The following is a 56,339-nucleotide window of genomic DNA, read 5'->3' as shown; positions in this document are numbered from 1 at the left end:
ATCGAGCCGCGTGAGCCCGTTCATCCGTTTCGAACAGACCAAGAAGCTGCACCGCCAGGCCGTGACCATCGAGCAGATGTCCAAGGGCTTCGACGGCAAGACCCTGTTCAAGAACTTCAGCTTCACCGTTGAAGCCGGCGAGCGCGTGGCGATCATCGGCCCGAACGGCATCGGCAAGACCACCCTGCTGCGCACGCTGATGGGCGAACTGACCCCGGACGCAGGCACGGTGAAGTGGACTGAAAGCGCGGAGCTGGGCTACTACGCTCAGGACCACGCCCACGACTTCGAAGACGACGTCAGCCTGTTCGACTGGATGGGTCAGTGGACTCAGGGCGAGCAAGTGATCCGTGGCACCCTCGGTCGCATGCTGTTCTCCAACGACGAGATCCTCAAGTCGGTGAAGGTGATTTCCGGTGGTGAGCAAGGTCGCATGCTGTTCGGCAAGCTGATCCTGCAAAAGCCGAACGTACTGGTAATGGACGAACCGACCAACCACCTGGACATGGAATCGATCGAGGCGCTGAACCTGGCGCTGGAAAACTACCCGGGCACGCTGATCTTCGTCAGCCACGACCGTGAGTTCGTATCGTCCCTGGCCACCCGCATCATCGAGCTGAGCCCGAACGGCGTGACCGACTTCAGCGGCACCTACGACGATTACCTGCGCAGCCAAGGCGTAGTGTTCTGAGTCGAATCGAGCGGTAAACAGAAAGCCCTGTCCTTGTGACAGGGCTTTTTTTTGCTCATTGCTGATCGTTCCCACGCTCTGCGTGGGAATGCCTCAAGGGAGGCTCCGTGTTCCAGCTCTCGAATGGGACGCAGAGCGTCCCGGGCTGCATTCCCACGCGGAGCGTGGGAACGATCAACATGAGGCCGTGGGTGCGTGGTGCGTGGAATCGATCGTTAGCCTGCTTTCTTTTATTTCAGCGCCACGCCATGATGCGGACTCTCCCACCGCCGCCCGCGAACGAGTTCTCATGTCTGCGCAGCAACAGCCACCGCAAAGCTCCATGGCGATCACCCTGCAGATCGTCTCCATCGTTTTCTATACCTTTATTGCCTTCCTCTGCATCGGCCTGCCGATTGCGGTGCTGCCCGGTTACGTGCACGAACAACTGGGTTTCAGTGCCGTGATCGCGGGGCTGGTGATCGGTTCGCAATACCTGGCCACTCTGCTCAGTCGGCCCATGGCCGGGCGCATGTCGGATACCGTCGGGACCAAACGGGCGATTGTTTACGGCTTGTCGGGGATCGTACTCAGCGGCTTGTTGACGCTTGTCTCTACGTTGCTGCAGGACTTCCCGCTGACGAGCCTGATCATCCTGATCGCCGGGCGCTTGCTGCTCGGTATCGCGCAAGGATTGATCGGCGTCGGCACCATCAGTTGGTGCATGGGTCAGGTAGGGGCGGAACATACCGCCCGTTCCATCGGCTGGAACGGCATCGCCTCTTATGGCGCCATCGCCATCGGCGCGCCGTTGGGTGTGCTGATGGTGGCCGACTACGGCTTTACCAGCCTCGGGATCGCGCTCTCGGTATTGGCCGCTGGCGCCCTGTTGCTGATCCGCAACAAGCCTTCGGTGCCGGTGGTGCGCGGCGAACGCCTGCCGTTCTGGAATGTATTCGGACGCATTGCACCGTTCGGCGCCAGTCTGAGCCTGGCTTCGATCGGTTACGGCACCCTGACCACCTTCATCACCCTGTATTACCTCAATCGCGGCTGGACCGGCGCGGCGTACTGCCTGACGGTATTCGGTGTGTGCTTCATCCTGTCGCGACTGCTGTTCATTTCAGCCATCGCACGTTTTGGCGGTTTTGCGTCCGCCATCGCCTGCATGGCCATCGAGACCGTCGGACTGTTGCTGCTGTGGCTCGCACCCTCGACCGCGTACGCCTTGATCGGCGCAGGCCTGGCCGGATTCGGTCTGTCGCTGGTGTATCCAGCGCTGGGCGTTGAAGCGATCAAGCAGGTACCCAACTCCAGCCGTGGTGCCGGGCTGAGTGCCTATGCGGTGTTTTTCGATCTCGCACTGGCGATTGCCGGCCCGTTGATGGGCGCGGTGGCGTTGAATCTGGGGTATTCGTGGATTTTCCTGATCGCTGCACTGCTGTCCGTCACCGGACTGGCGCTGACGTTATGGCTCAAGCGTCGGGCAATGGCCTGAGCCTTTACTGATCCGCCGTCTGCATCCCCGCGCGGGTCGGCCTGCCCAGAGCGTGGGAGAAGAACCGCCCGGCCTCGGAAATCAGGTTGCGATGGATGTCTTCGCGATCCACGCCATCGGCATCGGTGCACAGCGCCGGCATGGCGAGGATCTGCTCTTCGGTGCACGGCGCCATGAACACAAAGTGCCCTGCCCCGGCCAGCAATTTGAAGTCGGGCGCGGTCGGCAGCTTGCGCGCCAGGGCGGCGGCGTTTTTGTCGAAGGCCACCAGTTTGTCGCCGTCACCGCTGTAGAGCAGCACCGGCACGTGCACATCGGCGAGGGTGTGACGACCAAACTTGAGGCTCAGCGGCGCCATCAGCAGCAATGCATGCACGCGTGGATCGGCCACCGGTTGCAGATCGTCGCGATCGACAATCAACTCACCCTGGGTGTTGCAGGCGTCGCGGTCGTCCGGGCGTTCCTGGCAGTAACGGCGCAGACGATCCAGATCAGGCTGTGCGCCGGACAGAATCAACGCGGTCTCGCCGCCTGCCGAATAACCAATGACGCCAACCTGATCAGCATTCACGTACGGCGCGAGCATGCGGTCGCCCAACGTGGCGGTAATGGCTTCGGAAATCTGGATCGGCCGGCCGTAAAGGTTGCTCAGCGTACCGAGGCGGCTGTGATCCTTGGAGTTGTCGCCGGGGTGAATCACCGCCACCACCACAAAGCCCTTGCGTGCCAGTGACGTGGCCAGGTCGTGCAGCGCCAAGGGCGTGCCGGTGTTGCCGTGGGACAGCATCAGCATCGGGAAGCGGCCGATGGCGACTTTAGTGTCTTCGCCGGCCTCGACCGAATAGCCTTCGAGCAGGCTCATGTGTTCGCGATCGCTGGAGGGATAGAACGCGATGGCACGCATCGGTTGCAGGTCGAGCGGGTCGAGGAACGTCATCTCGTGATAGCCGACGCTCCAGCGTGGGTGCTGCCCGGGCGCAGCGTGCACTGAATTCAGGCTGCCGAGCAGGCAAATCAGTAACGCTGCACAAAGACGCATCATGGGATGCCCCACCCTGTTGTTACTCAATCGAAAGATCCGTTGTGTTCGACGCCCGAAATTCCGAGGTTCGGTGATCCGGCGCGGCGTTGCACTCAGACGTTGATCATCAGACTGCATAACCCGGGCCAGATTATGTAACAGTCAGAAACAAAAAACTCCGTATCTGGCCCTTGCGGATCCAGAATACAGAGTTTTTTTGGGTTTGCCTGAACAGGAGCTGTTCTTTACGCAAGCCTTACGCGGCGGCGAACAGTTGCTCGCTGATTTTCGCCTGAGCAGCGCTCATGGCGCTGTTGCGCACTTCTTCGCCATAGGCCAGGCCTTCAGCACGCACGACTTCGATGTCGGTGATGCCGAGGAAGCCGAACACCAGCTTCAGGTAGTCTTCGTGCGCCACGCCCGAAGCCTGACCTGCGTGGATGCCGCCAGCGGTGGACACGATCACCACTTTCTTGCCACCGCACAGGCCTTCAGGGCCGGCTTCGGTGTAGCGGAAGGTCTGGCCGGCAACGGCAATGCGGTCGATCCAGGCTTTGAGCTGGGTCGGCACGGTGAAGTTGTACATCGGTGCAGCGACGACGATGGCGTCGGCGGCGATGAATTCGGCCAGGGTGGTGGCGCTCAGTTCGGCTTCGTGCTGTTGTGCGGCGTTGCGCAGTTCAGCGGTGGTGCCGGCGGCAACCAGAGTGGTCGACGAGAAGTGGCTGATGGCGTCGGCGGCCAGGTCGCGGTAGGTCACGACAGCGCTTGGCTCGGCGGCTTGCCAGGCTTGAGTCACTTGACTGCTCAGCTGACGGGAAGCGGAGTTGTCGCCCAGAATGCTCGAATCGATGTGCAGCAGTTTCATGTGGAATCTCCTGGAATGAATCGCCGGTGGCGACGGAATGGAGACAATCCTACCGACGAAACCAATAGCTGATTAGACGGCAACAATGCGATAGTTTGTCCCACTGATAGAACAGTCGGATTTCCCCATGCAAGACCTCAACGATCTCTACTATTTCGCCAAAGTGGTCGAGGCTGGCGGATTCGCCGCCGCCGGCCGCTTACTGGGCATTCCCAAGTCACGCCTTTCACGGCGCATCGCCGAGCTGGAAGAACGCCTCGGCGCACGCTTGCTGCAACGCACCACTCGCCAATTGAAGCTGACGGCGGTCGGCGAACGCTATCTGCGTCACTGTCAAGCAATGCTGCTGGAAGCGGAAATGGCCGACGAGACGGTCGCCAGCATGTCCAGCGAGCCTCGCGGACGCCTGCGCGTTTCAAGCCCTACCGGGCTGGCCCATGAAATGCTGCCAGTGGTGATCAGCAATTTCCTTGGCAAATACCCTCAGGTGCAGCTGGAAGTCACCCTGATCAATCGCCGGGTCGACCTGATTACCGAAGGCATCGACGTGGCCCTGCGCGTGCGCGAACACGGCGATGAAGAACCGATGCTGGTGACCCGCCGCCTGCGGCAAGCGCAAATGGTGGTGGTGGCTAGCCCTTCCTTTATACAAGGCGTGGAAATCAATCATCCGCAAGACTTGAAGAACTTGCCGGTGTTAGGCGCTTTGGAGGCCGACCGCATGGTGCATGTGCGCCTGCTCGATCAGCACGGCAAGAGTTGCGATCTGGCGCTGGAAGCCCGGCTGGGGATCGACGATTTCATCGTGCGCAAGGCGTGTGTGCTGGCCGGCCAGGGTTTCACCCTGTTGCCGATGATGTATTGCGAAGCCGAGTTGAATAACGGCACGCTGGTGCAATTGTTGCCGGACTGGTCACTGCCTGGCGGCTGGCTGCAAGCGGTGTATCCGCATCGGCGCGGGGTGATGCCGGCGGTGCGCGCGTGGATCGATCATCTGGTCGAATCGTTCAATGCCTGTGGAGAACGGCTGTTATGAAACAAGGAAAGATGAGCGAGAAGGACGTCGCAGAGTTCTGCATGGCCCTGCCCGGCGCCCGGGAAGACTACAAATGGGGTGGCGTGCGGGTGTTTTCGATTGCCGGCAACAAGATGTTCGCCTTGCAGGGATTGCGCGGTGATTCGCTGGCATTCAAGGTCGACAAGGACCTGTTTCTCGGTCATTGCGACCGGCCGGGCATTCACCCGGCGCCGTATCTGGCCCGGGCGCAATGGATCATCATGCACCCGCCCTACCCGCTGGGCGCCGAGGAACTGCAAGGGTTGCTGCAGCGTTCTCATCAACTGGTGGTGAGCAAGCTGCCCAAGCGCGTGCAGGTCGGGCTGTTGCTCTAGAACAGCGCCAGCAGGTTGGAACCGAGGAACAACTGATCGATCCAGAACATCTGGTGCAACGCCACGATCATCCAGAACAGCACCTGAAACGACACCTTGCGCGTCTTGTGCCGGAAGACCTGCTGGGCGATCAACGCGCCAGGCCAGCCGCCGGCCAGTTCCACGGCGTGCAGGATGTTCTCCGGCGTACGCCAGGCGTCGGCGCGGGCCTTGCGCTTGTCCGCCCAGTACAGGAAAAACGCCAGCACGCTGACCAGCCCGTAAGCCGTCAGCGGTACCAGGGAAATCCCGCGCAGCCACATCGACAGCGAGCCGGACAACGGCAAGGCGCAGACGATCAGCAGCACCACCAGCTTCAATTTCAGATGCTGAACATTGCCACCGGAAGGTCCGCGTTCCGGGCGACGTGCGCGGGAATCACTCATGGCTGGGCGGCCGTCCAGTCGACCCAGCCGAACTGCCAGGTCGCCAGAATCACCAGACCGAAGACGATCCGATACCAGGCGAACGCCGCGTAGCTGTGGCTGCCAATAAACTTGAGCAAACCGCGCACGGCGATCATGGCGAAGATGAAGGCCGTGACAAAACCGATGGCGAACACCGGAAAATCTGCCGGTACGAACAGGTCGCGATACTTGTAGCCCGAGTACACCGCCGCACCGACCATGGTGGGCATCGCCAGGAAGAACGAAAACTCGGTGGCGGTCTTGCGCGACAGGCCGAACAGCAGGCCGCCGATGATGGTCGAGCCAGAGCGCGAGGTGCCGGGGATCATTGCCAGGCACTGGGCGAAGCCAATCTTCAGTGCATCCGTCCAGCGAATCTCGTCGACCGTTTCGGCATGGACTTCATGCTGACGCTGTTCGGCCCACAGCATCACGATCCCGCCCACCACCAGCGCGGCGGCAACGGTGATCGGGTTGAACAGGTAGTGATGAATCAAGTCGGCGAAGATCACCCCCAACACCACGGCGGGCATGAAAGCGATCAGCAGGTTGACCGTGAAGCGCCGCGCACTCGGCTGGGTCGGCAAGCCGATGACCACGTCGAGAATCTTGCGTCGAAACTCCCAGACCACCGCGAGAATCGCGCCGAGCTGAATGATGATGTTGAACGCCATGGCCCGCTCGCCTCCGAAATCGAGCAAGTCGGCAACAATGATCTGGTGTCCGGTACTGGAAATGGGCAAAAACTCCGTCAGCCCCTCTACAACTCCAAGAATTAGTGCCTGCAAGGCCGTCCAAAGATCCATCAATCCCCCAGAGAGCGATGCGCAGCGGCATGCTCCGATAGTATTTTTTACGTTCACTTCGTTCAGCGTAGCTGGTTGTAGCTGTACCGATTCCGCACGCGCAGGATCCACACGAAACAGTCAAAATTCCGTGAAAAATCAATTTGGATTCAGGTTTTCACGCGCGGGGCCGAAATCCTAACAGACAAGTCGTAATCGCGCTGCCGCGTTCTACGACTTGGGTCGCGTATGCCCGGTCACCGAAACGTGGTTGGATGCTGGCGGTGGTTTATTACAAGAAAAAGAATCCGGAGTGACAGCGTTATGAACAGCTTGCGCAGTGTGTCGATCAGCCGACGCTTGTGGCTCATCTTGATTGTGGCGGTGGTCATGCTCCTGACGTTGGGCGTGTTGATGCTCAAGCAGATCCACGATGACCTGTATCACGCCAAGGCCCAGAAAACCCAGCATGTGGTGCAGACCGCCAGCGGTTTGCTGACCTACTACCAAGGCCTCGAAGCGGCAGGCACCCTGACCCGCGACGTGGCGCAGAAACAGGCGCTGACCGCGATCCGCGGCCTGCGTTATGACCAGAACGACTACTTCTGGATCAACGACCTCACGCCCGTGATGGTCATGCACCCGACCAACCCAAAGCTTGAAGGCCAGAACCTCTCGGCGATACGGGATCCGGACGGTTTTGCGGTGTTCAACGAAATGGTCGCCATCGCCAAGGCCAAGGGCGCCGGCATGGTCGATTATCGCTGGCCTAAACCCGGCGCCAGTGAACCGGTGGCCAAGACCTCCTACGTGAAACTGTTCGAGCCGTGGGGCTGGGTCATCGGTTCGGGCGTGTACGTCGACGACGTGCAGGCCGAGTTTCAGGGGCAGGTGATCAAGGCGTCGGTGGTCGGGCTGGTCATCGCGGTGATCATGGCGCTGCTGGTGATCCTGATCGCGCGCAGCATCGTCCGCCCGTTGCAGGAAACCGTGAACGCCATGGCCAACATTGCCAGCGGCGAAAGCGATCTGACTCGCAGCCTCGACACCCACGGCCAGGACGAAGTCACTCAACTGGCCCATCACTTCAATGCCTTCACCGCCAAGTTGCGCCGGGTGATCGGTGACTTGCAGGTGTCCGCCAGCGCATTAGGCCAGTCGTCCAGCGAATTGGGCAATGATGCAGCGCAGGCCCAGCAACGCAGCCAACAGCAGTCGCAGCAGATGGAACTGGTGGCTACTGCCGTCAACGAAGTGACCTACGGCGTACAGGACGTGGCGAAGAATGCCGAACACGCCGCCAGCGAAATGCGTGATGCCGAGGCGCAGGCCCAGCAAGGCCAGATCAACATCGATGGCAGCCTGCAGCAGATCGACAAGCTCTCCGGCACCATCGATCAGGCCGTCGAAGTCATTCGCACGCTGGCGACTGAAAGCACGCAGATCGGCAGCGTGCTGGAGGTGATCCGCTCGATCGCCGAGCAGACCAACCTGCTGGCCCTCAACGCCGCGATTGAAGCGGCTCGCGCCGGCGAACAGGGTCGCGGTTTTGCGGTGGTGGCCGACGAAGTGCGTTTGCTGGCGCAACGCACGCAGAAGTCCACGGCGGAAATCCAGACGATGATCGAACGCCTGCAAAACCACTCCGAAGCCGCCGTGAAGGTGATCGGCGACAGCAGCAAGGCTTCGCAACTGACTATAGAACAGGCCGGCCTGGCCAGTGCGAGCCTGAATGCCATCGGCCAGGCCCTGCGCAACCTCAATGGCCTGAACGCCTCGATTGCCAGCGCAACGCTGCAACAGGCGCACGTGGTCGAAGACATCAATCAGAACGTTACCCAGGCAGCGGGCTTGTCCCACAGCACCGCGCTGGCGGCCGAGCAGTCGAGCGTGGCGAGTGTGAAACTCGGCCAGCTCAGCGAACAACTGAACGGGCTGCTGCGCCAGTTCCGCGTCTGATAGCCCTTGCAGGTGGGAACTCGTTTCCCACCTGTTTTTCGGTACAATCCGCTCCCTCTTTTATTCCCCCCAAGGATTCTGCATGTCCGGGCTTGAACTGTTTGCCGCCGCTCTCGGCGTGATCGCCGTGTGGCTCACGGTCAAACAGAACCCGTGGTGCTGGCCGATCGGGCTGGTCATGGTGTCGCTCTACACTTGGGTGTTCTTCGAGGTGAAGCTGTATTCGGACATGCTGCTTCAGGTGGTTTATGCCGGGCTGCAAATTTATGGCTGGTGGCAGTGGACGCGGGCCGGAACGATGCATGACGGGCGCGAAGTCAGCCGGCTCGACAATCGCTCGATTGTGCAGGGGCTGGTGATCGGGGCAGTGGGCAGTCTGTTGCTGGGCGCGGCCATGGCCCACTGGACTGACGCTGCGCAACCGTGGCTCGACGCGGCGCTGACCGGTTTCAGCCTGGTCGCGCAATTCTGGATGGCCCACAAGCGCCTGCAATGCTGGGCGCTGTGGTTCGTGCTGGATGTGATCTTCGTCGGGCTGTTCCTCTATAAAGGGCTGTACCTCACGGCGGCGCTGTATGCCCTGTTCACCCTGATCGCGGTGCAAGGCTGGCGCGAATGGCGTGCCGATCCGGCGTTGCAACGATGAAAGTAATCGTTCTGACCGGCCCCGAATCCACGGGCAAGAGCTGGCTGGCGGCTGGAATCCAACAGCAGTTCGGCGGTTTGCGGGTGGACGAGTATGTGCGCTGGTTCATCGAGCAGAACCAGCGGGATACTTGCCTGGCCGATATCCCCGAGATCGCGCGCGGCCAGTTGCAATGGGAAGACGCGGCACGCACGCAGCAGCCGCAATTGCTGATTCTCGATACCCATCTGTTGAGCAACATTCTGTGGAGCCAGACCCTGTTCGGCGACTGCCCGCCCTGGCTGGAAACCGAATTGCTGGCCCGTCATTACGACTTGCACCTGCTGCTCTCCCCCGAGCAGATCGAGTGGACGGACGATGGTCAGCGCTGCCAGCCCGATTTCAGTGAACGGCTCGCGTTCTATCAGGCCACCCGGACCTGGCTGGAAATCCATCACCAACCCTTGCAGATCATTCAGGGCAACTGGCTCGAACGCCAGCAGCAAGCCTTCGACGCGGTTCGCGCCCTGCTCGCGGACTGACCCGGTTTTCGGGGCGTTTGCCCCGTGGTATCCCCCTGCTTTGGGGCCAAAGTGTCCGTTCCTGAAACACTCCTTCGGGTTCAAAGTGCCCGTCTCAGCACCCTTCATCCCTTTGTCATGCGACTTGTTACGCGGTTGAAACACAGCCCTGCAAACCCTTGTTCCAGAGCTTTGCAATGACTTTGTGAGGTTGCGAAGGCAATGACTTGTTTCAACGATGAAACAGCTTTTGTACCAGACCTGCGCTCGTCAAACCCAACATATTGAAATTCAAAGACATTTCAAAAGCGGCACAGCTTTCGCTCTCTCCTTCACAACGCTGACCAGGCCCAGCCCACTGAAGAAGGAATTGCCGCCGTGGGGAATATCAAAAAAGCCTTTACCTGCCTTCTGCTGATCGGATCAGCCGCCAGCCCGTTTCTCAGTTTCAACGTTCAGGCCGAAGGCAATGGCGTGATCGTGCTCAATCGTGACGTCCAGCCGATCCCGATCGGCCGCAGCGGCGGCAAAGACCCGTACCCCACCACCGTCAATGCCAATCCTTCGGGCCGCATTGGTCAAGCAATGACCAGCACCGAACTCAACGACGGTGAATTTGCCAGTGTAGCCAGCGGATCCTCGATTCGCGGAAGTATCACCACCCCGACTTCGAACATCCCCGGCATGAACACTGTGACCAATCCGAATGGCTTGCCTGGTATGGGAGGCGGTCACGGCGGCGGTGCCGGCGGCTCGATCTCCAATACCGTCAACCGTGCCATGAGCTCCGGTCTTGCCCCTCTGACTCGCATGGCTGGAGGCCAATAAATGAATCGCTCCCTGCTCCTGCTCGCCCTCCTCGGCTGCACCAGCGCAATGGCTGACCCGAGTTCCGTGAACAACGCGAACATTCAGGAAACCGGCATCCAGTACCGCGGGAACTACAACGTCAACCAGGCGGCCGGCGACCAGATGCAACAAACCAACACCAAAGCGATCGCCATCGGCACCAGTGCCAGCGCTACCACGAGTGTCATTCAGCACATCAATACGCCCGCCGACCGCACTGGCAATGCCAGCGCCAACATTGGCGGCAACTCTTTTAGCAATGGCAACGGGATCCTGGGCGTGAACCAGGGCGCCGGGGCCAATAACCAGATGGCCAACGTGACGCGCGTCAGCATCAGTGCTGCCCCGCAGAGCGTTGACGATAGCGCCCTTTCTCAACAGAACGTGGCGTTGTTACCGAGCTCAGGAGCAACTGGTACCCCCGGCAGTCGCCAGGTCACGACAAGTGATCAGGCCTTCACCGGCAGTCGCGGGGTAATCCAGGTGAACCAGAGTGCCGGGGTGGGGAACCGAATGGCTAACACCCTGAGCATCCGGGTCGCTGACTGACCCAAACAAGAAGCAGTGCAATTAGAAAGTACCAACACTTAACCAACTAATAAGCACGACGGAGAAACACCATGAAACCTACAATGGCCCTCAAACCACTGGTTTTCGCACTCGCAGCAGTGATGGCAATCGCAGCACAGGCAGGCGGTCGTGATGATAATCACGGGCATGGTAACGGGCATGGCAACCATGAACCAAAAGGCCCAACCCTGGAACAACTGCTGCAAATCGGCGCTGGCGCCGGGGCGGCAGTGCTCGACACTCAAAACAGCGATGGCAACCTGGTTGGCAACCAAGGCACCAAGAATGATGCCAACGTCAACAACTCGGCCAATGGCACCAACGGCAACGTTGGCATGAACAACACCGCCGGCGATGGCAACCAGCAAGACAACGCCGCCGCTCTGGCCACTGCCGACGAAAGTTTCATCTTCGGCTCTGCGGTGTCTGTTTCCAGCGCAACTCAGGTCAACAACAACAACGCTGTTGCCAACTACTCCACCACCAACAACGCCAACCTCAACAACGTGGGTAACGGCGGTTCCGGCAACATTGGCGTGAACAACAGTGCCGGCAACTTCAACCAACAGAAAAACAACCTGGCAATTGCTGTATCGGGTGGTCGTGTAGCTAACGCCGCTGCTGCTGCGAACCAAAGCTCCACTGGCCTGACTGTGGCCAACAATGGCACTCAAACCTACAAAAAAGATACCCTCACCGGCACTTTCGCCGGGGCTGGCGCGTTCTACGCGAAGGGCACTGCAAAAATCGAAGACGACGATCACGGTCATGGCGGATATGGCAATAACGATAGAGGCCATGGCGGCGACAAAGATCAAAAAGCCAAATTCGAAGCAGTGGGCGTCTTTGGCCTGGCAGGTGTGACCACTCAACAAGTGATGACCCCTGATGGCTGGAAAAACCCTGTGACCAACAACGCTTCCATCTCCAATGTTGGTAACAACTTCTCGGGTAACGCTGGTTACAACAACGCCGCTGGTGTTGGCAACCAACAAAGCAACTCGCTGTCCATCGCCGCAGGTTGCAAAGCCTGCATGTAATCGCGATCGAAACGAAAGCCCCGGAAACGGGGCTTTTCCTCAGTCCCAAAGGCGTATCGATCATGCGTAAGACTGCCCTCCTCGCTCTGCTTTGCTTCTGCGGCCTGACCCAGGCTGCCCAGATGCCCGTTGCCGCCCTGCCTGGCGGCACACTCGTCTACAAGAACGTGCAAAGCATTCGTGAGCGCAAGTTTGCCGACATCGTCGAACAGAAAACCGACTTCAGCTGCGGCGCCGCCGCACTGGCCACGGTATTGCGCCAGGCTTATTGGCTCGACGTCGATGAGGAGCACATCATCAAAGGCATGCTGGTCAACGCTGACCAGGACCTTGTTCGTACTCAGGGTTTTTCCATGCTGGACATGAAACGCTACATAGAAAGCATCGGCATGCGCGCCAGGGGCTACAAGATTCCGCCGGAAAAACTCGACGCAGTCACGATCCCGGTGGTGGTACTGATGGAAATTCGCGGCTACAAGCATTTCGTGGTGATGCAGCGGGCGGACAAGGATTGGGTTTACATCGGAGACCCGGTTTTAGGACACAAACGCTACTCCCATGATGACTTTGTCAAAGGTTGGAACGGCATTGTCTTTGCCATCGTCGGCCCCGGATATGACAAGGCCAATGCCTTGCGCAGCCCTCCGGTACCGGTGACGGCCAAAAACAAGCTGGATGCCTTCAACCCGGTCAAAGATGCTGAATTGATGGACTTCGGGTTCATACAGAGCGACTTCTTTTAATCGCCGATTACAAGAGTGGGGCTGGATGTCCCGGGAGCAGCAGATGAAAACCTCATACTGGCTGGCCGCCGCCTGCCTGGCAGCGAGCGCGTCAGGCTATGCCAATGCAGGATTCAAACCCATCGAAATCAAGGACCAGGAGCTCGCTGAGCTACGCGGTCGCTATGTCATGCCGGGCCGAATCATCAGCTTCGGTGTCGTCATGAGCAGTACCTGGCGCAACGCCAGTGGAGATCTGATCGGGGCCTCGGCCACGATGCAATTGCAGGCAGCTTCGGTAAAACCCGAATTCTACGTCTCGACCATCAAGGAACACGGCAATGGCAGTACCCCGGAACTGGGGACTGGCTCGGTCGTGGGTGGCGCGGGACTCAACTCCAGCCAGGGCGTGACGCAGAGTGTGCGCGCCGCTGGCGACGGCAACGCCGCCTACAACAACGTTGCGATCAACGTCAAAGAAGCCAGTCAGGCACCTGCACTGATGCCTGCCCAGGGCCAGGCCTTGATGGCCGGCCAGACCATTTCCGGCAGCAACGGCGCTGGCAGCGTCGCGGTTTCAGCCACAAATGGCGGAGTGCAAATGGCCATTCAGGCCTCCGGCAATCAGGGTACAGCCTTGCAACAGGTCGCCCAGGGCGGACTGCTGCAAAACACCCGTTTGCTGGGTAACGCGAACGTAGTCAACAACCTGACACAACTCAACGTTGTCCTTAACAATAACGGCATGAGTGCCGGCGCACTGGACTGCAACCTGACTCAACTCAGGGCACTACGCAACATCGGATATTGAACTACGCTGAGTCTCGATCATTGGGCTTAAAGGGACGGCTTATTCATGTATCGATCAGTATCACTGCGTGCCGCTGTATGTTTGAGTACTCTTCTACCCGCGGCGATGTTGCAAGCGGCACCCGACGCAGATGTAGAAGCCCTGAAACAGGAACTTCTGGAGCTGAAACAACGATACGAAGTACAACAAAAAGCCCTGGCGGTACTCGAACAACGGGTCCGCCAGGTCGAAGAACAACCCGCCTCCCCACCTCCTAAACGCCTGGCCAAATCGCCTTCGGACATGAAAGGCAACCGGGTGGCCGCAGGGACCGGGGCTGCAGCAGCGTCGCGGGGCGCCGCCGGGGGCAGTGGCGCGTCCTATGGCCAGTCGCTGGCCGACGATTCGCAACCGGCACAGAGTGTGTCCAACCTGTACGACGAAGCCAGCGGCTTTTTTGGCGGCGGCAAGTTCAGCTTTGAAACCGGCGTGACCTATTCACGCTACGACACCCGCCAGCTGATTCTCAACGGTTTCCTCGCCCTGGACTCGATTTTCCTCGGCAACATCAACCTCGACCGGATCAAGGCCGACACCTGGACCCTCGACCTGACGGGACGCTACAACTTTGACAACCGCTGGCAGTTCGACCTGAACGTGCCGGTGGTCTACCGTGAATCGACCTATCAGTCCGGCGGCGGCAACGGCGGCGCCTCAAACGTCACCACCGAACAGGACGTAAGCCGCGATCCGACTATCGGCGACGTCAACTTCGGCATTGCGTACAAGTTCCTGGACGAGTCGGTCAATACCCCGGACGCCGTGGTTTCCTTGCGGGTCAAGGCGCCTACGGGCAAGGACCCGTTCGGGATCAAGCTGCGCCAGACCGATGCCAACTCGAACCTGTTCGTGCCTGACACCCTGCCCACCGGCAACGGCGTCTGGTCGATCACCCCGGGCATCTCGCTGGTCAAGACGTTTGACCCGGCCGTGCTGTTTGGCAGCCTGTCCTACACCCATAACTTCGAGGAATCGTTCGACGACATCAGCTCGACCGTCAACCAGAAAAACCCGGGCAAGGTACGCATCGGCGACAGCTTCCAGATTGGCGCGGGTGTTGCCTTCGCTCTGAACGAGAAGATGAGTATGTCGTTCTCCGTCTCTGACCTGGTGCAACGCAAGAGCAAGCTGAAACAGGATGGCGGGGATTGGGAATCGGTGGTGTCCAGCGACGCCAACGCCGGTTACTTCAACGTCGGCATGACCATTGCGGCCACCGACAACCTGACCATCGTGCCCAACCTGTCCATCGGCATGACGGACGATGCCCCGGACTTCTCCTTCAGCCTGAAATTCCCGTACTACTTTTAAACAGCAACATCATGAAAAGGCCCCCTGCGACTTGCATCGCAGCGGGCCTTTTCAGCTTCCTGTCTTCAGGAAGCACCGCGCCCTAGCGGATCTGGTGCTTGTGCAGCAAACGGTAGAAGGTCGGCCGGGAAACCCCCAGCACTTTGGCCGCCACACTGAGATTGTCACTGTGCCGGTTCAATACGTCGCACAACGCCTGGCGTTCGGCGCGGGTCTTGTAGTCTTCAAGCGTGCCCATCGGTGCAGCGATCGACTGTTGGCTGATCAGCCCCAGGTCTCGGGCCTCGATCTGCCGTCCTTCGGCCAGTACCAGACCGCGGCGTACGCGGTTGGCCAGCTCGCGGACATTGCCCGGCCAGTCGTGCTTGCCCATGGCAATCAGCGCATCTTCACTGAAGCTGCGCGGACGACGGCCGGTTTCGTGACTGTAGAAATGGGAAAAATGGTTGGCCAGCATCGACAGGTCGCCGTGGCGTTCGCGTAACGGCGCGGTGACTACTTGCAGCACATTGAGCCGGTAGTACAAGTCTTCACGAAAGCGTTTCTTCTCGATGGCAGCTTCGAGATCGACGTGAGTCGCCGCCAGCACCCGCACATCCACCGGTATCGGCTGACTGCCGCCCACCCGTTCAATGTGTTTTTCCTGCAGAAAGCGCAACAGATTGGCTTGCAGTTCCAGCGGCAGATCGCCGATTTCATCGAGAAACAAGGTGCCGCCATTGGCTGCTTCAATACGCCCGACCTTGCGTTGATGCGCACCGGTGAACGCGCCTTTCTCGTGGCCGAACAGCTCGGACTGGATCAAGTGTTCGGGAATCGCTCCGCAGTTGATCGCCACAAACGGTTTGCTGTGGCGTTGCGACTGTCGGTGCAGGGTGCGGGCGACCAATTCTTTACCCGTCCCGCTTTCGCCACGAATAAGCACTGGTGACTCGGTGGGCGCCAGTTTGCTCAGCAACTTGCGTAGCTCACGGATCGGTTTGCTGTCGCCGAGCAGCTCATGTTCCGGCTGATCCACGTGAATCGTGCCCTGACCGCGCAGGCGCGCCATGCCGAACGCGCGGCCAAGGGTGACCTGCACCCGTGACACGTCGAACGGCAAGGTATGGAAATCGAAAAACCATTCGCAGACGAAATCGCCGACGTTCTGCAAGCGCAGCACTTCCTGATTCAGCACGGCGATCCATTCGGTGCCGCTGCGGCTGATCAGCTCTTTGACGGCTTCGGGGCGTTCCAGGTGAAAAGGCTGTAACCGCAACAGGCCGACATCGCAGCTTCGATCGGCGGCATTTTCCAGGCTACAACTGTCGACGTCCCAACCCACGGCACGTAAACCAGGGAGCAATCGGTGACAGTCGTCGCACGGGTCGACGACCAATAAACGTCTTAATGCAGGCGCTTCGCTCATGACTGTTCCTTGGCGCCAAATTTTAGGAAATGATCGTAAAAACAGTCATTTGGCAAACCTGACTGTTACATTAGCAAGAATTTGACGGCGTCTTGTATCGATTGCTTATAGATGTACAAGTGAAGCAGTTATAAGAAACCGGTTTATTAGTTAGCTATCGACTTGATTCTTTCGCCAGGCTTTCAAAACCTGTCTGAATATTGAGTGTATGAAAGAAAGTCGAAATTTCTTCAGATTCTGTGTGACCCGCCAGCGGGTTGCGTGCATCAGTACAAGTAACTCGCCGAACGGTAAGCCCAACCGACGGCACATCACTTGATTGGGCACTAATAGAGAGAAGACCCCATGACCGCCCCGCTCCGTATCAACGAAGCTCTTTTGATTGCCAACCGCGCATTTAAACCTTTTCAATGCGTCGCCTGGGCACCACAAGACGGCAATGGCGAACTGAGCCTGACCGTCATCGACCGCACCAACTCTCACATCGGTCGTACTCAGATTCCAAGCAGCGCCTACTCCGATCCGGCGCAACTTGAATACCTGCTGCAACAAGCCCGCGCCGAACTGAGCGAAGAAGGTTACGCGCTGCAATCGTGGTCGATGCCACACTGATATTTGCGGGCAATGCGGATGACGATCAAGTCATCCGCCCTCTTCTGTAAGTTGCGAATCTTTTTCCAACTTCAGTCTCTTTGTACAACTTTCCTCAATACTTTCGCGCCTGAATGCTTGGCAGGCTTGCGACTGGTTCAAAAAGACACTGTTCTGGCACAGTGCGACCCTCCACCTGTTAGTTCTGTCAGTTGTACTTGCGCGTATTCAGGGATTGAATGTTCCGCTCATGCAGTTACCCGTTCCGCCTCCCGGAAATCGGTCGACTCGCAAGGAGAAGCATGCATGTCATCCCAGATCGCCATAGCGCTGCCGACGCTTGCGAATAACGCCGGACAACTCGACAAGGCCTTTTCCAGCAACGGTGTGGCGCAGGTCTACTTCTCCGGCAGTACGTCCAGCCTGACTCAGAGCGTGGCGCTCGATGGGCAAGGTCGGATTCTGGTCGCCGCCAAGGTGGGCACCGCTCAAGGCAGCCGTTTCGGTCTGGCCCGCCTGCTCGAAGACGGCTCGGCGGATCTGGAGTTCGGTTTTCAAGGCAGCGTGATCGGCCGGTTCGCTGCCGGTTTCGAAGCCACCGGCAGCAAGGTGCAGGTCTTGCCAGACGGGCGGATTCTGCTGGCGGGTCTGCACTACGAATCGGAACATCGCTCCCTGCCCGCCTTGGCTCTGTTCGATGCCCAGGGCCGCCCTGACCCGGATTTTGGTGACAACGGCCGGAAAATTGTCCGCCTACCCGGCGACCTGTCCATGGGCACCCGAGATGCCTGGCTCCCGCCGGGCGTTCCGGGCGCCGAAGCCTGTGATTTCGCGGTGCAGCCCAACGGGCATATCCTGCTGATCGCCAACCATCACTTCGAACTGGCCGATCACGTCGGCATACTGATTCGCCTCAAACCCGACGGCCGCCTGGATCCCTCCTTCAACGGTCGCGGATTCGTCATGGTTCGCCACTTGCTGCTCAATACCTGGCTCGGCGGCCTGCTGTTGCAAGAAGACGGAAGAATCGTGGTGGCCGGCTCCATCGATTTCCCACAGGAAGGCCTGCTCGCCCGCTATCTGCCGGACGGGCAACTCGACGAACGCTTCGCAGTAGACGGTTTTCTGGCCTTCAAAGTCCACGGGCGCAGTGCGCTGGTCAATCAGGTCATCGAATCGGCAGAGCATCTGCATTGTTTTGGCAGCAGTCGCGATCCGATCCGATGCATGGCGCAGTCTGTTCACGGCAACGGTCGCCCCGACCTGCACTGCAACGGTGGTCAGCCACACCTGCTGGAAGTCGGCCCAAGCGGATGTCAGTGGAGCGCGGCACAAGTGATGCCGGACGAGCGCATCATCGCGGTCGGCGCGACGATCGGCGGGGTTGAAGCTGACTTTATCGTCGCCCGCTATCTGGCCAACGGCAGCCTTGATCGAAGCTTCGGTTCCGGTAATGGCTGGTTGCGTACGCGGCTGGGGCGCAGCCTCGATACCGCTACTTCAATGGCGATTCAAACGAATGGCGAAATTCTGGTGGGCGGTTATACGCTGGATGGCAACCACCGTGCAGTGGTCGCACGTTATCTGAATCACTGATGCGAACCTTCCCACACTTGATCTTGCCCATCGCTTACGGCAACTTGCGCGCTTCTTAATACAAGGAGCAACCAATGTCCGGTTCGATGGCCCAGGCGTTCGCGCACAACTTTCTCGGGCATTCACCCCGCTGGTACAAGGCGTGCATCGTCGGGTTTCTGCTACTCAATGCGCTTGTGCTGTGGGCCGCAGGTCCCGTCGCCGCCGGATGGTTGCTGGTGATCGAGTTCATTTTCACCCTGGCCATGGCGCTCAAGTGCTACCCGCTGATGCCTGGCGGCTTGCTGCTGATCGAAGCACTGCTGCTGAAAATGACCACGCCGCAGGCGCTGTACGAAGAGCTGCAGCACAATTTCCCGGTGATTCTGCTGCTGATGTTCATGGTCGCCGGCATCTACTTCATGAAAGACCTGCTGCTGTTCCTGTTCTCGCGTCTGTTGCTGGGCGTGCGTTCGAAGGCGCTGCTGGCCCTGATGTTCTGCTTTTTGTCGGCGTTTCTGTCGGCATTTCTCGATGCGCTGACCGTGACCGCAGTGATCATCAGCGCCGCCGTGGGCTTCTATTCGGTTTATCACCGGGTGGCCTCCGGCAACGATCCGCGCCAGGACAGCGAATTCAGCGATGACCAGCATCTGCCCCAGCTGCATCATGAGGATCTGGAACAGTTTCGCGCCTTCCTGCGCAGCCTGTTGATGCACGGCGCCGTCGGTACTGCATTGGGCGGGGTCTGCACCCTGGTGGGCGAACCGCAGAACCTGCTGATCGGCCATGAGATGGGTTGGCACTTCGCCGAATTCTTCCAAAAAGTCGCGCCGGTGTCGCTACCAGTGCTGGTCGCGGGACTGGTGACCTGCCTGCTGCTGGAGAAACTGCGCTGGTTCGGCTACGGCACGCTGCTGCCGGACAACGTACGCGTCGTGCTGGCTAACTACGCCGCTGAAGACAACGCCGAGCGCACCCCGCGCCAACGCGCCGCCCTGCTGGTGCAAGGCTGCGCTGCGCTGATCCTGATTGCCGGGCTGGCGTTCCATATCGCTGAAGTCGGCTTGATCGGCCTGATGGTGATCGTGCTGATCACGGCTTTCACCGGCATCACCGACGAGCACCGACTGGGCAGCGCCTTCAAGGACGCCATGCCGTTCACCGCGCTCTTGGTGGTGTTCTTCGCCGTGGTGGCGGTGATTCACGACCAGCAACTGTTTGCGCCGCTGATCCAGTGGGTGTTGGCACTTCCGGCCGATCAGCAGCCGGGGATGCTGTTCATCGCCAACGGTCTGCTGTCGGCGATCAGTGACAACGTGTTCGTTGCAACAATCTACATCACTGAAGTGAAACAGGCGTTCCTGTCCGGCCACATGAGCCGCGAACACTTCGAGACGCTGGCGATTGCGATCAACACCGGCACCAACCTGCCGAGCGTGGCGACGCCCAATGGTCAGGCAGCATTTCTGTTTCTGCTGACGTCGGCGATTGCACCGCTGGTGCGCTTGTCCTACGGGCGGATGGTGTGGATGGCGTTGCCCTACACCGTGGTGATGGGATTGCTCGGCTGGTACGCCGTGAGTTACTGGCTGTAGAAACAACAACGGGAGCCCTGGGGCTCCCGTTTTTTTATGCTTCGATCAGCGCGGCAAGAGGTACTTTTCGATGGCCTGCGCTACGCCATCCTCTGTGTTCGACCCCGTCACCACGTCGGCCTGACGCTTCACCGCGTCCTCGGCCTGCCCCATGGCAATCGACAACCCGGCAACATGGAACATCGCCGGATCATTGCCGCCATCGCCAATTGCAGCGGTCTGCGCCAGCGGCACGCCCAAATGCGCGGCCAAGGTTGCCAGCGCAGCGCCCTTGTTGGCGTCCAGCGCCGTCACGTCAAGGTACACCGGTTGCGAGCGCGACACCTGTGCCAACCCTTCGACCTTCGGCAGCAACTGCGCCTCCAGTTCGATCAGCAGTTCAGTGTTGTTGCTGGTCGCCACAATCTTGTCGATACGTTCCAGATACGGCTCGAAGCTCTCCACCACCACCGGCGGATAACCGAGCCCGTGCTGCTCGCGCGGCACCATCGGCCCGTGCGGATCCTTGAGCAGCCAGTCGCCACCGCTGAACACCCAGATTTCGACATCCGGCTGATCGGCGAACAACGCCAGTGCAGTCAACGCTGCTGTGGCCGGCAGGTAATGCGCAACCAGAATGCTGCCATCCGGATTGACGATCGTGCCGCCATTGAACGCCGCGGTCGGCAGGTCGACGCCCAGCGCTTCGATCTGCTGCAACATGGCTTTGGGCGGACGCCCGGTGGCCAGGCTGAACAGCAGGCCCGCCTCGCGCAGCGCACGAACGGCATCGATGGTGCGCTGGCTCAGACTGTGATCGGGCAGCAACAGCGTGCCGTCCATGTCACTCAACAGAAAACGGATCGGCTCACTCATCCGAGACCATGCCAGACGCGACCATCGCGAGTCAGCAGATCATCGGCGGCTTTCGGCCCGTCTTCGCCAGCGGCGTAGCTCTGCACGCTCGCGTCCTGTTGCCAGGCGTCGAGGAACGGCTGCACCGCGCGCCAGCCGTTCTCGATGTTGTCAGCGCGCTGGAACAGCGTCTGGTCACCGGTCAGGCAGTCGTAGATCAGGGTTTCGTAGCCGGTGGACGGCTGCATTTCGAAGAAGTCCTTGTAGGCGAAACCCAGCTCGATATTGGCCATGTTCAGCGCCGGCCCCGGCCGCTTGGCCAGCAGGTCGAACCACATGCCTTCGTTGGGCTGGATCTGGATACGCAGGTAGGTCGGCTGCAATTCGTCGACCTCGGTATCGCGGAACTGCGCATACGGCGCGGGTTTGAAGCAGATGACGATCTCGGTGTCGCGCACGCTCATGCGTTTGCCGGTGCGCAGGTAGAACGGCACGCCGACCCAGCGCCAGTTGTCGATCATCACTTTGAGCGCCACGTAGGTTTCCGTGGTGCTGTCGGGCGAGACGTTGTTCTCGTCGCGGTAACCGGATACCGGTTTGCCAGCGACTTCACCGGCGCTGTATTGACCGCGCACCGAGTTTTCCCGTGCTTCCTCGGTGGTCCAAGGGCGGATCGCACCGACGACCTTGGCCTTCTCGCCGCGCACCGCATCGGCGCCGAACGCCGCCGGCGGTTCCATGGCGACCATGGCCAGCAACTGGAACAGGTGATTGGGCACCATGTCCCGCAGGGCGCCGGTGTGTTCGTAAAAACTGCCACGGGTTTCGACGCCGACGGTTTCGGCGGCGGTGATCTGCACGTGGTCGATGTAATGGTTGTTCCAGAACGCTTCGAACAGGCTGTTGGAGAACCGGCTGACCAGAATGTTCTGCACGGTTTCCTTGCCCAGATAGTGATCGATCCGGTAGATCTGCTTTTCCGACATGACCTTGAGCAGGCAGGCGTTCAACGCCTCGGCGGTTTGCAGGTCGGAGCCGAACGGTTTTTCGATCACCACCCTTCTGAAGGCTTCCGGGGTTTCTTCGAGCAATCCGGCGCTGCCGAGACGGCGCACCACTTCGCTGAAGAAACGTGGCGCGGTGGCCAGGTAGAACACCGCATTGCCAGTACCGCTGTCGGCGATTTTCGCCGCCAGGGCTGAATAGGTGCTGTCGTCCAGGAAATCGCCCTGGACGTAGCTGATGCCTTTGGCGAGCTTGGCCCACAAGGCCGGATCAAGCATCTGATCGCCCTTGCCGACCTTCGCTGCCACTTCGGTGCGGATGAAGTCTTCGAGCTTTTGCGCGAAGGCTTCATCGGTGATGGCGTTGTGATCAACGCCGACGATCCGCAGACCCTCATCCAGCAGGCCGTCGCGACTCAGGTTGTACAGCGCCGGCATCAGCAGGCGCTTGACCAGATCACCGTGGGCGCCGAACAAAAACAGCGTGGTCGGTGGCGCGGGTTCTGCCTTGGATTTCCTGCGGATCGTATGGGTCATTTCTTCGGTGTCTCCACATGGCCGCCGAAGCCGAAGCGCTGGGCCGAAAGAATCTTGTCGCCGAAAGTGCCCTGGCCGCGCGAGCGGTAGCGCGAGAACAGCGAGTTGGACAGCACCGGTACCGGCACCTTTTGTTCCATGGCCGCTTCGATGGTCCATTGACCTTCGCCGCTGTCGGCTACGGAGCCGGAGAAACCGTCGAGTTTCGGGTCGACCGCCAGGGCGTCGGCGGTCAGGTCGAGCAGCCAGGACGACACCACGCTGCCACGACGCCAGACTTCGGCAATGTCAGCCACGTTCAGGTCGAAACGCTGGTCTTGCGGCAGAAGCTCGCTGGACTTGGTCTTGAGGATGTCGAAGCCTTCGGCGAACGCCGCCATCATCCCGTACTCGATCCCGTTGTGGATCATCTTGACGAAGTGACCGGCACCGGCGGGACCTGCGTGGATGTAGCCGTGCTCGGCACGGTGGTCATCGGACTTGCGGTCCTTGGTGCGCGGGATGTCACCCATGCCCGGCGCCAGCGCGGCGAACAGCGGGTCAAGACGCTTAACGGTCTCGGCATCGCCACCGATCATCATGCAGTAGCCGCGCTCCAGGCCCCAGACGCCGCCGGAGGTGCCGACGTCGATGTAGTGCAGGCCTTTCTCGGCCAGGGTCTTGGCGCGGCGGATGTCATCCTTGTAGTTGGTGTTGCCGCCATCGATGATGGTGTCGCCCGCCTCGAGCAGATTGCTCAGGGCTTCGATGGTGTCTTCAGTCGGTGCGCCGGCCGGCAGCATGACCCACACCGCACGCGGCTTGGCCAGGCCTGCGACCAGTGCAGGCAGATCGGCGACGCCGGTAGAGCCCTCGGCGGCCAGGGTGTCGACAAAGGCGGTATTGCGGTCGTAAACAACGGTGGTGTGACCGTTGAGCATCAGACGTCGCGCAATATTGCCGCCCATGCGGCCCAGTCCAATAATCCCGAGTTGCATGTGCTGATGCTCCTTACTACAAATAAAAGTGTGTCAAAGGTATAGCCCAACGCGACTAATGGAGGTTAGTCCAGAGCGTTGGGTTGAAGTTTCCGTGCATTGTGCCCGATCCAGACTGATAACGTCGGGAAACGTGCGGAAGACACAACGACCATGAAAAATAAAAAAGTTCCATTCACGAGCAAAAGAAATCAAAATCGGCGCCGATAGCAGGTCAAGGCCCGAAACCGGGGCTGATCTGCAGTTGAGACACGCCATTTGCGAGGTGAGCAATGGGCACAGTACACACAGCAATGCCGCCACAAACCCTGTACGTCACCATCCGTCGCGATGAATTGCGACAGTTGAAAGATGAACGCGATCAGCTCAAGCAGGAACTCGCGCAATTGCGCCTGCTGACCCAAGGCGCCGAGCCACAGCCCTTGCCGCGCGTACAGCGCTCGCCCCACGCCTGATCTCCCCGCCCGCTTCGGGAGCGGCCATTGCCGTTCCCGACATGCTGCACCTCCTGCCTGTTTCGGCAACTAACAAAGTTTTCACATTGGCTTGTTGATACTCCGGCGCATTCTGGCCGTGCGTGTCTGCGCATGGCCTCCGTTCGTCGGGTTCATACGCGGTTACATGAAGCGCCCGGCGGTGGATGTGACGACTGAGCTGGAGTGCTGAATGGCGGTGTTCAAACGCAGCAATACGACTGCGACAGGTTTCGACTGGGCCGGTTTTATCTGGCTGTTCGTGTTTTTCTGGTACTTCTCCGGTATCACCCAACTGCTGATCCAGTTGACGGGCACTTCAGGGTTCACGGGCTTTCGCCAGGCCTTCGTGATGAGCGCCGTGTGGCTCGCGCCGATGTTGTTGTTCCCCAAACGCACCCGTTTGCTCGCCGCGCTGATCGGTGTGGTGCTGTGGGCCTGCTCGATGGCCAGCCTGGGGTATTTCTTCATCTATCAGCAGGAATTCTCCCAGAGCGTCATCTTCATCATGTTCGAATCGAACGTGTCCGAAGCCGGCGAGTACATGACCCAGTACTTTGCCTGGTGGATGGTTCCGGCGTTCCTCGCACACACTGCGTTCGCGTACTTCCTGTGGACCCGCCTGCGTCCGGTGTACTTGCCCCGTGGCCGGGCACTCGTCGCCGCCATGGCGATTCTGGTGGCCGTGATCGGCTACCCGCTGGTCAAGCAGACAATGCGCACGGGCAGCCTTGCTGGCGGTTTCGAGAAATTCGAGACCCGCATCGAGCCGGCCGTGCCGTGGCAGATGGCCGTGGCGTACCACCGCTATCAGGACACCCTGGCCGACATGCAGGGCATGCTGCACAGCGCGAGCAAGATCCCGCCGCTGAAAAACCTCAAGGACTCGGGCGCCAACCAGCCGGCAACCCTGGTGCTGGTGATCGGCGAATCCACCAACCGCCAGCGCATGAGCCTCTACGGCTACCCGCGTAAAACCACGCCGGAGCTGGACAAGCTCAAGGATCAGCTGTCGATCTTCGACAACGTCATCACCCCGCGCCCTTACACGATTGAAGCGCTGCAACAGGTGCTGACCTTCGCCGACGAAGAAAACCCGGACCTGTACCTGTCCACGCCGTCGCTGGTCAGCATGATGAAACAGGCCGGCTACAAGACGTTCTGGATCACCAACCAGCAGACCATGACCAAACGCAACACCATGCTCACGACCTTCTCCGAACAGGCCGACGAGCAGGTGTACCTGAACAACAACCGCAACCAGAACGCCGCCCAGTACGACGGCGACGTGATCGAACCGTTCAACAAGGCCCTGGCCGACGCGGCGCCGCGCAAGTTGATCGTCGTGCACCTGCTCGGTACGCACATGAGCTACCAGTACCGTTATCCGCCGAGCTTCGACAAGTTCCAGGACCGCAACGGCGTTCCGGCCGGTGTGCGTGACGATCAGGTTCCGACCTACAACAGCTACGACAACGCGGTGCTGTACAACGATTTTGTGGTCTCGAGCCTGATCAAGGACTACGCCAAATCCGATCCGAACGGCTTTTTGCTGTACCTCTCCGACCACGGTGAAGACGTGTTCGACTCGGTGGGCCACAGCACCTTGGGTCGCAACGAAAACAAGCCGACCGCACCGATGTACACCATTCCGTTCATGGCCTGGGCGTCGCCGAAGTGGCGTGAAAACCACGACTGGAGTTTCGCCGGGGATCTGAGCCGCCCTTACAGCAGCTCGCACCTGATCCACACCTGGGCGGACCTGGCCGGTTTGAGTTTCGATGAACTGGATCGCACCAAGAGCGTGGTCAGCGACAGCTTCAAGCCGCGTCCGCTGTTGATCGGCAACCCTTACGAACGCGAACAGCGGGCTCTGATCGACTTCAGCCTGATGAAGCCGAAGAAACCCGCCACTGCGACCACGGAAGTGGTTCTGCAACAGTAACAAAAAGGGCCGGAAACGGCCCTTTTCGACATTTACAGCCGCACTGCCCCCTCCTTCCTTACGACCAGCACGCGTCATTCACGCGTGCAGCGTTCGTCCGATACGCCGTGGAAACACCCTGTAAAACCTACACTGAACAGCGTTAACCTCTTGTTAATGCCCTCGACGGACACTGCGCCCCGAGGCCCTGATTCATGGACGAACGGCTCCGACATTTTTCGTAGGAGGCACCATGAAAACCACGACTGCAATTCTTGCAGGCCTGCTTACCCTCGCATCCGCCAGCGCATTCGCCGAAGGCGGCGCCGAGCGCATGAGACATTACTGGGCCAATTTCCCGGTTCATTCCGCACAGAGCCAGCACGCTGAGGCGAAGACCAATGAACTCAAGGTTCCGGACGACCAGACCGCCCAGGTCACCGAGTCCTATCGCCCTTGAGCGAACGCTTTACCGATGGACCTGCGATGGCTCCGCTCTGGCCCCGCAGATGACAGTTGGGCGCCCTGTTCGGGCGCCTTTTTTTATGCCTGCAGATCCTTGATCCAGAACAGCATGCGCCCGTGCCTGGGGTCGAACATGCCCGGCGCGAAGCCGAACTTGGCGTAGGAGTTTTGCGCCACGGCATTGCCTTCAAGTACTTCCAGAGTGATCTTGCAGCAACCGCGCTGACGGGCTATTTCCTCGACCTTGCGCAGCATTTTCTGGCTCAACCCCAGACCGCGAAACTTGGTCACCACCGACACATCGTGCACGTTGACCAATGGTTTACAGGCAAACGTGGAAAACCCTTCAAAGCAGTTCACCAGCCCCGCCGGCTCGCCACCGACGAACGCCAGGACGCTGAACGCGTGGGGCCGCTTGGCCAGTTCGGCGGGCAGTTGCTGCAACAGTTCGGGGGCAATGGGATGGCCACCGCCCATCGGGTCTTCGGCGTAATGATTGAGCACCACACCGATGGCCTCGGCATGCACCGGGTTGGTGTAACTGGCTTGAAGCACAAGAATTTCTGCGGAATCCATTTCCTTCCTCGATCGCACGGGGCCCCGGCGCGTTTGATACGCACTGATAGGCTCGGCGACCTTAGCGCGAGGCAGGCCCCGGCCACAACCCGACGTATTCAGTGGCCCCAGATGAGTTCTTCAGTCCAGCCCAGCTCGGCGAAATCCTCGGCTCGCAGACCGGACTCGCCGGCACAGAAAAACTCGTCCAGCTGCGGCGGTTTCACCGAGGTGCCGCTGAGCATCGCGTGAACCTGGCCGCGATGATGGATCTGATGCTCGAAAAGGTGGGAAATCATCCGCAGCCGACTGTCGTGCTGCGGCGTGTCGCGGGCGATGGTGACGATACGCCCGAGATCGGCATCGCGCAGTTGCTCGCAGTAGGCGATCAGTCGGCGGTTGACATGCGCCTGCTCATGCCGCAAGGCCTGCGCATCGGTGAAGGGTTCGTCAGCGTTGAAGAACACGTAGCAATCGGGATGCGGTTCGTCACCGCGCAACTCGCGCTCCAGCGCATCGACGTAGAACCAGTCGCAGGTCAGGATGTGATTGAGGGTCAGGCGGATGCTCGGGAAGAAACTCACCCGTGGCGCTGCCAGCTGCGCATCATCGAGCTGGCTCCAGGCCTTGGCCAGTCGATGGTTGGCCCAAGCGTTCTGATAAGCCATGGTCAGCAAATGATGGGACAGTGGCTGAGTCATGTCGCGCCCTCCGTGTTTCAGGTCTCGGCGAAGCGTTGCAGCTGCATCTCCTGCAAGCGGCTGAGGGTCCGGCGGAACGGGAATTCCAGGTAGCCCTCGGTGTACAGCGCGTCCATCGGCACTTCGGCCTCAATGTACAGCGGCACCTTGCGGTCGTAGCACTCGTCGACCAGCGCGATGAACCGGCGCACGCCGTCGTCGTGCACCGACAACTGCGGCAATTCGCGATCGCCGGCCACCACCCGCTCCGCGCCGTCCTCAGTGCCACGGGCGATCCGCCCTTCGCGTTTTTTCGCGCTGAGGTTCGGCACCTCGCTCAACAGGATAGCCCGGTAGGTGTCGCACAGCGCGATGAAGTCCATGGCGGCGAACGGTTGCTCGCACAGATCGGCATAGCGGCACCACAGCACCGAATCGTTGGCCTGTACCACGTTCAAAGCACGGTAACCGACCGGCACCGGTTCGCCACTGACGGTTTGCCCGGCCGCCAAGGCGTCGAACACCTGGCTTAGCGCGCTAGCCTGCTCCGGCTGAGTGACCCAGTAACGTTGCTCGATGGCACCGGGATGCAATCGATGATCTTCGGCGCCGTTTACCGCGACCACTTGCATGTGCTGTTTGATCGCGGTGATTGCCGGCAGGAAACGGTCGCGGTTGAAGCCGTCGGCATACAGTTGATCCGGTGGCAGGTTGGAAGTGCAGACCACCACCACACCTTCATCGAACATCACCTGAAACAGTCGTCCGAGAATGATCGCGTCACCGATGTCATTGACGAACAGTTCATCGAAACACAGCACCCGCACCTCGGCCGCCAACTCGCGAGCCAGGGCCCGCAATGGATCGGCGATCCCGGTCAACTGAAAGGAGCGCTGATGCACCCAGCCCATGAAGTGATGAAAGTGTTGCCGCCGCGCCGGCACCCGCAGGCTTTGGTGGAATTGATCCATCAGCCAGGTCTTGCCGCGCCCGACCGGGCCCCACAGGTAAACGCCGGTGACCGAACGGGCACCGGCGTGCAGGGCTTCATGGCATTTTTGCAAGGCCCAGACCGCGTGTTCCTGGGCTTCATCCTGGATGAAGCCCTTGTGGTCGACGGCGTATTGCCAGGCGCTCAGGGGGGAGTCGAAAGTCATGCGCGGCAGTATGCCACGATGGCTACAGGGAAATATCCAGCCGAGCGATTTTGCCCTGTTCGTTGAGCCGGAACGTGTAGCGCAGCTCCAGCGGACTGCCGGGGAACGTTCCGGAGATCAGCCCTTGCACCAGCACCTTGCCGGTGCGCTGCTGGACGCCGAGTACTTCGACCCGTGGCTGATAGCGCTGGGCGGTGTCTTGCATCCAGTCGGCGATGGCCTGCGGGCCGACCTGATGATGGCCTTCATCGAACACATGGGCATCCTCGGCAAAAAAACTGCCGACCCGGGACGTATCGCGAGCATTGGCGGCGTTGATGTATTCAACGATGGCCGGGGCGAGGATCGAGGTGGGGTGGAACATGATTACAGCTCCTTTTTTCGGGTTCTGTCGCCATCCTAGAACAGCCCTGCGTCAATTCCTGTCAGGAGTGAAACGGCCATTTTCGTCCAGTTGCATCTGCCGCTGCCAGGTGCGCAACAGGTCGCTGCGCCGCCCCGGATAGCGCTCGCCCTGCAGGCTCGCCGCGGCAATCCGGTCGGTGCGAAAGGTGCGATAGGCGCCGCGCAATTCACACCACGCCACGATGATCCGCACCTCATTGAGAAAACCCAGCGCCAGTGGCCAGATCAAGCGCTGGCTCTGCACCTGCTGCGCATCGGCGTAATCGATGTGCAGCTTGGACTGATCGCGGATCGCGTGACGGAAAACGTTCAACGGCACCGCGTTTTGCGGAAAACCGTAACCCGGCGGCCCGGGCATGACGGTCGGGTTGCGCAGCGCTTCCTGGGCCTGCGGGTCCAGCACGGCAGCGATTTTCGCCAGCGCGTCGGCGGCGGCTTTGCTCAGCACCTCGTCACCGCGCTGATCGACATAACGCAGGCCCAGCACGATGGCTTCGGTCTCGTCGGCGTTGAGCATCAGCGGCGGCAGAAACAGACCGCTGCGCAATACGTAACCGATGCCCGCCTCGCCATGGATCGGCGCGCCGAGTGCGGTCAATTCGGCGATGTCGCGATAGAGCGTGCGCTCGGAGATCTCCAGCTCGGACGCCAGCGTCGCCGCAGTCACCGGGCGTTTCTTGCCACGCAGCACTTGCAGCAGGGTCAACAGGCGAGTGGTTCGCGACACGGTGAAAGGCTCCGGACAAAAGTTTGCCGGAGCTTAGCAGAGCCTGGTGTCAGAAATTGTCAGGAGCTTTCACCAGACTCGGAGGGGATCACGCGTCGACTTTGTGCCGGGCCGCATACAGGCAAAGCATCTCCATGGCCAGGGTTGCCGCCGCCAGCGACGTCACGTCCGCGTGGTCATAGGCCGGGGCCACTTCCACCACGTCCATGCCGACCAGATTGATCCCGCGCAGGCCGCCAAGGATCTCCAGCGCCTGCACCGTGCTCAGGCCGCCGCAAACCGGCGTACCGGTGCCCGGTGCAAAGGCCGGATCGAGGCAATCGATGTCGAACGTCAGGTACACCGGGTTATCCCCGACTCGCGCACGAATGGCCTCGACGATCGCCTCACAACCACGGCGATGCACCTGCCGCGCGTCCAGCACCTGAAAACCCTGATGATCGTCGTTGGTGGTGCGCAAACCGATCTGCACCGAACGCGCCGGATCCACCAGCCCTTCCCGCGCGGCGTGCCAGAACATGGTGCCGTGATCGACCCGCTTGCCACCCTCGTCCGGCCAGGTGTCGCTGTGTGCATCGAAGTGGATCAGCGACAGCGTGCCGTGCTTGCGCGCATGGGCCTTGAGCAGCGGGTAACTGATGAAGTGGTCGCCACCAAAGGTGAGCATGGCGCTGCCGGAGCTGAGGATGTGCTCGGCGTGGGCCTCGATGCTTTCCGGAATGGTGTGTGGCGAGCCGTAATCGAAGTCGCAATCGCCGTAGTCGATCACCGCCAGATGATCGAACGGGTCGAACGCCCACGGCCAGTGCCGTTCCCAGGCAATCCCGGTGGACGCCGCACGAATTCCGCGCGGCCCGAAACGCGCGCCGGGACGGTTGCTGGTGGCGGTGTCGAACGGCACACCGCTGACCGCCACGTCCACGCCGCGCAAGTCACGGCTGTAGCGCCGGCGCATGAAACTGGTGATCCCGGCGTAGGTGCTTTCGGCAGCAGTGCCGTAAAGGCTGTCACGGGTCAGGGCCTGATCGTTTTGCATGGGCACGTCCATCGGTGTGTTCCTGTAGTTATGAAGGGCTATTGGCGGCTACGGAAGGTGGTCCACAGGCGTGTGCGCTGGCGCATGTCCTTGAGGCTCATGCTGTGGTCGGCGTACAGCCGCTCGCGCACTTCGGGTTTCGGGAAAATGTCCGGATCGTTGCGCACCGCCTCATCCACCAGCGGCGTGGCGGCCTGATTGGCGGTGGCGAAGAACAGCGTATTGGTCAGCGCCGCCACGGATTCGGGGCGCAACATGAATTCGATGAAGGTGCGTGCGGCTTCGGGGTGCGGCGCGTCTTTGGGGATGGCGAGGTTGTCCTGCCACACCAGCGTGCCTTCCTTGGGAATCCGGTAAGCGACCTCAAACGGCTTGTTGGCCTTGCGCGCCTGATCGGCAGCCATGCTCGCGTCACCGTTATAGGTCAGCGCCAGGCAGACGCTGCCGTTGGCCAGATCGCTGATCTGCCGGCCGGTGGCGACGTACAGCACCGAGGGCTGCAACTTCTGCAACAAGGCTTCGGCGGCGGCCAGATCGGTCTTGTCGGTGCTGTAGGGATCTTTACCGAGATAGTGCAGCGCCAGGCCGATCACTTCCTGAGGCGAGTCGAGAATCGCAATCCCGCAATCCTTGAGTTTGCTGGCATATTCCGGCTTGAACAGCAGATCGAGGCTGTTGAGCGGCACGTCCGGCAGCCGCTTTTGGACTGCCTCGACGTTCATGCCCAGGCCGAGGGTGCCCCAGGTGTAAGGCACGCCGTAGCGGTTGCCGGGATCGACCGCCGTCAGTTTTCCCAGCAGATCCGGATCGAGATTGGCGTAGCCCTTGAGCCCTTCGTGAGGGATTTCCTTCAGCGCGCCGGCGGCCAAACCACGGGCCAACACGCTGGACGATGGCACCACCACGTCATAGCCACTGCCGCCCGTAAGCAGCTTGGTTTCCAGCACCTCGGAGGTATCAAAAGTGTCGTAGCGCACGTGGATGCCGGTTTCCTTTTCGAAGCGCTGCAAGGTTTCAGGCGCCACGTAATCGGCCCAGCTGTAGAGATTGAGGGTTTTCTCTTCGGCCTGGGCGGCGATGGAGACGGTAAGCAACAAAGCGGGCAAACACAGCTTGAAGACGGGAGCCATGACGAACACCTGACCGAAGGAAGTGGTGGCAGGATGCGCCGTCGGATACATTCGAGAAATATCAAGTTTGTTAACCTGACTTTATCCCGGAGTAATGTGATGCTCGGTCAGCTCCACGATGTCGATCTTCAGCTTCTGCGGCTGTTTCTCGGCGTGGTCGAATCCAATGGTTTCAGTGCTGCTCAAGGTGAACTGGGCCTGAGCCAGTCGAGCATCAGCCAGCAAATGGCCAAGCTTGAAACCCGTCTCGGCTATCGGGTGTGCAACCGTGGCAAGGCCGGTTTCAGCCTGACGCCCAAGGGCGAACAGCTGTTGATTGCCGCCCGGGCGCTGTTCGATTCGATCGAAACCTTCCGCCATCAATCCAACGGCGTCGCCGGACGATTGATCGGTGAAGTGCGGCTGGGTCTGTCGGAAGCGGTCGATCAGTCGGTGCTGCAACGAGTGGCGGATGCGATCCGGCGGTTTCGCGAGCGGGACGAATCGGTGCGCATCGAGCTGATCAGCGCCATGCCCGGCGAAATGGAACGCCTGCTGCTGCAACAGCGGCTGGACCTGGCCATCGGTTACTTCTCCCAGGTGCAGAGCGCGTTCGATTACCGCGAACTGTTCAGCGAAACCCAACATCTGTACTGCGCGCCCGGCCACCCGCTGTTTACCGACGATGCGCCCGATGATGCGGCGTTGCAGGCCTGCGACCGGGTCGATCACCCGTACAGGTTTCTGCGCAGTGACGAGCCGTTCCAGGGCAAGGTCTGCTCGGCCCGCTCGGAACAGGTCGAAGGCACCCTCGCCTTCATTCTGTCCGGCAAGCACGTCGGTTATCTGCCCAACCATTACGCCCGCCAATGGCAGGACAAGGGCCTGTTGCGCCCGGTGCGCGAAGGCGAGTTGAGCTTTGACGTGGCGTTCCACTTGGCCCGCCATCGGGCGCAGGTGCCCGGCGATGCACAGAAGGCTTTTGAAGAAGATCTGCTGTCAGCCTTTGGTCGAACCTGATCATTTTTTGGAACGCGGAGCGTCCCCGGCTGCATTCCCACGCAGAGCGTGGGAACGATCATGCGTTGCCCTCGCCTCCCGCTTACGGCATCCTGCGCACCCATTTTCCGACCCGGCCCCGCATTGCGGCACGCAAACCACCATGACCGTCTCTGAAAAAGCCCCGCGCAACAACGATCTGATCTACGGCCTCAATGACCGTCCGCACTTCACCGCAACGGTGTTTGCCGCCCTGCAACACGTGCTGGCCAGCTTCGTCGGCATCATCACCCCGACCCTGATCATGGGCGGCGCCCTCGGTCTGCAGAGCGAAATTCCGTACCTGATCAGCATGGCGCTGTTCGTCTCGGGCCTCGGCACCTTCGTTCAGGCCAAGCGCTTCGGCCCGGTCGGTTCGGGGCTGCTGTGCCTGCAAGGCACCAGTTTTTCCTTTATCAGCGTGATTCTCAGCGCCGGTTTCATGGTCAAGGCCCGGGGCGGCGGCACCGATGAAATCCTCTCGACGATCTTCGGCGTGTGCTTCTTCGCCGCCTTCATCGAAGTGGTGCTGAGCCAGTTTATCGGCAAGTTGCGCATGCTGATCACCCCGGTGGTCACCGGCACCATCATCACCCTGATGGGCCTGTCGCTGATCAAAGTGGCGATGACCGACATTGCCGGCGGCTTCGGCGCGGCGGATCTGGGCGCGGCCAGCCATGTGTTTCTGGCGGCGCTGGTGCTGGGCACCATCGTGGTGTTGAACCGGGTTGACGTGCCGTTCCTGCGGCTGGGCGCGATCGTCATCGGCCTGACCCTCGGCTACGTGGTGGCGTGGCTGATGGGCACCGTGGATTTCGCCAATCTGCCGCAAGTGCCGGTGGTCAGCGTGCCGGTGCCGTTCAAATACGGTTTCAACTTCGACTGGGTGGCGTTCGTGCCGGTGGCGGTGATTTTCCTGGTGTCGCCGCTGGAAGCGGCCGGTGACCTGACTGCCAACTCGATGATTTCCCGGCAACCGGTCAAGGGCCCGCTGTACATCCGCCGAATCAAGTCCGGGCTGCTCGCCGATGGCCTCAACTCGGCCATGGCGGCGGTTTTCAACAGCATGCCGATGGTGACTTTCGCCCAGAACAACGGGGTGATCCAGCTGACTGGCGTGGCCAGCCGTTACGTGGCGTTCTTCATCGCCGGCCTGCTGGTGTTGCTGGGGCTATTCCCGATGATCGGTGCGGTGCTGCAACTGATGCCGAAACCGGTGCTCGGCGGCGCAGAGCTGGTGATGTTCGGCACCGTAGCCGTGGCCGGGATCAAGATCCTCGCCGAGGCCGGCCTGCATCGGCGCAACATGCTGATCGTGGCGATTTCAGTCGGCATGGGCCTGGGCATCGCCGCCGTGCCGGAAGTGCTGCGCGAACTGCCGCAGGCGCTGCGCAACATCTTCGAATCGCCGATTACCGTCGGTGCACTGTGTGCCATCGTGCTGAATATCTTCCTGCCGGAAGAATTCATCGAACTGGAAGAAGATGACTTCGACCCGGAAGCCTCTATCCTTCAGGTCATGGAAAACCCCGACCTGCCGGCCAAAGCTGAACCCGCAACAAACGCCGCTGTCGCACAGTTGAACCGTTGATCCTGTCCGCTCGATGAAAAAAGGGCTGATACCGGCGACGGTTCAGCCCCTTTTCAATGAGAGAGCATCAATGCGCCGCCTCCAAGCCGTCATCCTGTCCCTGCTTCTGCTCTCCCTCAGCGCCTGTGCGCTGTTTCCCAACCGCGACCCGGTGAACATCAACGTGGTCGGCCTCGAACCGCTGCCGAGCCAGGATCTGGAAGTGCGCTTCGCGATCAAGCTGCGGGTGCAGAACCCCAACGAAACGCCCATCGACTACAACGGCATCGCGCTGGATCTGGAGGTCAACGGCCACTCGCTTGCGTCGGGTGTGAGCGATCAGACTGGCTCGATTCCACGGTTCTCCGAAACCATCGTCAGCGTCCCGGTGAGCATTTCCGCGTTCTCGGTGCTGCGCCAGACCTTGGGCCTGAGCCAGACGCAAACCCTCGACAACCTGCCCTATGTGCTGCGCGGCAAACTTGCGGGCGGGTTGTTTGGCACGATGCGTTTTGTCGACACCGGCAAGCTGAGTCTGCCGAGAGCCAGTGCCGCAACCTGGTAAAGATACGGTAGCCTGCAGCGTTTACTATCAGAAACATGGAAGCCGCAGGTTTATGGAAGACATCCCCACGCTGTACACCGAACGACTGATCTTGCGTCCGCTTGAATTGGCGGACGCCGAGGCCATCCAGCAGCAATTCCCCCACTGGGAAGTGGTGCGTTATCTGAACATCTTCGTGCCCTGGCCTTATCCGGACGACGGCGCCCTCACCTACCTGCGTGACATTGCGCTGCCTGCCATTGCGGCAGACAAAGAGTGGCACTGGACGATTCGCCTAAAATCGGCGCCAGAGCAATTGATCGGCAACATCAGCCTGATGGACGAGCCGGACAACCACCGTGGGTTCTGGCTCGCCCCGGCCTGGCAGGGTCAGGGCTTCATGACCGAAGCCAGCGAAGCCGTGACCCGGTACTGGTTCGAAACCCTCGATCAACCGTTGATGCGCGTGCCGAAAGCCGCACCGAACCTTGGTTCGCGAAAGCTCTCGGAACGCGCTGGCATGCGCTTGATTCGCACCGATGAGGACGACTTCGTCGGCGGCCGCTTCCCACGGGAGATCTGGGAAATCACCCGCGAAGAATGGCGGCGCCGACAATCCGTCAAACCGTGAAACGCACGCCCGGTTTAGCCCGCTCGTCGACGCTTAACTCGAACACATCCGGCCGCGCATAGTGGCCGACCACGTCGTAGTCGTAGCGGGCGCGCACCAGTTCTGCGGTATCGATTTCGGCGGTGAGCAGCCCGGCCTCGCCGCGCAACGGCCCGGCCAGCACGTCGCCCATCGGCCCGACGATCACGCTGCCGCCGGCGATCAGCGGTCGATCCCCCGGCCAGTTGGCAACTTCCACGCCCAGCTCATTCGGCGAGGCCTGTACCTGACAGGCGCTGACCACAAAACAGCGCCCTTCGTGGGCGATGTGGCGCATGCTCACCTGCCACATCTCGCGCTCGTCCACGGTCGGGGCACACCAGACCTCGATGCCTTTTGCGTACATCGCCGTGCGCAGCAGCGGCATCATGTTTTCCCAGCAGATCACGGCGCCGAGTTTGCCGACCTGAGTGTCGAGCACCGGCAGTGTCGAACCGTCGCCCTTGCCCCAGATCAGCCGTTCGGTGCCGGTGGGCATCAACTTGCGGTGCTTGGCCACCAGGCCTGCTTGCGGGTCGAAATACAGCGCGGTGCAATGCAAGGTGCTGCCGGCCCGTTCGATCACGCCGATCACCAGATTGGCGCCAGTGCGCGCCGACAGCCCGGCCAGCGCTTCGGTTTCCGCCCCCGGCACGTCGATGGCGTTGGCGAAGTAACGGGCGTAGGCCTCGCGGCCTTCGGGCAAGCGGTAACCCAATTGCGTGCCGAAGCCCTCGCCCTTCGGGTAACCGCCGAGCAACGCTTCGGGCATCACCACCAGCGCGGCGCCGGACTCGATGATCGCGGTTTCCCAGCTCAGGATCTGTTCCAGGGTCTCAGCCTTGCCACCGGGCAAGGCGCCGATCTGCAGGGCGGCAACGATTGATTTGGGCATGGCGGTCACTCCGTGAAGTTCAGGTGTTGCTCATTCTCCGGCGCCACGGGATCATGAATAAAGACCGATCCACTGCTGAATGATATGAGCCAGATGAATATCGCGACCGTCGACCTCAACCTGCTGAAAGTCTTTGAAGCCCTGCATGAAGAGTCCAGCGCCAGCCGCGCGGCGTTGCGCCTGGGCGTGACCCAGTCAGCGGTCAGCGCGGCCTTACGGCGGTTGCGCGAGGTGTATGGCGATCAATTGTTCGTGCGCACCGGCCGGGGACTGGCGCCGACGCTCAAGGCCAATCAGTTGAAACCGGTGGTCAGCGATGCGCTGAACAAGTGTCGGCAAAGCCTGGCCATGGTCGACCCGACGGCCAATTACTACGAAGGACGCTCGGTCACCGTGGGCCTCTCGGACGATTTCGAGATCGCTTACGGCCGGCGACTGATCGAGGAAATCGCCCGTCGTGCACCAAAACTGCGGCTGATTTTTCGCCAGACCCACAGTCAGATCGTCGCCCGGGCACTGATGGAACGCAGCATCGACTTGGCAATTACCGCCGGCGGGTTCGCCGAGCGGCTGCTCAGCCGTCAGGTGTTGGGTGAAGGGGGTTACGCGTGTCTGGTGGATCCGGCGAGCCTGGCGCCGGGTCAGCAGCAGATCGATCTGGAGGAGTTCGTCACCCGCGAGCACCTTCTGGTGTCGTCGGGCGGTTTTATCGGGATCACCGATGAAGGGCTGGCGGCGCTGGGCCGCAGCCGCCGGGTCTGCGCCTCGACCACGCATTTCGCGGCATTACCGCACCTGCTCAAGGGCAGCGATGCGGTGGCGACCATTCCGGCCCACGCCGCGCAGGCCATTGCCGTAATGAGCGGGCTGGCGCTGCTGCCCTGCCCGCTGGCGCTGCCGCGTTACCCGATCGAACTGGGCTGGCGCACCAGCACCCAGATCGATCCGGTGGTGCTGACGGTGCGCGAAGCGATTGGCTCCAGTTTCAGGGCCGAGTGATTACTTGTTGGCCGCCATCAGGCGATTGACTTCACTGCGCACCATGTTGGCGAATTCCGGAGGCGACATGCCGTCCAGTTCAGCGCGAACGAACTCGGCCCATTTGCCCTTGCGTTTGGAGCGCTCGCCGAACAACCGCGCGGCTTCGCCCTTGGCTTTGCCCAGATTGTTCTGCCAGAGTTCGAACAGTCGGGATTTTTCATCTTCCAGCGCGGCGCGCTCTGCGAGGGATTTGTCGGCCAGATTGAAACTCATCGGGAATTACCTGCTGCATGAAATGGCGACATCTTACACTCTGGACGGAAACCTCTGACGCTGGTTTTTGCTCCGGATGGAAAATCGCTGCAACTTTTCAAGTCGCGCCACACTCCATTGTTCACTGTCCATTCACCTGCAAGGAGTCACCCAATGGCCCGCAAAAGCGCCGTTCAAGCCGCTGAAGACCAAATCAAGGATCAAGCGTTCAGCGAACTTCAGGCTCTGATCGAAGAGTCGGACAAACTGCTCAAGAGCAGTGCTTCACTGGTCGGCGAGGAAGCGGAAACCCTGCGCGGACAAATCGCCCTGAAATTGCAGCAGGCACTGGATTCGGTATCCAGCGTGCGCGACCGCACCAAACCGGCGGTCGACGCTACCGAGAGCTACATCGGCGGCCACCCGTGGCAGACCGTGGCGATTTCCGCCGGGTTCGGTCTGGTGGTCGGATTGCTGCTCGGTCGCCGCTGAGCGCGAACAAAAAAGGCGAGCCCTCGGGCTCGCCTTTTTCATGCCCGGCACACACTCATTCGCCGGCCAGTTCACGCAACTGCGACAGGGTCTGTTGATCCAGTTCGATTCCTTTGGCCAGTGACTTGGCCCGCTGCAAATGCCGCCGATCCCCCGGCAAACGCTTGAGCCCGACCCCGTGCATCTGCCGCACAAGTTCCTGACTGCGTTCGGCAAAGCTTTGCCCGGCAGTCTTGCTTGGGTCGATCACGATCAGCAACTGACCGGTCCACGGGGTCTTGGCCCCCGGATGGTTCTTCCAGTCGAACTCGAACGAGAAATTGCCGCCGGTCAGCGCGGCGGCCAGCAGCTCGACCATCATCGACAGCGCCGAGCCTTTGTGCCCGCCAAACGGCAGCAATGCGCCGCCTTCCAGAATCGCTTTCGGGTCGCAGGTCGGCTGGCCGAGGCTGTCGACACCCATGCCTGCCGGCAGCTTCTCGCCCTTGCGCGCGGCGATCTGCACGTCGCCATGGGCGATGGCGCTGGTGGCCAGGTCGAACACGATCGGCGCACCGTCAGCCCGTGGCGCGGCAAAGGCAATCGGGTTGGTGCCGAACAATGGCCGGTCGGCACCGTGGGGCACCACGCAGGTCATGCTGTTGACGACGCTCAACGCTACCAGGCCTTCATCGGCGAAAGGCTCGACGTCCGGCCACAGCGCGGCAAAGTGATGGGAATTGCGGATCGCCAGCACGGCAATCCCGGCGCTGCGAGCCTTTTCCACCAACAGTGGACGTGCCGCCGCCAGCGCAGGTTGGGCAAAACCGTTGCCGGCATCGACGCTGACGAATCCTGAAGCCACATCCTCGACTTTCGGCACGGCCTTGCCGTTGACCCAGCCGCTGTTGAGCGTCGAGACATAACCGGGGATCCGGAATACGCCGTGACTGTGCGCACCGTCCCGCTCGGCATTCGCGCAATTGGCGGCCAGCGTTCTGGCGACTTCGGCGGAGGTGCCGTGACGGGTGAAAATCCTTTCCAGCAATTGAGTCAGCTCGTCCAGAGATACCGTGGACGAGACCGCATGATCGTGTGGCGCAGACATCTGAAGCTCCAGAGTAATTATTGGAGGGAACAACAGCGAACGAACAACCCGCCTGAGGATTAACCATGGCCGGTCGGTTACCTGTCAACCCCGCAATATTTATCTACCACCCTCGCCTCCGTCACCCGCCCTAGCCTTGCGTCTCGACCCATCGGCGCCTGCCAGCATGCGCCCCTCATCGAGACTCGATCATGTCAGCCCCCATCAAACCCTTGTTGTTCCCCGAAGTCTTTGATTCCCCCGGACTCTGGACCGAGCTGGGCAAGGCCCACGGTCTGTCCGAACACGAATTCAGATGGCTCGCCCATGCAAAGCTGTCCACCCATGCCTTGCGCAGCCAGCAGACCCCGGCCATGCGCGCCGAGCACATCCTGCTCAATGTTGGCAAGGAAATGCCGCTGCCGTTGCCGGGTGCGTTCGTTCTCGGCGAGACGCCCGTCAATAAAGCCCAGATCCTGTACACCGTGTATGACGGCCTCAAGAAGTACCCTGACCGCGCCGACTTGAAACAACAGTTGGAGCGGCGACTGAACAATCCTGACGACCAGGCCAATCTGTTTGCGTTCCTGTCGTTGCCGCAACGCAAGCGGCTGTTCGATGCCGAAAACATAACGGTGTCGTTCAGCCTCATCGAAGGTGATGTATTCGATGAAAACACCGCGGCCATCCAACAGGGGCAAGTTCTGAATGCGCAGGCCATGCGTGCGGAGCTGGAGCAGTTGCCGACGCTCAATCACCTGCTGGAAAGCATTCTGGATGAATTGCTCAAGTCGCATTTCGGCAGCCTGCAGCAAAACCGTACTCGTGTCGGTTTCTACACCCTGGACGATGCCACCGGCGCCGATGCCGCGACGCCGACCAGACACTGGCTCGACTCCATGAGCCTGAGCGATGCGGTGCTGTTGCATTACCGGCATCAACAGTGGCCGACCGCCGCACTGCGGGAGTTCAGCAACCCAGGCAGATCGGTCACCAAAGGCGATCAAGCGCAATGGGAAGAGGCTGTCAAAAGCGCGTCCGGCATGTTGCCAGCGCTGCTTTTCCGGCAACTGGAACACTATTGGAATGCGGCATCTGCAGACGGCGCGCCGCGCCGCACGTTCTTCGCCGACGTGCTGCAAGACCAGGCACGCAGCGAATGGATGATCAAACGCGAAAGCGGCATTCTCGATGCAACACAGTTCAACGCACTGCATCAGCTGATAACGCACGACGCGCAAGGCCCGCAACGCCCTCTCACCGAAACCGTGCGGCTCTGGGAGCACGAAGCCAACTACGTCGAACTGGCGGGGTCGCTGATGATCAGCGCAAGCCAGGCATTTCTTTACACGCCGGTGCAGGGCCTGCAAGTTCTCACCGACTACAAAGACTTGAAACAGACGTTGCAGAGCAAGTTCATTGCCAAGGGCCACGAAGACGAACTCTACGGCCTGCTCAGCCTTGACGAGCGCAACCGGTTTCTGGGTTTCGACCAGCCGCAGGTGTCGGGAGACCGAATCATCGGAGAAATCTTCAAGATCCTCTTCGAATTGATCATCACCAAGCAGCGGCAAAACATCGAATACGCCTTGCAAGTGTTTCGCCACAGCGATGGCGCGGTGAATCTGCACGCCCTTTTCGACAAGAGCCTGGACATCCGTTCGATGATTCATGAGCGTTTGCTGGTGCTGGACAGTGCAGGTCGATGGAGCACGCATCCGGTGCTGGCAGGCAACCAGCAACCCTCTCAGGTACTGGCAGACAAGGCGCGCGCGGCGATCAAGACATTCAGCAGCGTCGAGGGCCCGCTTGTCGCGATGCTCGAAACACAACCCATGGCGCATCAGGAGGCCCAACGGCCGTTTCTCGAAAGCCTGAAGTCAATGCTTGCTCATGCATGGTTTATCGGTGTCACCGGCGAAGCCCGGTTGCGGGTGCTGGGCGACAGCCTGTCGGCCTCCGTACAGGCAATTGTCAACACCGTGATCAACGCTGATCAGCCGACCCGTGCGTTGCGGCACTCCCTCGAGGGCTTTCGCCCCGATGCCTATACACTCAGCCTTGAGTCTTCCGGTCAGCAGGATCTACTGCCGCTCGCCCACTGCCTGCTGATGACCGAGCGCGGCGGCCTGGACGCCAGTCACTCAGGGCGGGCAGTGATCTGGACGCCCGCGCTGGGCATTGAAGTGTTCGACACTGTCGCCGCTGCACGGCGCATGCTCGATCAGCGGCTGCTGCACAGCGTGCAACGTCTGTCGTTACTGGAAAACCTGCTGCCCGCGCAGTTTCAGCCCCACCAGCGCTACACCCTTGGGGCATTTCAAATCATCGAACACAACGTGCTGCACAATCGCGTGCAATCGGCCATCGAGCATTTTCTCGGGCGCTGCGAGCAGGTGCGCACCCGCGTGAAAGATCCCGTCAGGCGCAACAATGCTCTGACGAAACTGCGCAATCAGGCTTTTCACACCAACCTCAAACTGGCGACGGCCCATGCCCGGGCCATTGCCACACAACAGACCTACCCGGCGTGGCTGGGCATGGCAGCGAACGCGGAACAGAAACTGCACGTAGAACTCATGGAGCAGTGGCGCCAGAGTGTCGTCGACGACAAGGACTACCTGACAGGCGTGCCGACGCTGGTCAGCCATGTCGAGCAGACCTTGAAATCACTGCTCGACAGTCGATTCCCCAAGAGCGGGCTCAATCCCCGGCACATTCAGATAACGCCCAATCTGGCGCTGGCCGGGCCCGCCAGAAACCTGGTCGAGTTTGCCCTCAATCACATCAACATCGCCCAAGGCACCGGTTTCAAGGTCACCTCGAGAACCACCCAGGTCCTTCCGGACGGGCTGAACCAAAGCGCCGTGACACAACTGCTGCTGTCCCTGGCGATACCGACCACCTACAGCGACAAGGTCCGTGAGGCGCTATCGACGACATCAGTGGCGGGTATGGCCCGGCAGCAGGTTTTTTTCCGCCAGGTGCCCTGGCAATTGCTGCAACACGCTCATGCACTGAAACTTCAGCAGCATTTGTCCGAGAAAGCCTTCAGTTACATCCGCCAGGTACTGGACATGCCGGATGCCATCGCCCGCGCCGCCGTCGCCGGGACACACGCGATCGTGTGTCCGCTGTCATTGATCAAGACGGAAAAGGCCAACGCCGTCGAAGCATGTGGACTGTATGTGCTGGCTCCCGGTACCGGGCACAAAGGCCCGTTAGTGCTTTATACCCCGTATGCGGAGCAGGCCTTTCACGAATTCCCCGATGAACAGGGTCTGATCGCCGCCCTGAATATTCCGGGGCTGCTGCAGAACCTGTTGTTCCGTCGTCTGCCACATACACAACGCGCAACATTTCGCAGCCTGTTCGCCGACACCCTCGGCCAGACCAGTGAAATAACGCTCGATTACCGCCCGATCAGGGGCAACCTGCTGGAGCGGCTGTTTCAGGACAACCTCGATTTGTTGAAACAAATGCTCGGGTCGCAGAAAGACAGCGACGGGCAATCCGACTGGGACAACGCCAAAGTCCTGTTCAGTGACGAGATCAAACAGGTCACGGACATGTTGCAAGGCAAACTCGCCTATGGGCGCTTTCTCTGGCAAGCCTACGACGAATTCAAGGACTCGGCCGAAGCCCTGCAGAATCATCATTGGAAAAGAGCACTGAAATCTTTTATCGACGGCGCGGAGCAGATGGTGCTTGTCGGCCTTTTGCCGGAAATGTCGGCTGAACGCACGAGCGCCGAGGTCGGCGAACAGACGCTCGCAACCGGCACTGGAAAAGTCGAAAACCCGATTGCACCGACCTTGGCCGAGATCGAAACCACCTCGCCACAACGCACACGCCTGCAGCCTTTCGAGGCGACGGATGTCGCGCTCAAGAACCTCACGTACAGCGCGGCTCAGGGCGTCTATCAGAACGCCGCGAACAACCGCAGCTATGCGGCCGTTGATGGCAAGGTCTACCGGGTCGTCAAGCAGGGTTCGGCCTGGCAATTGGCCAAAGCTGAGGAACGCGGCCCGTTGCTGTTGAAAAGCGGTTCGCGGATGGTACAGATCGCGCACGGCCAGACCGTTCATTTCGGCAAAGCCTTCTCCAGAATGCTGGAGCACAACAAATACACGCGCCTGCGCCGCACGATGCTCAACATCGAAGCGCACGGCATGGAAGAAATCACTCGACGCTACCCTGAAAAAGCGCGGGTACTCGGGCACGCAGTGGGGCTGGCCCGGGATTATGCGTTCAACTGCCTGCACAACCTGGCGATTCTGGACATAAGCGCTGTGCCCGGTGGACGGGTCAACCGGTTTCTCATGGAGTTTTTTGATGTCCCGCGTCTCACAACGCAGATCCTGGCCAGGATAAAAACCGCGATCTTGCCGATCTGTAACGCCCTGGTAGATCCCGCTGATGATTTGCTCAACACCGACCGGTTCATCGTCGGTTCGACCAACTGGTTCCACGACGTGATTGCGTTTGTCCTCGATGGCGATCTGCAGAACAAGGTCCATTTCACCCAGCACTTTTTTGACCAGGACCTGGGTGACTACGTCCCGGTCGTTGCTCAAGGGTTTGATATTGACGGCCATGCGCAAGCCGAAACCCTGATCCACGAACTCGCCCATCAACTGAGCAACGCCTGGGATATCGCAACCGTACGCGGGCGTGAGCCTTTCTGTGACCTGATATCGGCGGTGACACCCGACGGTGCGAAGTTGCTCCGGTCGTTGCAGGACGAACGGAGAATGGCGCTGTCACTGGCCACACCCCGGGCACAACTGTTTGCGGAATGGAATCCGGATCGCGCGATCTGGATCGACTTTGACAGAATTCCCGAAAAAGAGACCACGGCTGCGGAAATTTTCAAGCAAACGAACAGTACGACAATGAACGAGGCGCGCAATGCGTTCATGGATCAGCAGTCATCGGATGCCCGGGTGGGTGTCATCCTGCACAACGCCGACTCGATCGCCCTGCTGATCTGCGAAGTCGGCCGCCAGCTGGATCCTGTCCCGACCGTCTGACCCAAAAAAAAATGCGCAGGTTCGACACCTGCGCATTGCTCGACAACCGTGAGACTCAGTCCTTCTGGTCACGCAGGACGTTGCCCGAAGCGCCGTCGATGCGGAATTCGTACACCACACCGTCAGCCTTGCGCCCTTCCCCTTTCCAATAGCCGTCATTGTCGGCCTCGATCTCGTAGACCTCGACATAACCGGCCTTGGTCTTGACGATCTCGATGGCCTTCTCGATGGTGATCCATCCTGCGCCAGGACGGTCAGCCAGTGCCGCGCCTGCACTCAGAAGACTGGCGGTTGCGACGAAAGCGGCCAAGGTTCTTTTGATCATTTTTTCACTCCATTTATGGTTAATGTTCGCGGGACGTCCTGGTTTTTGGGGCGTCTGAGCGAAAAAAAGTTCCACGTTTGATGGGTAATTGCCATGACGGTTGTTCTCGGCACCTCCCCCCGAGGTTAGAATGCGGGAAATCAGGATGAGTCAATGACCCAGAACACCCTCTCGGAAGCCGAATACGATGCGATCACCGATGCCGCCGCGCATTGGTGCATGCGTCTGCACGCCGTCGATTGCACCGCTGAAGAGCGGCAGGCGTTCGACCAGTGGCGCGATGCGCACCCGCTTCACGCGTTCGAATATGAGGCGATGCTGGAGATCTGGGATGTCGCCGAACATTTGCCACGCCCGGAACCTGCGGTAGTCATACCGATCACTCCGCCGGCCCGGACGTGGCGCCAATACGCGGTGGCCGCCTCCGTTTGCGCGCTGGCGCTCCCGCTGGCGGCCTGGACCGGGTGGAATCTGGGGTGGCTGCCCAACAGCTATCAGCACTTCGCCGCCACCGACAATGTGCGCCACGTCACTTTGGGCGACGGCAGTCAGGTCGAGCTGAACCTCAACACCGAACTGACCTACAGCAATTTCAAGGACGAGCGTCGCGTCACCCTGAAAAAGGGTGAGGCCTTCTTTGAAGTCAGCCATGACCTGAGCCACCCTTTCGTCGTCAGGGCTGCAGAAGGCAGGATTCGCGTCACTGGCACCCGTTTCAACGTCTGGATGTATGAGGATCAGGTGAAGGTCAACCTGATCGAAGGTTCGGTACTGGTCACCAGCAACGCTCAGCTGCCAGGCGATGGCCTGCGCCTCGGCCCTTCGATGCAGGCTCGCTACCGACACGGCGACTTCATGCCGCAAATAAGCCAGACCTATGCCAGCGACAACTCGCTGGCCTGGCGCAACGGCAAACTGGTACTCGACAACCTGGCGCTGAACGACGCGCTGCCGTTGATCAACCGTTACCTGGACAAACCTCTGATGCTTGCCGATAGCGCGACCGGATCGATCCGGGTCGGCGGCATTTACAACATCAAGGAGCTGAACAGCTTCGCCGGCTCGATGCCCAAGGTGCTGCCGGTGTTCCTGACTCGCAACAAGGACGGCAACCCGGTGATCAACCCGATGCCGCAGCAACCGCCAAAAAATTGAAGGCCGGTCCCGTGAGGGAGCGGCCTTCTGCTTTTGCGGTTATCGACGGGTTGAACAGCTGATTACTGCGCCGCGACTTTCCCCGCCTTTTCCAGATCATCACGCACGGTCTGCACCTGATACTGCGGATCTGCCTTGATCTGCTGCTCGGTGAATGGCAACACGCTCCACTGTTTCTTCGAGAACGCCTCGGTCTGGTCGCGGGAATACTTCGACGCCGGATCACTGGACAGCGAGAACGCCAGCAAACCCTGGGCATGCGGCCCCTTGTCGTCGAACGTCACGACTTGCAGGTAACTGGTGCCACTGACCACCTCCAGCTTGCCGTCTTCACGGGGCACGCTCTGGATCGCGTTGTAGATGCCCAGCGTGCCCGGGCCACCGTGAATCGGCGTTTGCTGTCCTCCACTGCTGACCACCTGCACATCGCCCCAACGGGTTTTCTCGGTCAGGCCCATTTTGGTGGCGGACTCGGCCGACGCCAGCATGGCCTCGCGCAGTGCCTTGGCCACTTCGGGCTTTTCAATGGCCAGTCCGCGCGGGGTGTGTTGCGCATCCTTCGGATCGAACGCCACACGCCAGGCCTGCGGCGATTCCTGCATCGCTTGCATGATGGTCTGGAAATGCACCAGCCCGATGCCCGACTCCAGACTCGCCCGGCCATCCCACGCTTTCAGACTGCTGCACACCGATTTCAGCGCTGCCTCAGGCTGGGAAGCACAGAACTTCAACAGATCCGGCACCACCTGAGTCGCCAGGAACACCTGATCGTCCATCACCATGTGTTGCAGGTCCTGCACCGACACCGGGCCTTTCTTGCTCAGGGTCGCCAGACGATCCAGCGCAAAGCGCGAGCGCAGGCCCAGAGGCTGGCCGTCCTGACTGATCAGCGGCGAGAAGCCGGTCAGCGGTTGCGCCGGGTTGGCCAGCCACGCCGAGTCGTTGGAGTGCTGGACGAAGTCCTTGCGCAACAGTTGCGGCAGTTGGCTGGACGCGTAAATGCCCTTCTGTGCGGCTTGCGGGTCGATGTCCCAGGCGCAGGCGCTGCTGGAGCCGTCGAGCACGATCATTTGCAGGCCCATACGCGGGTCGCTGCACCTGGCCAGTTTGTCGGCACTGACATTCGGCACCACCGACAGGTTCATGTACAGCGTCTGGCCCTTGTCATCCACAGCCAGGGTGTTGACCCACGGGATGCCCTGGATGGTATGCACCGAATCCTGCAGATCCTTGAGATTGCCGGCGCGGTTCATGGCGTACCACTGTTTCAGCACCCGGTCGTTGTCGAGGTTGGCATCGCGCAGGCTATAGGCGTACTGATTGTTCCAGTCGAGCTTGCCAGGCCACTGCACGATCGGGCCGAACTGCGAACTGTAGACATCCCGCTGGACCGGCACCACCTGCCCGTCCGCCTGTTTGACCTGCACCGTGACCGTCTGCTTGTTCATCGGCAGGGACTGGCCGTCGAGCAGATAACGGGTCGGATCCTTCGGATCGAGTTGCAGACGATACAGGGTGAAATGCTTGGACGAGTCGACGGTGTGGGTCCAGGCCAGGTGCTGATTGAAGCCGATATTGATCATCGGCAGGCCCGGCAGCGCCGCGCCCATCACATCCAGTTTGCCAGGAATGGTCAGGTGCATCTGATAGAAGCGCATGCCGCCGACCCACGGAAAATGCGGGTTGGCCAGCAGCATCCCGCGGCCATTGAACGAACGCTCGCTGCCGACCGCCACCGCATTGCTGCCACGGTCGAGCGCGAAGCGTTGCAGACGCGTGTCCGCCAATTGGTAAGCACGCGCATCGTTTTCAATCTGCGCAGCGGCCTGTGGCGGTGTAGCGCCCGCCAAAGCTTCGGCGAACTGGCCGACACCGCCCTCGACCAGCAGGCGACGGGTCAGCTTCACCAGGTCTTCGGCAGCGATGTCGCGCACCCATTCGCCCTGGCACTGCTGGGGCAGTCCCTGCTGACGGCGCTCGGCCAGATAACGGTTGTAGCCGGCGGCATAACCTTCCACCAGATCACGCACTTCCACCGGTTGCGCCTGCCAGAAGGCATTCACGGCCTGCGGCGTATTGAGCCACTGGAAGAACACGTCGCTGACGCGGTTCTCGCGCTCTTCGACGGTCAGCTGCTCCGGCCCGAAATACCGCGACCGCTCGCCATTGACCGTCACGATCTCGTTGGCCAGCAGGCACAGGTTGTCCTGCGCATAGGCATAACCGATGCCGAACCCGAGACCACGTTCGTTTTCCGCGCGGATGTGCGGTACGCCAAAACCTGTGCGACGGATATCGGCGCCGGTCTGGCGGGAAGGGCTGAATGCCTGCGCCGACAGACTCAGCCCGAGAAACAGGCCGGCAAGGGTCAGTCCGGTGAATTGCCTGGAAATAGTCACGCTCGCTCCTGATCGAAATGCCGAAGAGCGAACCGCCCGCCACCGTGAACACGTCGGGCCCGGCTCGCTCTGAAATCACCCACGCGTCACGCGCAATGAGCCTGTCCAGAAAACGAAGCCGCGGAAAAAAAATTTAGTCGGCCACACATCCGTCTCGAACCGTAATCACGGGGAAAAGACGAAACGACGACAAATTTTCTACATTTTTCGCTTCATGATTTGTCGAGCTGAAACGTCTTGTTTAGAGAGAGCACAAAAAACCTTTCCTGATCAGGCTCTGAAAGGAGTAATCGCATGTACAACCCACCCCTACCATCGGAAGGTAGCCAGACCCCACAAGGAGCGCCCATGGGTTCGCACGTCGACGTATTCGGGCAACGGGTCGAGCGTCACGGCAATGAGCGCATCCGTTTGCTGCTCAAAAGCTTCGGCCTGCGCACCAGTCTGATTCGCCTCAAAGTCATCGACACCCTGCTGGTCGCCGCCGAGGACGACCGTCGCCTGGGTGTACGCGGGGTGCATAGCCAGCTGCTGGATCTGGACATTCCGTTGTCCTTCCTCAGCGTGCGTGAAGTGCTCAAGCGTCTGTGTGCCGAAGGCGTGATCACGTTCAACGACGACAAGAGCTATAGCCTCCATCCCCAGGCTGCCGCGGTGCTCAACAACGATTGAAGCACCCGGCAGACGCCGTCAGGGCTTGACCTTGCGGCGCATCACGCCGTTGATCACCACGACCACCACAGCCACACCGATGGCGATGTACTGGAACGTTTGCTCGCTGAGCTTGCCGACGTTTTGCAGCCAGGACAGGCCGAGCATGATCAGCAGTACGGCGACGGCGATCAGAATCGAATATATCAAGCGTTGCTTATGGGTCATTACAGGTTCCTGAACCGTTGGAATGTATCGGGTTTGTATCGGCGTTGATGCCATGCGCATACCGTTTGACGGGGATGCGCCGCGGTAAACGGGGTCTCATGTTACAGCCGATGAAGAGCTTTGGCTTCAAACGGCGTCAACCATGAGGATCCTTGAAATGCTGCGTCGAATCACCTGGCTGATTCCTGTCCTTGCACTGCTCACCCTGAGCGGCTGCATCATCTTTCCCCACGGCGGCTGGCATGGCGATCATCGCCACTATGGGCCTGGCCCGGGCTATTACTACCATCGTTAAGTCATCTCACGGAAAGGATGCCAGCGTCCGTCCATTCAAATGCAACAACGGATTTTAGCGTCAGGAAAAATGCCCACAGGAATGTGGGCTTTTTTTATCGATCGGCGATCAAGGCTGTAGGGCGCTTCACCTGTGCAAGCAAGAAAGTGTCCCTCTGCAACATCACGCATAACGAAGTCACAGACCGTCACACCAACGACGTAGGAACAATGACTTCCCCTCCCTACCCTTTGCGCTCCCTCTCAAAGATCCTGGAAGCGCATGCAAAGAACTCTCATCAACCTCCCGCCGCGCCGGGCGCTCGGGTTCTGTCTGGCCATCACGCTGTTCGAATGGCTGACCTACATGGCCAGTGACATGGTCATGCCGGCCATGCTGACCGTCACCCGGGATCTCGAAGCCGATGCCGCTCACATCCCCAACGCGTTCAATCTTTACCTGATCGGCGGTGTCTGCCTGCAATGGCTGATCGGGCCGCTGTCCGACCGGTTCGGCCGGCGCCCGCTGCTGCTGGGCGGTTGTGCGCTGTTCGGCGTGACCTGTGCGGCGGCTGTCGCCACACCCGGCATCGAAGTGTTCAACGCCCTGCGACTGTTGCAAGGCATGGGACTGGGGTTTGTCGTAGCGGTCAGCTACCCCGCGCTTCAGGAAGTCTTCTGCGAGGCCGATGCGGTGCGCCTGATGGCGCTGCTGGGCAATGTCGCCCTGCTTTCGCCCCTGCTCGGCCCGCTGCTCGGCAGTCTGCTGCTGGAGTGGCTGAGCTGGCGCGAGTTGTTTCTCGGTCTGGGCCTGATCGCGGCACTGACCTGGATCGGACTGCATGTCTGCATGCCAGAGACGATCGGCGTTTTGCGCCACGATGGTAGTCAACAAGCACCGATTCCTTTCTCATTTCGCCAGATCAGCAGTCGCTACCTTGCACTGCTGCGCAATCACCGGTTTGTCGGCATCTGCCTGGCGCTGGGTTTGATGAGCCTGCCGCTGATTGCCTGGATCGGACTGGCGCCGCTGCTGCTCGTCCAGTTACTGGGACTGACCACGCGCGAATATGCGCTGTGGCAGATTCCGGTGTTCTCGGCAGTCATTGTCGGCAATCTGATCCTTGATCGACTGCTGGCCTTGCGGGATCTGCCGCAACTGATTCGTCTGGCGCTCTGGCCGTTCTGCCTGGGTTTGCTGACCCTGATCGCCACCGCGGTGACCAGCCTTTCGCTTGCCGGATTGATGACCGGTCTTGCGCTGTATGCCGTGGGGCTGGGTATGAGCAACGCCGCGCTGTACCGGCTGGCACTGTTTTCCAGCGATGACAGTAAAGGCCTGGTGTCTGCCGCGATCGGCATGATTTCGATTGCCGTGATGGGGATAGGTGGTTCGCTTATTGCCGCCATCGGAGGTGGCACCCGTCTCGAATCCTTCGCCCTCTGGGCGGCACTGGGCGGTCTGCTCAGCCTGCCCCTGCTGTACCGGTTTCTGCCACACGTCCCGGCAGATTCCGCCTCTTCAACATAACGACAAGGACGCCTGATGATTCACTTCCCCCACAGCGACGCGCTCTGCGCGTTGACGCAACCCTATTGCCCGGATTCCGTGCCGGACGGACTGTTTAACCAGGCCATGGCCGAAATCAGCCGGTTTCACAGCCAGCACACTCCGGGATACGAACACTGGTTGAATGCCAACGGCCTGAACGCAGGTGACCTGGACCATCTAGATGACTGGTCACGCCTTCCGCCGATCTTCGCCAGTTATTTCAAGCGCCAGGTCCTGCTCAGCCCCACCGGGATGGATGCGCTGGAACTCACCTCCTCCGGCACCAGTGGCGAGAAAAGCCGCATGCGTTACGACGAACGCAGCCTGGGGGCGGCCCAGAACATGGTCGAGCGGATTTTCCAGCACTATGACTGGGACACCCCGCACACTCCGTGCAACTACCTGCTGCTGAGCTATGAACCCGAGGGCAGCATCAGCCTGGGAACGTCATTCACCGATCAGTTTCTATGCCGCTTCGCCCCCATCAATCGTGTGGCCTACGCACTGCGCCGTACGGGCGGTGGTCATGAATTCGACGGCTTTGGCGTGATCGCTGCCTTGCAGTCCTTCGCCGAAGAAGGTTTGCCGGTGCGGATCTTCGGCTTCCCGGCGTTTCTCTGGCAGACCCTGCAACGCATGCAGGCGACCGGGATGGCTGATCTGCAACTGGCGCAAGGCTCGTTGACGCTGTTTGGCGGCGGCTGGAAAACCCACGCGGCGCAAGAGATTCCCCGCCAGCAACTGTACGAGCGCATTCACCGCCAATTGGGCATCGAGATGTCCCGCTGCCGTGACGGCTACGGCGCCGTCGAGCATGCGGTGCCTTATCTAGAGTGTGCTCAGCACCGTTTCCATGTACCGGTCTATTCGAAGGTTTTCGTGCGCCATCCCGCTGACTTTACGGTTCAGCCTTACGGTCGTCAGGGCTTGCTGAGCTTTGTTTCGCCTTACATCTCATCGAGCCCCGCGCACGCGGTGGTCATGAGCGATCTTGCCACCCTGCATCCAGGCGCCAGTTGCGGCTGCGGGCTGACCGGCGACTGGTTCGAACTGCATGGCCGCGCCGCCACCACGGCCGGTCGAAGCTGCGCCCTGGCCGCCTCTGAACTGCTGGGGAAGCATTGATATGTACCTGATCAACGGAATGCTTCACAACGACTGCACTCTGGAATTCGCACTGGAACAACTTTATCCGGATTTGCCACAACGGTTGGCCACGGCGCTCGACACGTCGACTGTGCTTGGCGCAGCAGCCACTTTTGCCGAACGTCTGCAAGACCCGCACAGGGCATTGCCCATCGATGCCGAGCAACGTCAGTCACTGATCGAGTTCTGCCAACCCGCTGGCCTTCGGTGCAAGCTTGAGCGCGAGCTCGGCGAGCAACCGGGCAGCCTGCGTCGCCTCGACTATCGCCAGTCACGCTTTGAACGCTGGAGCCCGCTGGGCCTGGTGGTCCACATCACCCCCGGCAATGCGCCGCTGCTGGCTTTCTGTGCGGTGATCGAAGGCCTGCTGGCCGGCAACGTCAACTGGTTGCGCCCCAGCAGCAGCGATCAGGGTGTGACGGCGCAATTACTTCATGAATTGGCGCAGTGCGATGCGACCGGCCAGATCGCCGCGCATGTCGCCGTCGTTCCGGCCAGCACGGCCCAGATCGGTCAACTGTGCCAACAGGCCAACGGCGTTTCAGCGTGGGGCGGTGAATCAGCACTGCAAGCCATCCGCCAGCAACTGGCGCCCGGCTGTCGCTGGATCGACTGGGGCCACCGCATCAGCTTCATCTACCTGACACCGGCAGCGGTCACGCCGCAAGCCCTGGACGCCGTGGCCGATGAAGTCTGCCGCCTCGATCAGCAGGCCTGCTCCAGCCCGCAATGGCTGCTGGTGGACAGTGACGATGAAAACGTTTTGCGTTCAATCGGCGAGGGCCTTGCCGAGGCGTTCGAACGCCGCGCCCGACACTGGCCAGCCCTGTTGCCGTCGATTCAGGAGGCCTCGGAAATCACCACCCGCACGGCGATGGCGCGACTGGCTCACTGCTTTGCCGGTGTCAGCGGTCAGGTCTGGCAAACACCGGACTGGCGCGTCATCTGGAGCCACGACCAGACACTCGGCCCCTCGCCGCTGTTTCGCAGCCTGTTGCTTAAACCCCTGCCGCGCGCGCAAGCCTGCGAGGTGCTCTTGCCTTGGCGAAACGTGCTGCAAAGCGCCGCGCTGATGTGTGCCGAACACGAAATGGCCGAACTGGCTCAAACGCTGATCGCTGCGGGCGTTACACGGGTTACCCCGGTGCAATTGATTCACGACGGCTACGAAGGAGAACCCCACGACGGTGTGTATGCCTTGCAACGCTTGAGCCGGCGCGTGTCGGTCAGCCTGCCGGCCACGGCGCTGATAACCCGCGCCACGCTTGATCTGCTGCCGACACCACCCTGCCTGGCCGATCTGCCGATCATGAGCAAGGACACCTTTGTCACCCGCCCGATCCATCCGGCGGCCCGCTTGTACTTCCGCTCCGGCGGCAGCAGCGGCACCCCGGCGTTGGCCGGCTACAGCTACCGCGATTTTGATCGACAGATGCGCGCCACCGCCGACGGTTTGTTCGCGGCGGGTCTCGACCCGAGCCGCGACCGGGTGATGAACCTGTTCTTCAGTGGCGGGCTGTATGGCGGTTTCTTCAGTTTTTCCAAAGTGCTGGAAATGTTGGGGACCACGCACCTGCCGATGGGCGCGCCGGCCGATGACGATTACCGCGAGATCGCGCAGATAATCATCGACCAACGCGTCACCGTGCTGGTCGGCATGCCCAGCACCCTGAACCGTCTGTTCCTCAATGAGCAAGCACGGCTGCGCGAATATGGCGGGATCGAAAAGGTCTTCCTCGGCGGCGAACACCCCGGTGAACAAAGCCTTGCGCTGATGCGCGACTGTGGCGTCGGGCTGATCCGATCGGCCGTTTACGGCAGTGTCGACGCCGGGCCGCTCGGCCATGCCTGCCCGGCCACCGGCGATGGCGTGTTTCATCTGATGAGCGATATCCAGCACCTGGAAATCGTCGAATTCGAGGCCGATCAGCCGGTGATCGGCGGTGAAACCGGGCGTCTGGTATTCACCTCCATCGAACGTGAAGGGCAGGACGTGCAGCGCTACGACGTCGGAGACAGCGGTCGCTGGATTCCGGGTCTGTGTGACTGCGGGCTGCCCACGCCGCGTTTCGAACTGCTGCAACGTCACGGCAGGTTGATGCGCATCGGCACGGACTTCATCTGCCTGGCGCTACTGGCGGAGCACCTGCAGACCGAGTTCCAGCTGATCCTCGAACATGCCCCCGACGGACTCGAGCGCATGCGCTTTCGCAGTCCACGGCAACCCGATGATGTTCAGCGTCGCCTGCTGGAGTATCCGACGCTGGCCACGCTCATCCAGACGGGTCTTCTGACCGTGGACGTGGAGGTCTGCTGCAGCGACGGATTTACCCGTAACAAACACAGCGGCAAGACACCGCTGCTGATCGACAATCGGGGTGTCGGTCCCCGCGCAAACAGGCAAGGAGCCGCTCATGAACACAGAATTTGAACTGCAAGAACTGGTCACGTTTGCACGAGAGCATTCGGGCTTTTATGCGAACCACTTCGCCGACGTTTCCCTGCCCGTCACATCGCTGGAACAATTGCCGGTGATTGACCCCGTTGCTTACTGGAAAGGCAGTCATGACCTAGACCACTGGCCTGTCATGACGGCGCCTTTGAATGACGCGCTGATCCTCAAAACGGGAGGAACTACCAGTGCCGGCAAGTTTTCACTGTTCCGGCGCGAGGAATGGCAGACGCTGGTGGCGGACTTCGGTCGCAGTCTCAGCTCGCAGTTGAGCCCCGGCGACCGCGTCGCCAACCTGTTTTTCGTCGGCGACCTGTATGCCAGTTTCATCTTTACCCACGATGCGCTGGCGCATGTACAAACGGAGGTTATCGAGTTTCCCTTCACCGGCCATATCGACCCAAGTGTCCTGGCCGATGCGATTGCCCGGCACCGGATCAATGTCCTGGCCGGCGTGCCTGCCCACCTGTTGACCTTCGCAGCATGGCTCGAACAACACGGCCGGGTTCTGAAGGAAGTCACCACCCTGCTCTACGCCGGTGAAAGCCTGTTTGATGCTCAGTTGCAGCTGCTGGCGCGAGTGTTTCCCCAGGCCCGGGTGGCCTCCATCGGCTACGCCAGTGTCGATGCCGGATTCATTGGCGCCAGCCATCGTGACTGTGCCCTGGGCGAGCATCGGATCCCCGAAAGTCACGGTGTGCTGGAAATTCTCGACGAGCACACCGGTGAAGTGATTGATGAATGCGACCGGGTCGGGCGCCTGGTGATGACCAATCTCACGCGCCGTTTGATGCCGCTGATCCGCTACCCGGTGGGCGATCGTGCTTGCTGGCGAGAGCCGTCGGGAACGCCCCGGCGCAAGTTCGCGTTGATGGGCCGCTGCGCCGACAGCCAGCGCGTGCGGGTGGGCATTCTGAACCTGCTGCCGCAATCGATCGGCGACACCGTATGGCGCGTCACCGGCAGCGATGATTGGCAACTGGTGATCGAGCAGGACGGCGCCATGGATATCCTGAGCCTGCACTGGGCGCCGGACGCCCTGACACCTGTGAACGCTGAGGCCGACCAGACGCTGCACAGTGCCTTGATCGAAGACTATCCGTTGATCAAGCAACTGAGCGCCGATCACCTGCTGGTATTGCGGATTCGCTGCTGCAAGGTTCAGGAACTGGCACGCCATCCACGCTCCGGCAAGCGTCAACGTGTGCTCGATCGGCGCGTCTACAACGGCACTGGCCAGGAGCCTTGCTGATGGAAGCGATCACCCTGCGAGGCTACCGCACCAGTGACGCTCCGGCGGTCAGTCGCCTGTTCAGAAAGATCTACGGCGACCATTACGCCCAGCCGCATGTGTATCTGCCCCGGATGATCAGCCAGAACCATGCCGACGGCCGCTGGCACTCGTTGGTGGCGGTGGCGAACGGTCAAGTGGCTGGGCATTCCACATTGATTCTCG

At 60.6% G+C, this 56,339-nt stretch carries 55 protein-coding genes (2 of these 55 cut by a window edge); 34 read left to right on the top strand and 21 right to left on the bottom strand.

Translation table 11 applies throughout. From position 1 onward, the window contains the following. Window positions 1–691, top strand: partial view of an ABC-F family ATPase gene (locus AC07XZ_RS05615; protein WP_045121838.1) — the 3' portion only. 896 nt of this gene lie to the left of the window's left edge; only the last 691 of its 1,587 coding nucleotides appear in the window; its start codon lies off the left edge, out of view; it ends in the stop codon at window positions 689–691. 289 nt (window positions 692–980) lie between these two features. After that, window positions 981–2,168, top strand: coding sequence for an MFS transporter (locus tag AC07XZ_RS05610; protein WP_085745769.1), 1,188 nt, complete (start codon window positions 981–983; stop codon window positions 2,166–2,168). Between the two features lie 4 nt (window positions 2,169–2,172). On the opposite strand, the gene AC07XZ_RS05605 is transcribed toward AC07XZ_RS05610, so the two are convergent. Together AC07XZ_RS05605 and AC07XZ_RS05600 are read right to left on the bottom strand one after the other, a co-directional pair. Further along, complete coding sequence (locus AC07XZ_RS05605; RefSeq protein WP_085745770.1) at window positions 2,173–3,210, bottom strand: alpha/beta hydrolase family protein; 1,038 nt, start codon at window positions 3,208–3,210, stop codon at window positions 2,173–2,175. A gap of 235 nt (window positions 3,211–3,445) precedes the next feature. Next, window positions 3,446–4,057, bottom strand: coding sequence for an FMN-dependent NADH-azoreductase (locus tag AC07XZ_RS05600; protein ID WP_102686230.1), 612 nt, complete (start codon window positions 4,055–4,057; stop codon window positions 3,446–3,448). A 127-nt stretch (window positions 4,058–4,184) separates the two neighbouring features. Between AC07XZ_RS05600 and AC07XZ_RS05595 the strand changes: the two genes are divergently transcribed. Together AC07XZ_RS05595 and AC07XZ_RS05590 are read left to right on the top strand one after the other, a co-directional pair. Continuing rightward, window positions 4,185–5,093: a LysR substrate-binding domain-containing protein gene (locus AC07XZ_RS05595; RefSeq protein WP_102686231.1), complete on the top strand. Its 909-nt coding sequence runs from the start codon at window positions 4,185–4,187 to the stop codon at window positions 5,091–5,093. Further along, window positions 5,090–5,449, top strand: coding sequence for an MmcQ/YjbR family DNA-binding protein (locus tag AC07XZ_RS05590; RefSeq protein ID WP_102686232.1), 360 nt, complete (start codon window positions 5,090–5,092; stop codon window positions 5,447–5,449). Before AC07XZ_RS05595 ends, AC07XZ_RS05590 begins: the two co-directional genes overlap by 4 nt. Here the strand turns inward: AC07XZ_RS05590 and AC07XZ_RS05585 are convergent. Continuing rightward, window positions 5,446–5,874 carry a DUF1294 domain-containing protein gene (locus AC07XZ_RS05585; RefSeq protein ID WP_085745774.1) on the bottom strand — a complete coding sequence of 143 codons (429 nt, stop codon included), beginning with the start codon at window positions 5,872–5,874 and terminating at the stop codon, window positions 5,446–5,448. The two genes, AC07XZ_RS05590 and AC07XZ_RS05585, sit on opposite strands and share 4 nt — an antisense overlap. Next, entirely contained in the window at window positions 5,871–6,701 is an 831-nt protein-coding gene (locus tag AC07XZ_RS05580) for an undecaprenyl-diphosphate phosphatase (protein ID WP_085745775.1), read from the bottom strand. The genes AC07XZ_RS05585 and AC07XZ_RS05580 overlap by 4 nt, the downstream gene beginning before the upstream one ends. 303 nt (window positions 6,702–7,004) lie before the next feature. Between AC07XZ_RS05580 and AC07XZ_RS05575 the strand changes: the two genes are divergently transcribed. From AC07XZ_RS05575 to fapF, 9 genes are all read left to right on the top strand, one after another. Continuing rightward, window positions 7,005–8,639: a methyl-accepting chemotaxis protein gene (locus AC07XZ_RS05575; RefSeq protein ID WP_102686233.1), complete on the top strand. Its 1,635-nt coding sequence runs from the start codon at window positions 7,005–7,007 to the stop codon at window positions 8,637–8,639. Between the two features lie 82 nt (window positions 8,640–8,721). Continuing rightward, complete coding sequence (gene pnuC / locus AC07XZ_RS05570) at window positions 8,722–9,285, top strand: nicotinamide riboside transporter PnuC (protein WP_085745777.1); 564 nt, start codon at window positions 8,722–8,724, stop codon at window positions 9,283–9,285. Further along, a complete protein-coding gene (locus AC07XZ_RS05565) occupies window positions 9,282–9,806 on the top strand; it encodes an AAA family ATPase (protein ID WP_085745778.1) in 525 nt (174 codons plus the stop codon). Before pnuC ends, AC07XZ_RS05565 begins: the two co-directional genes overlap by 4 nt. A 357-nt stretch (window positions 9,807–10,163) precedes the next feature. Further along, complete coding sequence (gene fapA, locus AC07XZ_RS05560; protein ID WP_085745779.1) at window positions 10,164–10,613, top strand: functional amyloid chaperone FapA; 450 nt, start codon at window positions 10,164–10,166, stop codon at window positions 10,611–10,613. Continuing rightward, a complete protein-coding gene (gene fapB / locus AC07XZ_RS05555) occupies window positions 10,614–11,183 on the top strand; it encodes a fibril amyloid subunit FapB (protein WP_102686234.1) in 570 nt (189 codons plus the stop codon). Between the two features lie 71 nt (window positions 11,184–11,254). Beyond that, a complete protein-coding gene (gene fapC / locus AC07XZ_RS05550; RefSeq protein WP_011334011.1) occupies window positions 11,255–12,244 on the top strand; it encodes an amyloid-like fimbrin subunit FapC in 990 nt (329 codons plus the stop codon). A 62-nt stretch (window positions 12,245–12,306) separates the two neighbouring features. After that, the gene (gene fapD / locus AC07XZ_RS05545; protein WP_007957477.1) at window positions 12,307–12,987 is read left to right on the top strand and encodes a fibril amyloid maturation endopeptidase FapD; all 681 of its coding nucleotides are present in this window, start codon (window positions 12,307–12,309) and stop codon (window positions 12,985–12,987) included. Window positions 12,988–13,030: 43 nt separating this feature from the next. Continuing rightward, on the top strand, window positions 13,031–13,777 hold the full coding sequence (gene fapE, locus AC07XZ_RS05540; protein WP_085745781.1) for a fibril amyloid subunit FapE: 747 nt from the start codon (window positions 13,031–13,033) through the stop codon (window positions 13,775–13,777). A 45-nt stretch (window positions 13,778–13,822) separates the two neighbouring features. Then, window positions 13,823–15,127 carry a fibril amyloid transporter FapF gene (fapF, locus tag AC07XZ_RS05535; protein ID WP_102686235.1) on the top strand — a complete coding sequence of 435 codons (1,305 nt, stop codon included), beginning with the start codon at window positions 13,823–13,825 and terminating at the stop codon, window positions 15,125–15,127. A gap of 82 nt (window positions 15,128–15,209) precedes the next feature. On the opposite strand, the gene AC07XZ_RS05530 is transcribed toward fapF, so the two are convergent. Next, window positions 15,210–16,535, bottom strand: coding sequence for a sigma-54 dependent transcriptional regulator (locus tag AC07XZ_RS05530; RefSeq protein ID WP_007957480.1), 1,326 nt, complete (start codon window positions 16,533–16,535; stop codon window positions 15,210–15,212). Between the two features lie 345 nt (window positions 16,536–16,880). On the opposite strand from AC07XZ_RS05530, the gene AC07XZ_RS05525 reads away from it, so the two are divergent. From AC07XZ_RS05525 to nhaB, 3 genes are all read left to right on the top strand, one after another. Continuing rightward, window positions 16,881–17,147, top strand: coding sequence for a hypothetical protein (locus AC07XZ_RS05525; protein ID WP_085745783.1), 267 nt, complete (start codon window positions 16,881–16,883; stop codon window positions 17,145–17,147). 285 nt (window positions 17,148–17,432) lie between these two features. Further along, on the top strand, window positions 17,433–18,722 hold the full coding sequence (locus tag AC07XZ_RS05520; RefSeq protein WP_102686236.1) for an NHL repeat-containing protein: 1,290 nt from the start codon (window positions 17,433–17,435) through the stop codon (window positions 18,720–18,722). Window positions 18,723–18,796: 74 nt separating this feature from the next. Next, on the top strand, window positions 18,797–20,299 hold the full coding sequence (gene nhaB / locus AC07XZ_RS05515; RefSeq protein ID WP_102686237.1) for a sodium/proton antiporter NhaB: 1,503 nt from the start codon (window positions 18,797–18,799) through the stop codon (window positions 20,297–20,299). A 45-nt stretch (window positions 20,300–20,344) separates the two neighbouring features. Here nhaB and AC07XZ_RS05510 read toward each other — a convergent pair whose 3' ends face one another. Genes AC07XZ_RS05510 through gnd form a run of 3 tightly spaced genes read right to left on the bottom strand, consistent with a single transcriptional unit; the run spans window position 20,345 to window position 23,651 of the window. Further along, the gene (locus AC07XZ_RS05510; protein WP_102686238.1) at window positions 20,345–21,154 is read right to left on the bottom strand and encodes an HAD family hydrolase; all 810 of its coding nucleotides are present in this window, start codon (window positions 21,152–21,154) and stop codon (window positions 20,345–20,347) included. Then, entirely contained in the window at window positions 21,151–22,674 is a 1,524-nt protein-coding gene (zwf, locus tag AC07XZ_RS05505; protein ID WP_102686239.1) for a glucose-6-phosphate dehydrogenase, read from the bottom strand. Before zwf ends, AC07XZ_RS05510 begins: the two co-directional genes overlap by 4 nt. Continuing rightward, on the bottom strand, window positions 22,671–23,651 hold the full coding sequence (gene gnd, locus AC07XZ_RS05500) for a phosphogluconate dehydrogenase (NAD(+)-dependent, decarboxylating) (RefSeq protein ID WP_085745788.1): 981 nt from the start codon (window positions 23,649–23,651) through the stop codon (window positions 22,671–22,673). Before gnd ends, zwf begins: the two co-directional genes overlap by 4 nt. A 272-nt stretch (window positions 23,652–23,923) precedes the next feature. On the opposite strand from gnd, the gene AC07XZ_RS05495 reads away from it, so the two are divergent. From AC07XZ_RS05495 to AC07XZ_RS05485, 3 genes are all read left to right on the top strand, one after another. After that, window positions 23,924–24,106, top strand: coding sequence for a DUF6026 family protein (locus AC07XZ_RS05495; protein WP_007957508.1), 183 nt, complete (start codon window positions 23,924–23,926; stop codon window positions 24,104–24,106). Between the two features lie 211 nt (window positions 24,107–24,317). Further along, window positions 24,318–26,069 (top strand): phosphoethanolamine transferase CptA, encoded by a 1,752-nt coding sequence (locus tag AC07XZ_RS05490; RefSeq protein WP_102686240.1) that lies wholly within the window; start codon window positions 24,318–24,320, stop codon window positions 26,067–26,069. Between the two features lie 232 nt (window positions 26,070–26,301). Then, the gene (locus tag AC07XZ_RS05485) at window positions 26,302–26,508 is read left to right on the top strand and encodes a hypothetical protein (RefSeq protein ID WP_102686241.1); all 207 of its coding nucleotides are present in this window, start codon (window positions 26,302–26,304) and stop codon (window positions 26,506–26,508) included. Between the two features lie 83 nt (window positions 26,509–26,591). On the opposite strand, the gene AC07XZ_RS05480 is transcribed toward AC07XZ_RS05485, so the two are convergent. The 7 genes from AC07XZ_RS05480 to AC07XZ_RS05450 all read right to left on the bottom strand — a co-directional run bounded on the left by AC07XZ_RS05480 (window position 26,592) and on the right by AC07XZ_RS05450 (window position 32,203). Further along, complete coding sequence (locus AC07XZ_RS05480) at window positions 26,592–27,089, bottom strand: GNAT family N-acetyltransferase (protein ID WP_102686242.1); 498 nt, start codon at window positions 27,087–27,089, stop codon at window positions 26,592–26,594. A 98-nt stretch (window positions 27,090–27,187) separates the two neighbouring features. Further along, window positions 27,188–27,769, bottom strand: coding sequence for a DinB family protein (locus AC07XZ_RS05475; RefSeq protein ID WP_102686243.1), 582 nt, complete (start codon window positions 27,767–27,769; stop codon window positions 27,188–27,190). Between the two features lie 17 nt (window positions 27,770–27,786). Next, window positions 27,787–28,905 carry a cell division protein ZapE gene (zapE, locus tag AC07XZ_RS05470; RefSeq protein ID WP_102686244.1) on the bottom strand — a complete coding sequence of 373 codons (1,119 nt, stop codon included), beginning with the start codon at window positions 28,903–28,905 and terminating at the stop codon, window positions 27,787–27,789. A 22-nt stretch (window positions 28,906–28,927) separates the two neighbouring features. Next, on the bottom strand, window positions 28,928–29,269 hold the full coding sequence (locus tag AC07XZ_RS05465; protein ID WP_064596354.1) for a nuclear transport factor 2 family protein: 342 nt from the start codon (window positions 29,267–29,269) through the stop codon (window positions 28,928–28,930). A 51-nt stretch (window positions 29,270–29,320) separates the two neighbouring features. After that, window positions 29,321–30,037: a helix-turn-helix transcriptional regulator gene (locus tag AC07XZ_RS05460; RefSeq protein ID WP_102686245.1), complete on the bottom strand. Its 717-nt coding sequence runs from the start codon at window positions 30,035–30,037 to the stop codon at window positions 29,321–29,323. An 88-nt stretch (window positions 30,038–30,125) separates the two neighbouring features. Further along, window positions 30,126–31,085 carry an agmatinase gene (speB, locus tag AC07XZ_RS05455; protein WP_064381781.1) on the bottom strand — a complete coding sequence of 320 codons (960 nt, stop codon included), beginning with the start codon at window positions 31,083–31,085 and terminating at the stop codon, window positions 30,126–30,128. A gap of 26 nt (window positions 31,086–31,111) precedes the next feature. Further along, window positions 31,112–32,203 carry a polyamine ABC transporter substrate-binding protein gene (locus AC07XZ_RS05450; RefSeq protein ID WP_102686288.1) on the bottom strand — a complete coding sequence of 364 codons (1,092 nt, stop codon included), beginning with the start codon at window positions 32,201–32,203 and terminating at the stop codon, window positions 31,112–31,114. 99 nt (window positions 32,204–32,302) lie between these two features. Here AC07XZ_RS05450 and AC07XZ_RS05445 point away from each other — a divergent pair, with 99 nt between their 5' ends. From AC07XZ_RS05445 to AC07XZ_RS05430, 4 genes are all read left to right on the top strand, one after another. Then, entirely contained in the window at window positions 32,303–33,202 is a 900-nt protein-coding gene (locus tag AC07XZ_RS05445) for a LysR family transcriptional regulator (protein WP_102686246.1), read from the top strand. 142 nt (window positions 33,203–33,344) lie between these two features. Further along, a complete protein-coding gene (locus tag AC07XZ_RS05440) occupies window positions 33,345–34,811 on the top strand; it encodes a nucleobase:cation symporter-2 family protein (RefSeq protein ID WP_039768164.1) in 1,467 nt (488 codons plus the stop codon). Window positions 34,812–34,881: 70 nt separating this feature from the next. Beyond that, entirely contained in the window at window positions 34,882–35,355 is a 474-nt protein-coding gene (locus AC07XZ_RS05435) for an LEA/WHy family protein (protein WP_039768163.1), read from the top strand. 52 nt (window positions 35,356–35,407) lie between these two features. Continuing rightward, window positions 35,408–35,965 (top strand): GNAT family N-acetyltransferase, encoded by a 558-nt coding sequence (locus AC07XZ_RS05430; protein WP_102686247.1) that lies wholly within the window; start codon window positions 35,408–35,410, stop codon window positions 35,963–35,965. On the opposite strand, the gene AC07XZ_RS05425 is transcribed toward AC07XZ_RS05430, so the two are convergent. Continuing rightward, window positions 35,955–36,878: a carbon-nitrogen hydrolase family protein gene (locus AC07XZ_RS05425; protein WP_102686248.1), complete on the bottom strand. Its 924-nt coding sequence runs from the start codon at window positions 36,876–36,878 to the stop codon at window positions 35,955–35,957. The genes AC07XZ_RS05430 and AC07XZ_RS05425 overlap by 11 nt on opposite strands. A gap of 84 nt (window positions 36,879–36,962) precedes the next feature. On the opposite strand from AC07XZ_RS05425, the gene AC07XZ_RS05420 reads away from it, so the two are divergent. Next, window positions 36,963–37,877: a LysR family transcriptional regulator gene (locus AC07XZ_RS05420; RefSeq protein WP_102686249.1), complete on the top strand. Its 915-nt coding sequence runs from the start codon at window positions 36,963–36,965 to the stop codon at window positions 37,875–37,877. Here AC07XZ_RS05420 and AC07XZ_RS05415 read toward each other — a convergent pair whose 3' ends face one another. Beyond that, window positions 37,878–38,132 (bottom strand): hypothetical protein, encoded by a 255-nt coding sequence (locus tag AC07XZ_RS05415; RefSeq protein ID WP_007957535.1) that lies wholly within the window; start codon window positions 38,130–38,132, stop codon window positions 37,878–37,880. It abuts the gene before it with no gap. Window positions 38,133–38,285: 153 nt separating this feature from the next. Here AC07XZ_RS05415 and AC07XZ_RS05410 point away from each other — a divergent pair, with 153 nt between their 5' ends. Further along, complete coding sequence (locus AC07XZ_RS05410; protein WP_016982860.1) at window positions 38,286–38,603, top strand: ElaB/YgaM/YqjD family protein; 318 nt, start codon at window positions 38,286–38,288, stop codon at window positions 38,601–38,603. Window positions 38,604–38,658: 55 nt separating this feature from the next. Here the strand turns inward: AC07XZ_RS05410 and AC07XZ_RS05405 are convergent, their stop codons facing one another. Further along, window positions 38,659–39,690, bottom strand: a complete 1,032-nt coding sequence (locus AC07XZ_RS05405) for an Ldh family oxidoreductase (protein ID WP_102686250.1) — start codon at window positions 39,688–39,690, stop codon at window positions 38,659–38,661. A gap of 191 nt (window positions 39,691–39,881) precedes the next feature. On the opposite strand from AC07XZ_RS05405, the gene AC07XZ_RS05400 reads away from it, so the two are divergent. After that, window positions 39,882–44,702, top strand: a complete 4,821-nt coding sequence (locus tag AC07XZ_RS05400) for a dermonecrotic toxin domain-containing protein (RefSeq protein WP_102686251.1) — start codon at window positions 39,882–39,884, stop codon at window positions 44,700–44,702. Between the two features lie 55 nt (window positions 44,703–44,757). Here the strand turns inward: AC07XZ_RS05400 and AC07XZ_RS05395 are convergent, their stop codons facing one another. After that, the gene (locus AC07XZ_RS05395; RefSeq protein ID WP_085745803.1) at window positions 44,758–45,027 is read right to left on the bottom strand and encodes a PepSY domain-containing protein; all 270 of its coding nucleotides are present in this window, start codon (window positions 45,025–45,027) and stop codon (window positions 44,758–44,760) included. 153 nt (window positions 45,028–45,180) lie between these two features. Between AC07XZ_RS05395 and AC07XZ_RS05390 the strand changes: the two genes are divergently transcribed. Next, entirely contained in the window at window positions 45,181–46,182 is a 1,002-nt protein-coding gene (locus tag AC07XZ_RS05390) for a FecR family protein (RefSeq protein ID WP_102686252.1), read from the top strand. Between the two features lie 62 nt (window positions 46,183–46,244). Here the strand turns inward: AC07XZ_RS05390 and pvdQ are convergent, their stop codons facing one another. Next, on the bottom strand, window positions 46,245–48,581 hold the full coding sequence (gene pvdQ, locus AC07XZ_RS05385; RefSeq protein WP_102686253.1) for a bifunctional acylase PvdQ: 2,337 nt from the start codon (window positions 48,579–48,581) through the stop codon (window positions 46,245–46,247). A 294-nt stretch (window positions 48,582–48,875) separates the two neighbouring features. On the opposite strand from pvdQ, the gene AC07XZ_RS05380 reads away from it, so the two are divergent. Continuing rightward, complete coding sequence (locus AC07XZ_RS05380; RefSeq protein ID WP_085745805.1) at window positions 48,876–49,253, top strand: fe2+ zn2+ uptake regulation protein; 378 nt, start codon at window positions 48,876–48,878, stop codon at window positions 49,251–49,253. 18 nt (window positions 49,254–49,271) lie between these two features. On the opposite strand, the gene AC07XZ_RS05375 is transcribed toward AC07XZ_RS05380, so the two are convergent. After that, window positions 49,272–49,460: a hypothetical protein gene (locus AC07XZ_RS05375; protein ID WP_102686254.1), complete on the bottom strand. Its 189-nt coding sequence runs from the start codon at window positions 49,458–49,460 to the stop codon at window positions 49,272–49,274. Window positions 49,461–49,617: 157 nt separating this feature from the next. Here AC07XZ_RS05375 and AC07XZ_RS05370 point away from each other — a divergent pair, with 157 nt between their 5' ends. From AC07XZ_RS05370 to AC07XZ_RS05345, 6 genes are all read left to right on the top strand, one after another. Continuing rightward, window positions 49,618–49,755: a hypothetical protein gene (locus AC07XZ_RS05370; RefSeq protein ID WP_007957554.1), complete on the top strand. Its 138-nt coding sequence runs from the start codon at window positions 49,618–49,620 to the stop codon at window positions 49,753–49,755. A gap of 261 nt (window positions 49,756–50,016) precedes the next feature. Further along, window positions 50,017–51,264, top strand: a complete 1,248-nt coding sequence (locus AC07XZ_RS05365; RefSeq protein ID WP_102686255.1) for an MdfA family multidrug efflux MFS transporter — start codon at window positions 50,017–50,019, stop codon at window positions 51,262–51,264. A 15-nt stretch (window positions 51,265–51,279) separates the two neighbouring features. After that, complete coding sequence (locus AC07XZ_RS05360; RefSeq protein ID WP_102686256.1) at window positions 51,280–52,410, top strand: LuxE/PaaK family acyltransferase; 1,131 nt, start codon at window positions 51,280–51,282, stop codon at window positions 52,408–52,410. Window position 52,411: 1 nt separating this feature from the next. Further along, window positions 52,412–54,862, top strand: a complete 2,451-nt coding sequence (locus AC07XZ_RS05355; RefSeq protein ID WP_102686257.1) for an aldehyde dehydrogenase family protein — start codon at window positions 52,412–52,414, stop codon at window positions 54,860–54,862. Next, complete coding sequence (locus AC07XZ_RS05350; RefSeq protein WP_102686258.1) at window positions 54,846–56,135, top strand: phenylacetate--CoA ligase family protein; 1,290 nt, start codon at window positions 54,846–54,848, stop codon at window positions 56,133–56,135. Before AC07XZ_RS05355 ends, AC07XZ_RS05350 begins: the two co-directional genes overlap by 17 nt. After that, window positions 56,135–56,339, top strand: partial view of a GNAT family N-acetyltransferase gene (locus tag AC07XZ_RS05345; protein ID WP_102686259.1) — the 5' end (the start) only. Its footprint extends 740 nt past the window's final position; only the first 205 of its 945 coding nucleotides appear in the window; its start codon is at window positions 56,135–56,137; the stop codon falls past the right edge of the window. Before AC07XZ_RS05350 ends, AC07XZ_RS05345 begins: the two co-directional genes overlap by 1 nt.

Source organism: Pseudomonas sp. GW458-11-26-14-LB4 (genome assembly GCF_059423925.1).
The sequence above is the reverse complement of the archived record's forward strand: the minus strand, read 5'-3'. Positions and strand labels throughout refer to the sequence as shown.

Coding starts and splice junctions, on each gene's coding strand:
- AC07XZ_RS05610 (WP_085745769.1), top strand. CDS start 981: ATGTCTGCGCAGCAACAGCCACCGCAAAGCTCCATGGCGATCACCCTG.
- AC07XZ_RS05605 (WP_085745770.1), bottom strand. CDS start 3,210: ATGATGCGTCTTTGTGCAGCGTTACTGATTTGCCTGCTCGGCAGCCTG.
- AC07XZ_RS05600 (WP_102686230.1), bottom strand. CDS start 4,057: ATGAAACTGCTGCACATCGATTCGAGCATTCTGGGCGACAACTCCGCT.
- AC07XZ_RS05595 (WP_102686231.1), top strand. CDS start 4,185: ATGCAAGACCTCAACGATCTCTACTATTTCGCCAAAGTGGTCGAGGCT.
- AC07XZ_RS05590 (WP_102686232.1), top strand. CDS start 5,090: ATGAAACAAGGAAAGATGAGCGAGAAGGACGTCGCAGAGTTCTGCATG.
- AC07XZ_RS05585 (WP_085745774.1), bottom strand. CDS start 5,874: ATGAGTGATTCCCGCGCACGTCGCCCGGAACGCGGACCTTCCGGTGGC.
- AC07XZ_RS05580 (WP_085745775.1), bottom strand. CDS start 6,701: ATGGATCTTTGGACGGCCTTGCAGGCACTAATTCTTGGAGTTGTAGAG.
- AC07XZ_RS05575 (WP_102686233.1), top strand. CDS start 7,005: ATGAACAGCTTGCGCAGTGTGTCGATCAGCCGACGCTTGTGGCTCATC.
- pnuC (WP_085745777.1), top strand. CDS start 8,722: ATGTCCGGGCTTGAACTGTTTGCCGCCGCTCTCGGCGTGATCGCCGTG.
- AC07XZ_RS05565 (WP_085745778.1), top strand. CDS start 9,282: ATGAAAGTAATCGTTCTGACCGGCCCCGAATCCACGGGCAAGAGCTGG.
- fapB (WP_102686234.1), top strand. CDS start 10,614: ATGAATCGCTCCCTGCTCCTGCTCGCCCTCCTCGGCTGCACCAGCGCA.
- fapC (WP_011334011.1), top strand. CDS start 11,255: ATGAAACCTACAATGGCCCTCAAACCACTGGTTTTCGCACTCGCAGCA.
- fapD (WP_007957477.1), top strand. CDS start 12,307: ATGCGTAAGACTGCCCTCCTCGCTCTGCTTTGCTTCTGCGGCCTGACC.
- fapE (WP_085745781.1), top strand. CDS start 13,031: ATGAAAACCTCATACTGGCTGGCCGCCGCCTGCCTGGCAGCGAGCGCG.
- fapF (WP_102686235.1), top strand. CDS start 13,823: ATGTATCGATCAGTATCACTGCGTGCCGCTGTATGTTTGAGTACTCTT.
- AC07XZ_RS05530 (WP_007957480.1), bottom strand. CDS start 16,535: ATGAGCGAAGCGCCTGCATTAAGACGTTTATTGGTCGTCGACCCGTGC.
- AC07XZ_RS05525 (WP_085745783.1), top strand. CDS start 16,881: ATGACCGCCCCGCTCCGTATCAACGAAGCTCTTTTGATTGCCAACCGC.
- AC07XZ_RS05520 (WP_102686236.1), top strand. CDS start 17,433: ATGTCATCCCAGATCGCCATAGCGCTGCCGACGCTTGCGAATAACGCC.
- nhaB (WP_102686237.1), top strand. CDS start 18,797: ATGTCCGGTTCGATGGCCCAGGCGTTCGCGCACAACTTTCTCGGGCAT.
- AC07XZ_RS05510 (WP_102686238.1), bottom strand. CDS start 21,154: ATGAGTGAGCCGATCCGTTTTCTGTTGAGTGACATGGACGGCACGCTG.
- zwf (WP_102686239.1), bottom strand. CDS start 22,674: ATGACCCATACGATCCGCAGGAAATCCAAGGCAGAACCCGCGCCACCG.
- gnd (WP_085745788.1), bottom strand. CDS start 23,651: ATGCAACTCGGGATTATTGGACTGGGCCGCATGGGCGGCAATATTGCG.
- AC07XZ_RS05495 (WP_007957508.1), top strand. CDS start 23,924: ATGGGCACAGTACACACAGCAATGCCGCCACAAACCCTGTACGTCACC.
- AC07XZ_RS05490 (WP_102686240.1), top strand. CDS start 24,318: ATGGCGGTGTTCAAACGCAGCAATACGACTGCGACAGGTTTCGACTGG.
- AC07XZ_RS05485 (WP_102686241.1), top strand. CDS start 26,302: ATGAAAACCACGACTGCAATTCTTGCAGGCCTGCTTACCCTCGCATCC.
- AC07XZ_RS05480 (WP_102686242.1), bottom strand. CDS start 27,089: ATGGATTCCGCAGAAATTCTTGTGCTTCAAGCCAGTTACACCAACCCG.
- AC07XZ_RS05475 (WP_102686243.1), bottom strand. CDS start 27,769: ATGACTCAGCCACTGTCCCATCATTTGCTGACCATGGCTTATCAGAAC.
- zapE (WP_102686244.1), bottom strand. CDS start 28,905: ATGACTTTCGACTCCCCCCTGAGCGCCTGGCAATACGCCGTCGACCAC.
- AC07XZ_RS05465 (WP_064596354.1), bottom strand. CDS start 29,269: ATGTTCCACCCCACCTCGATCCTCGCCCCGGCCATCGTTGAATACATC.
- speB (WP_064381781.1), bottom strand. CDS start 31,085: ATGGACGTGCCCATGCAAAACGATCAGGCCCTGACCCGTGACAGCCTT.
- AC07XZ_RS05450 (WP_102686288.1), bottom strand. CDS start 32,203: ATGGCTCCCGTCTTCAAGCTGTGTTTGCCCGCTTTGTTGCTTACCGTC.
- AC07XZ_RS05445 (WP_102686246.1), top strand. CDS start 32,303: ATGCTCGGTCAGCTCCACGATGTCGATCTTCAGCTTCTGCGGCTGTTT.
- AC07XZ_RS05440 (WP_039768164.1), top strand. CDS start 33,345: ATGACCGTCTCTGAAAAAGCCCCGCGCAACAACGATCTGATCTACGGC.
- AC07XZ_RS05435 (WP_039768163.1), top strand. CDS start 34,882: ATGCGCCGCCTCCAAGCCGTCATCCTGTCCCTGCTTCTGCTCTCCCTC.
- AC07XZ_RS05430 (WP_102686247.1), top strand. CDS start 35,408: ATGGAAGACATCCCCACGCTGTACACCGAACGACTGATCTTGCGTCCG.
- AC07XZ_RS05425 (WP_102686248.1), bottom strand. CDS start 36,878: ATGCCCAAATCAATCGTTGCCGCCCTGCAGATCGGCGCCTTGCCCGGT.
- AC07XZ_RS05420 (WP_102686249.1), top strand. CDS start 36,963: ATGAGCCAGATGAATATCGCGACCGTCGACCTCAACCTGCTGAAAGTC.
- AC07XZ_RS05415 (WP_007957535.1), bottom strand. CDS start 38,132: ATGAGTTTCAATCTGGCCGACAAATCCCTCGCAGAGCGCGCCGCGCTG.
- AC07XZ_RS05410 (WP_016982860.1), top strand. CDS start 38,286: ATGGCCCGCAAAAGCGCCGTTCAAGCCGCTGAAGACCAAATCAAGGAT.
- AC07XZ_RS05405 (WP_102686250.1), bottom strand. CDS start 39,690: ATGTCTGCGCCACACGATCATGCGGTCTCGTCCACGGTATCTCTGGAC.
- AC07XZ_RS05400 (WP_102686251.1), top strand. CDS start 39,882: ATGTCAGCCCCCATCAAACCCTTGTTGTTCCCCGAAGTCTTTGATTCC.
- AC07XZ_RS05395 (WP_085745803.1), bottom strand. CDS start 45,027: ATGATCAAAAGAACCTTGGCCGCTTTCGTCGCAACCGCCAGTCTTCTG.
- AC07XZ_RS05390 (WP_102686252.1), top strand. CDS start 45,181: ATGACCCAGAACACCCTCTCGGAAGCCGAATACGATGCGATCACCGAT.
- AC07XZ_RS05380 (WP_085745805.1), top strand. CDS start 48,876: ATGTACAACCCACCCCTACCATCGGAAGGTAGCCAGACCCCACAAGGA.
- AC07XZ_RS05375 (WP_102686254.1), bottom strand. CDS start 49,460: ATGACCCATAAGCAACGCTTGATATATTCGATTCTGATCGCCGTCGCC.
- AC07XZ_RS05370 (WP_007957554.1), top strand. CDS start 49,618: ATGCTGCGTCGAATCACCTGGCTGATTCCTGTCCTTGCACTGCTCACC.
- AC07XZ_RS05365 (WP_102686255.1), top strand. CDS start 50,017: ATGCAAAGAACTCTCATCAACCTCCCGCCGCGCCGGGCGCTCGGGTTC.
- AC07XZ_RS05360 (WP_102686256.1), top strand. CDS start 51,280: ATGATTCACTTCCCCCACAGCGACGCGCTCTGCGCGTTGACGCAACCC.
- AC07XZ_RS05355 (WP_102686257.1), top strand. CDS start 52,412: ATGTACCTGATCAACGGAATGCTTCACAACGACTGCACTCTGGAATTC.
- AC07XZ_RS05350 (WP_102686258.1), top strand. CDS start 54,846: ATGAACACAGAATTTGAACTGCAAGAACTGGTCACGTTTGCACGAGAG.